Origin of the sequence: Deinococcus grandis, from assembly GCF_001485435.1 — a bacterium.
Classification (GTDB): Bacteria; Deinococcota; Deinococci; order Deinococcales; family Deinococcaceae; genus Deinococcus; species Deinococcus grandis.
In genome coordinates this window covers 52,501-108,196 of sequence record NZ_BCMS01000001.1, presented here as the reverse complement: position 1 = coordinate 108,196, position 55,696 = coordinate 52,501, and the positions used below count along the sequence as shown (strand labels likewise).

At 69.4% G+C, this 55,696-nt stretch carries 56 protein-coding genes (2 of these 56 running past the window's edge); 28 read left to right on the top strand and 28 right to left on the bottom strand.

Features of this window, described 5'->3' with window-relative positions; genetic code table 11:
- Window positions 1-2,496: the 3' portion of a replication restart helicase PriA gene (gene priA / locus DEIGR_RS00560; RefSeq protein ID WP_407638297.1), read on the top strand. It extends 18 nt beyond the left edge of the window; 2,496 of the gene's 2,514 nt are visible here — the last part of the coding sequence; the start codon falls outside the window, past its left edge; it ends in the stop codon at window positions 2,494-2,496.
- Between the two features lie 22 nt (window positions 2,497-2,518).
- Here the strand turns inward: priA and DEIGR_RS20145 are convergent, their stop codons facing one another.
- Both DEIGR_RS20145 and DEIGR_RS00555 read right to left on the bottom strand, forming a co-directional pair.
- Window positions 2,519-2,866, bottom strand: a complete 348-nt coding sequence (locus tag DEIGR_RS20145; RefSeq protein WP_153013573.1) for a hypothetical protein — start codon at window positions 2,864-2,866, stop codon at window positions 2,519-2,521.
- Between the two features lie 79 nt (window positions 2,867-2,945).
- Window positions 2,946-4,739, bottom strand: a complete 1,794-nt coding sequence (locus tag DEIGR_RS00555) for an ABC transporter ATP-binding protein (RefSeq protein WP_058974368.1) — start codon at window positions 4,737-4,739, stop codon at window positions 2,946-2,948.
- Between the two features lie 231 nt (window positions 4,740-4,970).
- On the opposite strand from DEIGR_RS00555, the gene DEIGR_RS00550 reads away from it, so the two are divergent.
- On the top strand, window positions 4,971-5,936 hold the full coding sequence (locus tag DEIGR_RS00550) for a CobW family GTP-binding protein (protein ID WP_083523870.1): 966 nt from the start codon (window positions 4,971-4,973) through the stop codon (window positions 5,934-5,936).
- 45 nt (window positions 5,937-5,981) lie between these two features.
- On the opposite strand, the gene DEIGR_RS00545 is transcribed toward DEIGR_RS00550, so the two are convergent.
- Entirely contained in the window at window positions 5,982-7,133 is a 1,152-nt protein-coding gene (locus tag DEIGR_RS00545; protein WP_058974365.1) for a tetratricopeptide repeat protein, read from the bottom strand.
- Between the two features lie 182 nt (window positions 7,134-7,315).
- Here DEIGR_RS00545 and def point away from each other — a divergent pair, with 182 nt between their 5' ends.
- The 4 genes from def to DEIGR_RS00525 are packed head-to-tail and all read left to right on the top strand — an operon-like array spanning window position 7,316 to window position 9,747.
- Window positions 7,316-7,969, top strand: a complete 654-nt coding sequence (gene def / locus DEIGR_RS00540) for a peptide deformylase (RefSeq protein ID WP_058974362.1) — start codon at window positions 7,316-7,318, stop codon at window positions 7,967-7,969.
- Entirely contained in the window at window positions 7,966-8,919 is a 954-nt protein-coding gene (gene fmt / locus DEIGR_RS00535) for a methionyl-tRNA formyltransferase (protein ID WP_058974360.1), read from the top strand. Before def ends, fmt begins: the two co-directional genes overlap by 4 nt.
- 16 nt (window positions 8,920-8,935) lie before the next feature.
- A complete protein-coding gene (locus DEIGR_RS00530) occupies window positions 8,936-9,550 on the top strand; it encodes an LURP-one-related/scramblase family protein (protein WP_058974358.1) in 615 nt (204 codons plus the stop codon).
- Window positions 9,551-9,552: 2 nt separating this feature from the next.
- Complete coding sequence (locus DEIGR_RS00525) at window positions 9,553-9,747, top strand: hypothetical protein (protein WP_058974356.1); 195 nt, start codon at window positions 9,553-9,555, stop codon at window positions 9,745-9,747.
- A gap of 7 nt (window positions 9,748-9,754) precedes the next feature.
- Here the strand turns inward: DEIGR_RS00525 and DEIGR_RS00520 are convergent, their stop codons facing one another.
- The 8 genes from DEIGR_RS00520 to DEIGR_RS00485 all read right to left on the bottom strand — a co-directional run bounded on the left by DEIGR_RS00520 (window position 9,755) and on the right by DEIGR_RS00485 (window position 17,479).
- The gene (locus DEIGR_RS00520) at window positions 9,755-10,546 is read right to left on the bottom strand and encodes an SMI1/KNR4 family protein (protein WP_058974355.1); all 792 of its coding nucleotides are present in this window, start codon (window positions 10,544-10,546) and stop codon (window positions 9,755-9,757) included.
- Window positions 10,547-10,583: 37 nt separating this feature from the next.
- A complete protein-coding gene (locus DEIGR_RS00515) occupies window positions 10,584-11,351 on the bottom strand; it encodes an endonuclease III domain-containing protein (RefSeq protein WP_058974353.1) in 768 nt (255 codons plus the stop codon).
- Complete coding sequence (locus DEIGR_RS00510; protein WP_058974351.1) at window positions 11,314-11,496, bottom strand: hypothetical protein; 183 nt, start codon at window positions 11,494-11,496, stop codon at window positions 11,314-11,316. Before DEIGR_RS00510 ends, DEIGR_RS00515 begins: the two co-directional genes overlap by 38 nt.
- Before the next feature lie 113 nt (window positions 11,497-11,609).
- On the bottom strand, window positions 11,610-13,100 hold the full coding sequence (locus tag DEIGR_RS00505) for a dihydrolipoamide acetyltransferase family protein (protein ID WP_058974348.1): 1,491 nt from the start codon (window positions 13,098-13,100) through the stop codon (window positions 11,610-11,612).
- A 163-nt stretch (window positions 13,101-13,263) separates the two neighbouring features.
- The gene (locus DEIGR_RS00500) at window positions 13,264-13,497 is read right to left on the bottom strand and encodes a hypothetical protein (RefSeq protein WP_058974346.1); all 234 of its coding nucleotides are present in this window, start codon (window positions 13,495-13,497) and stop codon (window positions 13,264-13,266) included.
- 29 nt (window positions 13,498-13,526) lie between these two features.
- Window positions 13,527-14,546 (bottom strand): alpha-ketoacid dehydrogenase subunit beta, encoded by a 1,020-nt coding sequence (locus DEIGR_RS00495; RefSeq protein WP_058974344.1) that lies wholly within the window; start codon window positions 14,544-14,546, stop codon window positions 13,527-13,529.
- A complete protein-coding gene (locus DEIGR_RS00490) occupies window positions 14,543-15,652 on the bottom strand; it encodes a thiamine pyrophosphate-dependent dehydrogenase E1 component subunit alpha (protein WP_058974342.1) in 1,110 nt (369 codons plus the stop codon). The genes DEIGR_RS00495 and DEIGR_RS00490 overlap by 4 nt, the downstream gene beginning before the upstream one ends.
- 225 nt (window positions 15,653-15,877) lie before the next feature.
- Complete coding sequence (locus DEIGR_RS00485; RefSeq protein ID WP_058974339.1) at window positions 15,878-17,479, bottom strand: aminotransferase class V-fold PLP-dependent enzyme; 1,602 nt, start codon at window positions 17,477-17,479, stop codon at window positions 15,878-15,880.
- A 135-nt stretch (window positions 17,480-17,614) separates the two neighbouring features.
- Here DEIGR_RS00485 and mnmG point away from each other — a divergent pair, with 135 nt between their 5' ends.
- From mnmG to parB, 5 genes are all read left to right on the top strand, one after another.
- On the top strand, window positions 17,615-19,426 hold the full coding sequence (mnmG, locus tag DEIGR_RS00480; protein WP_058974338.1) for a tRNA uridine-5-carboxymethylaminomethyl(34) synthesis enzyme MnmG: 1,812 nt from the start codon (window positions 17,615-17,617) through the stop codon (window positions 19,424-19,426).
- Window positions 19,427-19,531: 105 nt separating this feature from the next.
- Window positions 19,532-19,876, top strand: coding sequence for a hypothetical protein (locus DEIGR_RS00475; RefSeq protein ID WP_046843728.1), 345 nt, complete (start codon window positions 19,532-19,534; stop codon window positions 19,874-19,876).
- Window positions 19,873-20,610, top strand: a complete 738-nt coding sequence (gene rsmG, locus DEIGR_RS00470) for a 16S rRNA (guanine(527)-N(7))-methyltransferase RsmG (protein WP_058974336.1) — start codon at window positions 19,873-19,875, stop codon at window positions 20,608-20,610. Before DEIGR_RS00475 ends, rsmG begins: the two co-directional genes overlap by 4 nt.
- Entirely contained in the window at window positions 20,570-21,394 is an 825-nt protein-coding gene (locus DEIGR_RS00465) for a ParA family protein (protein WP_269083784.1), read from the top strand. The genes rsmG and DEIGR_RS00465 overlap by 41 nt, the downstream gene beginning before the upstream one ends.
- Window positions 21,378-22,217: a ParB/RepB/Spo0J family partition protein ParB gene (parB, locus tag DEIGR_RS00460; protein WP_058974334.1), complete on the top strand. Its 840-nt coding sequence runs from the start codon at window positions 21,378-21,380 to the stop codon at window positions 22,215-22,217. Before DEIGR_RS00465 ends, parB begins: the two co-directional genes overlap by 17 nt.
- A gap of 68 nt (window positions 22,218-22,285) precedes the next feature.
- Here parB and DEIGR_RS00455 read toward each other — a convergent pair whose 3' ends face one another.
- The 7 genes from DEIGR_RS00455 to DEIGR_RS00425 all read right to left on the bottom strand — a co-directional run bounded on the left by DEIGR_RS00455 (window position 22,286) and on the right by DEIGR_RS00425 (window position 27,946).
- Window positions 22,286-23,683, bottom strand: a complete 1,398-nt coding sequence (locus DEIGR_RS00455; RefSeq protein ID WP_058974332.1) for a VanW family protein — start codon at window positions 23,681-23,683, stop codon at window positions 22,286-22,288.
- A 98-nt stretch (window positions 23,684-23,781) separates the two neighbouring features.
- Window positions 23,782-24,780 carry a YpdA family putative bacillithiol disulfide reductase gene (locus DEIGR_RS00450; protein ID WP_058974330.1) on the bottom strand — a complete coding sequence of 333 codons (999 nt, stop codon included), beginning with the start codon at window positions 24,778-24,780 and terminating at the stop codon, window positions 23,782-23,784.
- Between the two features lie 59 nt (window positions 24,781-24,839).
- Window positions 24,840-25,370, bottom strand: a complete 531-nt coding sequence (locus DEIGR_RS00445) for a dihydrofolate reductase (RefSeq protein WP_058974327.1) — start codon at window positions 25,368-25,370, stop codon at window positions 24,840-24,842.
- A complete protein-coding gene (locus DEIGR_RS00440; protein WP_058974325.1) occupies window positions 25,354-25,788 on the bottom strand; it encodes a deaminase in 435 nt (144 codons plus the stop codon). The genes DEIGR_RS00445 and DEIGR_RS00440 overlap by 17 nt, the downstream gene beginning before the upstream one ends.
- Window positions 25,785-26,603, bottom strand: a complete 819-nt coding sequence (locus tag DEIGR_RS00435; protein WP_160329899.1) for an NUMOD3 domain-containing DNA-binding protein — start codon at window positions 26,601-26,603, stop codon at window positions 25,785-25,787. The genes DEIGR_RS00440 and DEIGR_RS00435 overlap by 4 nt, the downstream gene beginning before the upstream one ends.
- Window positions 26,604-26,622: 19 nt before the next feature.
- Window positions 26,623-27,417: a thymidylate synthase gene (locus DEIGR_RS00430; protein WP_058974321.1), complete on the bottom strand. Its 795-nt coding sequence runs from the start codon at window positions 27,415-27,417 to the stop codon at window positions 26,623-26,625.
- A gap of 61 nt (window positions 27,418-27,478) precedes the next feature.
- Complete coding sequence (locus DEIGR_RS00425) at window positions 27,479-27,946, bottom strand: hypothetical protein (protein WP_058974319.1); 468 nt, start codon at window positions 27,944-27,946, stop codon at window positions 27,479-27,481.
- A gap of 213 nt (window positions 27,947-28,159) precedes the next feature.
- On the opposite strand from DEIGR_RS00425, the gene DEIGR_RS00420 reads away from it, so the two are divergent.
- The 6 genes from DEIGR_RS00420 (at window position 28,160) to dprA (ending at window position 34,718) form a co-directional block, all read left to right on the top strand.
- Window positions 28,160-29,257, top strand: a complete 1,098-nt coding sequence (locus tag DEIGR_RS00420; RefSeq protein WP_058974317.1) for a GGDEF domain-containing protein — start codon at window positions 28,160-28,162, stop codon at window positions 29,255-29,257.
- Between the two features lie 29 nt (window positions 29,258-29,286).
- On the top strand, window positions 29,287-30,681 hold the full coding sequence (gene fumC, locus DEIGR_RS00415; protein ID WP_058974315.1) for a class II fumarate hydratase: 1,395 nt from the start codon (window positions 29,287-29,289) through the stop codon (window positions 30,679-30,681).
- 260 nt (window positions 30,682-30,941) lie between these two features.
- Window positions 30,942-31,352 (top strand): hypothetical protein, encoded by a 411-nt coding sequence (locus tag DEIGR_RS00410; protein WP_058974313.1) that lies wholly within the window; start codon window positions 30,942-30,944, stop codon window positions 31,350-31,352.
- 129 nt (window positions 31,353-31,481) lie between these two features.
- Window positions 31,482-32,141: a response regulator transcription factor gene (locus DEIGR_RS00405; protein WP_046843739.1), complete on the top strand. Its 660-nt coding sequence runs from the start codon at window positions 31,482-31,484 to the stop codon at window positions 32,139-32,141.
- On the top strand, window positions 32,141-33,583 hold the full coding sequence (locus DEIGR_RS00400) for a sensor histidine kinase (RefSeq protein WP_058974312.1): 1,443 nt from the start codon (window positions 32,141-32,143) through the stop codon (window positions 33,581-33,583). The genes DEIGR_RS00405 and DEIGR_RS00400 overlap by 1 nt, the downstream gene beginning before the upstream one ends.
- Window positions 33,584-33,620: 37 nt before the next feature.
- Entirely contained in the window at window positions 33,621-34,718 is a 1,098-nt protein-coding gene (gene dprA, locus DEIGR_RS00395) for a DNA-processing protein DprA (RefSeq protein ID WP_236704611.1), read from the top strand.
- Between the two features lie 6 nt (window positions 34,719-34,724).
- Here the strand turns inward: dprA and DEIGR_RS00390 are convergent, their stop codons facing one another.
- A complete protein-coding gene (locus DEIGR_RS00390) occupies window positions 34,725-35,012 on the bottom strand; it encodes a hypothetical protein (RefSeq protein ID WP_058974311.1) in 288 nt (95 codons plus the stop codon).
- Between the two features lie 18 nt (window positions 35,013-35,030).
- On the opposite strand from DEIGR_RS00390, the gene DEIGR_RS00385 reads away from it, so the two are divergent.
- The 5 genes from DEIGR_RS00385 (at window position 35,031) to pyk (ending at window position 41,860) form a co-directional block, all read left to right on the top strand.
- Window positions 35,031-35,990 carry an NAD-dependent epimerase/dehydratase family protein gene (locus DEIGR_RS00385; RefSeq protein WP_058974309.1) on the top strand — a complete coding sequence of 320 codons (960 nt, stop codon included), beginning with the start codon at window positions 35,031-35,033 and terminating at the stop codon, window positions 35,988-35,990.
- A 124-nt stretch (window positions 35,991-36,114) separates the two neighbouring features.
- A complete protein-coding gene (gene dnaA / locus DEIGR_RS00380) occupies window positions 36,115-37,488 on the top strand; it encodes a chromosomal replication initiator protein DnaA (RefSeq protein WP_058978451.1) in 1,374 nt (457 codons plus the stop codon).
- Between the two features lie 359 nt (window positions 37,489-37,847).
- Window positions 37,848-38,930, top strand: a complete 1,083-nt coding sequence (gene dnaN, locus DEIGR_RS00375) for a DNA polymerase III subunit beta (RefSeq protein ID WP_046843743.1) — start codon at window positions 37,848-37,850, stop codon at window positions 38,928-38,930.
- A 148-nt stretch (window positions 38,931-39,078) separates the two neighbouring features.
- Entirely contained in the window at window positions 39,079-40,347 is a 1,269-nt protein-coding gene (eno, locus tag DEIGR_RS00370) for a phosphopyruvate hydratase (RefSeq protein ID WP_046845082.1), read from the top strand.
- Between the two features lie 70 nt (window positions 40,348-40,417).
- Window positions 40,418-41,860 (top strand): pyruvate kinase, encoded by a 1,443-nt coding sequence (gene pyk / locus DEIGR_RS00365; RefSeq protein WP_058974307.1) that lies wholly within the window; start codon window positions 40,418-40,420, stop codon window positions 41,858-41,860.
- Between the two features lie 258 nt (window positions 41,861-42,118).
- Here the strand turns inward: pyk and tyrS are convergent, their stop codons facing one another.
- Complete coding sequence (tyrS, locus tag DEIGR_RS00360) at window positions 42,119-43,390, bottom strand: tyrosine--tRNA ligase (protein ID WP_058974305.1); 1,272 nt, start codon at window positions 43,388-43,390, stop codon at window positions 42,119-42,121.
- 177 nt (window positions 43,391-43,567) lie between these two features.
- On the opposite strand from tyrS, the gene DEIGR_RS00355 reads away from it, so the two are divergent.
- From DEIGR_RS00355 to DEIGR_RS00345, 3 genes are read left to right on the top strand one after another with little or no spacing between them, the layout of a single operon-like run.
- Window positions 43,568-44,137: an MOSC domain-containing protein gene (locus DEIGR_RS00355; protein ID WP_058974304.1), complete on the top strand. Its 570-nt coding sequence runs from the start codon at window positions 43,568-43,570 to the stop codon at window positions 44,135-44,137.
- A gap of 22 nt (window positions 44,138-44,159) precedes the next feature.
- Window positions 44,160-44,714, top strand: coding sequence for a YqhA family protein (locus tag DEIGR_RS00350; protein ID WP_058974301.1), 555 nt, complete (start codon window positions 44,160-44,162; stop codon window positions 44,712-44,714).
- Window positions 44,701-45,378, top strand: coding sequence for a tRNA (adenine(22)-N(1))-methyltransferase (locus DEIGR_RS00345; protein WP_058974299.1), 678 nt, complete (start codon window positions 44,701-44,703; stop codon window positions 45,376-45,378). Before DEIGR_RS00350 ends, DEIGR_RS00345 begins: the two co-directional genes overlap by 14 nt.
- Window positions 45,379-46,050: 672 nt before the next feature.
- On the opposite strand, the gene rny is transcribed toward DEIGR_RS00345, so the two are convergent.
- From rny to rpsF, 6 genes are all read right to left on the bottom strand, one after another.
- Complete coding sequence (gene rny, locus DEIGR_RS00340) at window positions 46,051-47,769, bottom strand: ribonuclease Y (RefSeq protein ID WP_058974297.1); 1,719 nt, start codon at window positions 47,767-47,769, stop codon at window positions 46,051-46,053.
- A 218-nt stretch (window positions 47,770-47,987) separates the two neighbouring features.
- Entirely contained in the window at window positions 47,988-48,506 is a 519-nt protein-coding gene (locus tag DEIGR_RS00335) for a DUF4384 domain-containing protein (protein ID WP_058974294.1), read from the bottom strand.
- A 118-nt stretch (window positions 48,507-48,624) separates the two neighbouring features.
- Window positions 48,625-49,065: a 50S ribosomal protein L9 gene (gene rplI, locus DEIGR_RS00330; RefSeq protein ID WP_046843749.1), complete on the bottom strand. Its 441-nt coding sequence runs from the start codon at window positions 49,063-49,065 to the stop codon at window positions 48,625-48,627.
- A gap of 11 nt (window positions 49,066-49,076) precedes the next feature.
- The gene (rpsR, locus tag DEIGR_RS00325; RefSeq protein WP_046843750.1) at window positions 49,077-49,352 is read right to left on the bottom strand and encodes a 30S ribosomal protein S18; all 276 of its coding nucleotides are present in this window, start codon (window positions 49,350-49,352) and stop codon (window positions 49,077-49,079) included.
- 42 nt (window positions 49,353-49,394) lie between these two features.
- The gene (locus DEIGR_RS00320) at window positions 49,395-50,285 is read right to left on the bottom strand and encodes a single-stranded DNA-binding protein (protein ID WP_058974292.1); all 891 of its coding nucleotides are present in this window, start codon (window positions 50,283-50,285) and stop codon (window positions 49,395-49,397) included.
- Window positions 50,286-50,421: 136 nt separating this feature from the next.
- Window positions 50,422-50,730: a 30S ribosomal protein S6 gene (gene rpsF / locus DEIGR_RS00315; protein ID WP_046843752.1), complete on the bottom strand. Its 309-nt coding sequence runs from the start codon at window positions 50,728-50,730 to the stop codon at window positions 50,422-50,424.
- A gap of 156 nt (window positions 50,731-50,886) precedes the next feature.
- Between rpsF and DEIGR_RS00310 the strand changes: the two genes are divergently transcribed.
- Together DEIGR_RS00310 and DEIGR_RS00305 are read left to right on the top strand one after the other, a co-directional pair.
- Window positions 50,887-51,390: a DinB family protein gene (locus DEIGR_RS00310; RefSeq protein ID WP_058974291.1), complete on the top strand. Its 504-nt coding sequence runs from the start codon at window positions 50,887-50,889 to the stop codon at window positions 51,388-51,390.
- A 172-nt stretch (window positions 51,391-51,562) separates the two neighbouring features.
- Window positions 51,563-52,336, top strand: a complete 774-nt coding sequence (locus tag DEIGR_RS00305; RefSeq protein WP_236704610.1) for a GNAT family N-acetyltransferase — start codon at window positions 51,563-51,565, stop codon at window positions 52,334-52,336.
- A 26-nt stretch (window positions 52,337-52,362) separates the two neighbouring features.
- On the opposite strand, the gene DEIGR_RS00300 is transcribed toward DEIGR_RS00305, so the two are convergent.
- Both DEIGR_RS00300 and prfB read right to left on the bottom strand, forming a co-directional pair.
- A complete protein-coding gene (locus DEIGR_RS00300) occupies window positions 52,363-53,322 on the bottom strand; it encodes a serine/threonine-protein kinase (RefSeq protein WP_058974290.1) in 960 nt (319 codons plus the stop codon).
- A 222-nt stretch (window positions 53,323-53,544) separates the two neighbouring features.
- Window positions 53,545-54,640, bottom strand: a protein-coding gene (prfB, locus tag DEIGR_RS00295; RefSeq protein WP_153013569.1) for a peptide chain release factor 2 whose coding sequence is annotated in 2 segments (ribosomal slippage) — window positions 53,545-54,594 and window positions 54,596-54,640 — 1,095 coding nt in all. Because the reading frame shifts where the segments join, the coding sequence is not laid out codon by codon here.
- Between the two features lie 152 nt (window positions 54,641-54,792).
- Here prfB and DEIGR_RS19520 point away from each other — a divergent pair.
- Window positions 54,793-55,696, top strand: a protein-coding gene (locus DEIGR_RS19520) for an IS630 family transposase (protein WP_153013568.1) whose coding sequence is annotated in 2 segments (ribosomal slippage) — window positions 54,793-55,263 and window positions 55,265-55,696 — 1,002 coding nt in all (it continues 99 nt past the right edge of the window). Because the reading frame shifts where the segments join, the coding sequence is not laid out codon by codon here.

Genomic DNA, 55,696 nt, shown 5'->3' with positions numbered 1-55,696 from the left:
TCTCTGGAATCCTGGCTGGTGGTCGTGAATCTGCCCATCGGGCCGTGTGATTTCGCCCCGCCGCACGGCTGGGCCGCCCCCGCGCCGCTGGGTTGCCGGGTGCTCGTGCCGTGGCGCGGCGCGCTGGAGGTCGGACTGGTCGTCGGGAGCGGTGACGGGCGCGGCGGGCACCGCCTGCGCGAGGCCGTGCACGTCCTGGACGACCCCGCGAGTCCCTGGGTGACCCCGGCGACCGTATCGGGCGTGCAGGGCTGGGCGGCGGACGCCCGCATTCCCGCCGGGCTGATCTGGGGCGACCTGCTGGGCGTGGGCTGGCAGGCCGAGGTGACGCACATGGTCCGCGCGGTGGAGGGCGCGGACCTGAGCATGTTCGCGCGCCGCCCGCCCACCGAACGCTGGACGGACGCGGGGGCGTTCCCGGACGCGCTGCTGGACGCCATCCGCGAGCAGGGCCTGCTGGAGGAACGCTTCACGCCCCGCCCCCGAATGCGCGGCGCGGTCGCCGCCCGCCCGCTGGACGAGGTGCCGCCCGCCAGCCGCACCGCGACGGTCCTGAGCGCCGTGACCCCCGCCCCGGCGGGCCTGACGGCGAAGCAGGCGCAGGCCGCCGCGTGGCTCGCGGGGCACGGCCCCTGCGACACGCTGAGCGCCTGGGCGAAGGGCGCGGGCGTCAGCAACGGGGTGGTCACGGCGGCCCTGAACGCGGGCGGCGCCCAGTACACGCTGGTCGATGCCCCCCCACCGCCCGCCTGGACATGGCTGCACGGGCACGGTCCGGTGGACACGTACGCCGCGTGGGCGAACAGCGCCTCGGCGGACGGGGTGCCGCTGACGCCCACGCAGGCAGGGACGCTGGCCCTGCGCGGCTGGGCCGACACCATCGAGGTCCCCCAGCCCCCACCGGCCCTGCCGGAACCGCACCCGCAACCCGACCCCGCCGGGGCACCCGACCCGCTGCCGGAAGCACCCGTGTGGCGGCTGCACGGGGGCCGCGCCCGCGCCCGGTTCGCGCTGCTCGCCCCGCGCGTCACACGGCTGCTCACGCAGGGGCGCGGCGTACTGGTCCTCGCGCCGGACCACGCCACACTCCGCCGCGCCTGGGAGGGCCTCTCCGGCCTCGCCGCACACGCGGGTACGCGGGCCGCGCAGCTGACCGGCACGCTCAGCGAACCGCAGCGCGCCCACACCTGGCAGCTCATCCGCACGGGCGAGGCCCGGCTCGTCATCGGCAGCGGGCACGCGCTGGCCGCCCCGCTGGACGACCTCGCGCTGATCATCGTGCTGGAGGAGGCCAGCGACGCGCACAAGCTCCTGAGCGGCAGCCGCGCGTTCCTGCCGGACCTCGCCACGCGCATCGCCGCCGCGCACGACGCCGCCCTGGCCCTCGTGGGCACCACGCCCGCCGCCGAGAGCGTCCCGCACCCCGGCGCGGTCCTCCCGCCGCCACGCGCCCGCGTGCACGTCGTGGACTACGCCAACCCGCCCGAGCAACCCGAACTGGGGCCACTGTCCAGCGTGCACCTGCGCCTCGGGGACCAGGGGTACCCCCTCAGTCACGACCTCGCCCGCGTGCTGCGGCAGGTGCAGGAACGCGGCCGTCAGGCGGCCCTCCTCGCCCCCCGGCGCGGGTACAGCGCCCTGCTGCGCTGCCCCAGCTGCGACCACACCCCGCAGTGCCGCAACTGCGACGTGCCGCTGCGCTTCCACCGCGAGGGGCGGCAGCTCACCTGCCACCAGTGCGGGTACCACCAGCCCATCCCCGAACGCTGCGATCAGTGCGGGGACCCCATGTGGCAGGCGCGCGGGCCCGGCACCGAATGGATCGCGCAGGAGGTCCAGAAACTCCTCCCCGGCTTCCCCGTCTACCGCCTCGACAGGGACCGCCAGGACGACCTCACACCCCTGATGCGCGGCGAGAGCGGCGTCGTCATCGGCACGCAACTCCTGCTGTCACACGAGCCACCGCCGGACCTCGCGCTGATCGGCGTGACCCTGGCCGACACGTGGCTGAACGTCAGCGACTTCCGCGCCAGCGAGCGTTACCACCGCCTGCTGCGGCAGCTCGCCGAATGGCACCCCACCCGCGCGCCCATGCTGCTCGTGCAGACCTTCCAGGCGGACCACCCCGCCCTGAAAGTCATGGTCGACGGCCGCGACACCCTCGCGTACCCCGCCGCCGAGGAACGCGCCCGCGCCGCCCTGAACTACCCCCCCCACGCCCGCCTCGCGCAGATCGAGATCAGCGCCCGCGACCAGCACAAAGCCCAGGCCGCCGCGCAGGACCTCGCCGACGCCCTCCACGGCGCCGGCGCCACCGCCCACGAGGTCCTCGGGCCCGCGCCCAGCCCCGTCGCCCGCGTGCGCGGCGTGTACCCCTACCACCTCTTCCTGCGCGCCCGGAGCGACACCCGCCTCGGCGAACTCCTCCGCATCCTCGACACCCGCACCTGGAAAGCGAAAATCAGGGTGGACGTGAACCCGAGGGGTGGACTGTAATCCAAGCAGATTATCAGCTTTTTCAGTGCTGTCTTTGGTAACCTTCCTGCGATTGGCCCATGAAAATCAACTTATTGCCACTTATAGATGATACGTGCACCTGCATATTTAAATCATCATTAAAATCTTTGTTATATTTAAGATAGGCGCCATCTGGTGATTTCTCCCAATCCGACACACTAATTCCCATTTTGCTAGATATTGCCTCAATAGACATTCTAGTCTCAGCTTGGCAATAATTTTTAGCAACACATGAATTAGGATTCAAGCCCATAGTCATTACGAAATCCTCAAAAGTTGAAAACTTTTTCGCCGATTGGGCGCAGCCGACTATTAAAGCAAAAAGCAAAAGAGGGACTATCTTTTTCATATTGAGCAATGTACGGCCGAAACAAGTCTTGCGCAAGCTGTTTTGGCCAGTTAAATGACCGTCAGATCAACTAAACCAATCAACTCTTAGCCGGTACCGCCATCTTAGGATTTATAGGTTTTGAATCAGTTCCATAATCGCCGCCCATCTGGCGTTCCAGCGTGGCGTACGCGCCGCCGCGTCTGCGGAGGGTGTCAGGGTGGCCGTCCTCGACGATGACGCCCCCTGCGAGGACGATGACGCGGTCGGCGGTGCGGGCGAGGCTGGGGCGGTGCGTGACGATCAGCGCGGTGCGGCCGCGCGTGAGTTCGTCCAGCGCGGCGACGACCTGGGTTTCGCTCTCGGCGTCGACGGCGCTGGTGGGTTCGTCCAGCAGCAGGAGGCTGGGCCGGGCCAGGAGCGTGCGGGCGATGGAGAGCCGCTGGCGTTGCCCGCCGCTGAGCCGCACGCCGCGTTCCCCCACGACCGTCTGGAGCCCCTCGGGGAGGGCGTGGACGAAGGTGTGGGCGTGCGCGGCGCGCAGAGCCGCCTCAACCTCGGTGTCGGTGGCGTCCGGGCGGGCGTAGCGGACGTTGTTCAGCACGGTGTCGTGGAACAGGAAGGTGTCCTGCGCCATGACGGCGGCGTTCTCACGCAGGCTGCGCAGGGTGAGGTCGCGCAGGTCGTGCCCGTCGAGCGTCACGCGCCCGTGCTGCGGGTCGAAGGTGCGGGTGACGAGGGCCAGGAGGGTGCTCTTGCCCGCCCCGCTCTCGCCGAGGAGGGCGACGCGCTGCCCGGCGGGGATGTGCAGCGTGACGTCCCGCAGGATGGGCCGGGCGGGGTCGTACCCGAAGGTGACGTTCTCGAAGCGAAGTTCGCCCTGCACGGGTTGCGGCAGGGGCCGCGCGCCGGGCCGGTCCTGCACGGGGACGGGCGCGTCGAGCACCTCGAACACCCGCCGTCCGCTCGCCTCGGCCCGCTGGAGCAGGTCACCGATGTTCACGAGGTCGTCGATCGGACCGTAGAAGTACCGCCCGTACCCCCGGTACGCGAGCAGGCCACCCAGCGTGAACTGCCCGGCCATGATCAGCCACGCGCCGCCGCCCAGCATGATCACGTTCCCCAGGTTCCCCACGAAGCGCGCGCGGGGGAAGGCACGGTTGCGGATGGTGACGGCCTTCACGCCCTCGGCGTACAACTCGTCGCCCAGGGCGCGGATGCGCTCGGCCTCGGCGTCCTCGCGCGCGAAGCCCTGCACGACGCGGATGCCGCTCAGGCGGTCCGTGATCAGCGCGCTCAGGTCCCCCAGGCGGGCGCGCGCCGCGCGGTACGCGGGCCGCACCGTGCGCGCGTAGCGGCGCAGCATGAGTGCCACGGCGATCATCGGGAGGGTCGTCAGGACGCCCAGCAGCGGTTGCAGCGCGATGAAGATCCCGATCACGCCGATCAATCGCAGGGCGTTCGCCAGCACGGCGTCCGTGCCGCGCACCAGCACGTCCTGCAGCGCGTCCACGTCCCCAGTCACGCGGGCGATCAGGTCCCCGGTGCGCTGCCCCTCGAAGTACGCCGCCGACTGCCCCTGCAACGTCCGGTACAGCGTCAGGCGCAGGTCGCGCGTGAACGCCTGCCCCGCCCGCTCCAGCAGCAGCCCCCGCCACGCGGACAGGCCCTGCTGCACCCCGAACACCGCCACCAGCAGGACCAGTTGCCACCCGATGAACGTCCAGTCGCGGTTCGGGATGCCGTGATCCACCACGCGAATCCACACGAGCGGCGGGTACAGTTCCGCCGCCACGCTCCCCAGCAACAGCAGCAACCCCACGGTCACCGTGCGCCTGTACGGACTGAGCAGCCCGTACAGGCGGCGCAACACGGACGGACTCGGGGCAGGCATACGGGCGAGGCTACGCCACCGGCGAGCCCGCACCTGTGATACGGACTCCGGTTGAACGGTTTGTAAAACCGTCCAACCCGAGCGGAGCGAGCAGGAGAGAAACGGATTCCGGGCGTGGAGTTGGCAACCCGGTGCACTGCCGGGTTGTCAACGAAACAGACGGAATCCGTGTGAGGAGTCCCGCCTTCCCCGTTCCATTTCCCGCGCCGGTCACCTCGTATGCTGCGCGGCATGACGAGTGCGCGGCCGGATGACCGGATTCCTGTGGTGGTGGTGGGCGGCTTTCTGGGGGCCGGGAAGACGACGCTGGTGAATCACCTGATCCGGTCGCTGCCGCACCGGCTGGGTGTGATCGTGAACGAGTTCGGCGCGCAGGGCGTGGACGGCAGCCTGATCGAGCGGCTGCAGGACGACGTGACGGAACTGACGGCCGGGTGCCTGTGCTGCACGGGCCGGGATGATCTGCTGCGGGCGCTGGTGACGATCGCCATGCGCGAACAGAAGCCGGACGCGGTGATCGTGGAACTGTCCGGCGTGGCGGACCCGACGCCGGTCCTGACGACGCTGCTGGAACGGTCGGTGCGCGCGGCGTTCCGCGTGACGACGCTCGTGGCGGTCGTGGACGCCCGGCACGCCCTGCAGACGCTGCGGGAGCATCCGGAGGCGGCGCGGCAACTGGCGTACGCGAACGTGGTCGTGCTGAACAAGACCGACCTCGCCGACCCGGCCCTGCTGGACCACGCGCAGGGCGTGCTGCGCGGCGTGAATCCCCTGGCCGACATCAAACGAGTGGAGCAGGGGCAGGTCGACGCGGAAGCGCTGCTGGCCCGCGACGATTTCGACCCGCGCGTGCTGGACGGCGTGGATATCCGCGCGGCGCACACGCCGGGCCTGAAGTCCTTCACGCTGCGCGCGGAGCGCCCCCTGGACCCGTACGCGTGGCAGCGCTTCATGACCGACTACCTGCTGTCCCGCCCGGCGGAGGTGCTGCGCGCCAAGGGGTTCCTGGATCTGTTCGGCTACCCGCAGCGCATCCTGTTCCAGGCGGTGCGGGACCTGTTCACCGCCGACGCCTGGGAGGCTGGTGACGGCACGTCCGAACTCGTGGTGATCGGCCGGGGCCTGGACCGCGCGGAATTCGAGGCCGCGTGGGCCGCGTGCCTGACGCCCGACCCCCACGACCTCATCCCGGACTGAATCAGAAAGAGGCCCCTCATCGCAGGGGCCTCCCTCCTTCCGACGTTACTTGCCCTGCTGGGCGAGTTTCAGGTAGTAGGCGCTGCTCTTGTCGGTGGGGTCCAGGGCGACGGCCTGGGTGTACGCGGCGGTCGCGCCGGGGTAGTCCTTGCGTTCGTAGCGGGTGCGGCCCAGCCACGCCCAGGCTTTGGCGTATCTGGGGTTCTGGGTGGTGGCGGCCTGGAAGCCCTCTTCGGCGGCCGCCTTGTTCCCGGCGGCGTACTTGGCGTACGCGGCGCGGTAGGTGCGGACGGCCTGGAGGCCGTAGGTCTGCGCTTCCTGGGCGAGGGCGAGGTTGTACCGGTCGCTGGCGGTCGCGCCGGGCAGGGCGCTCAGGGCCGTGTACGCGTCCAGCGCGGCCTGGGTGTTGTTCAGGTCCAGGGCGAGACGTCCGGCTTCGCGCTGCGCGTCGGCGAAGTTGGGGGCGCTGCGGGCGGCCTCCTGGAATCCGGCGAGGGCCTGGGCTTTGCGTCCGGCGTCCAGGTCGCCGTACGCGCGGCTGAAGGCGCGGGTGGCGGCGGGGCCGTACTGCGCGGCCCTGTCGGTCAGGGCGCGGAAGTACGCCAGGGTCTTGTCGCCGGGGTTCAGCGTCAGCGCGCGGTCGTAGAGGGTGCGGGCCAGCGCGTACTGCCCGGCTTCCAGGGCGGTGCGGGCGGCCCAGGTGGCGCAGGGGGCGCTGGCGGGGTCGAAGGTCAGGCAGGTGTCGAAGAACTTCGCGGCCTGATCCGGTTGGTTGCGGGTATACGCGGCGTACCCGAGGTTGTACTGGACCGTGGCGGCACTCTTGGCTTCCGGGGTGTTCTGCGCGGCGTTCGGGGCCGCCTGGAAGTACGCGGTCCAGGTGGTTTCCGCCTGTTTCCAGAAGCCGACCTCGGTATAAATGTTCGCCCGGAGTTTCAGGTACTCGGGGTTGCCGGGCGCGGCGGCGACGGCGGCCTCGGCGGCGGCGGCGGCCTGCTTCCAGAGGGTCTGGTCGATGTTCGCGCTGCCCCTGGGGTAAGTGGCGCGGGCCTTGTCGGCCAGGGCGCGGGCGTCGGCGGCGAGCGCGGCGGGCGTCTGCGTCGTGGTGGTCTGGGTGGTGTCGGTCTGTGCGGCGGCGAAGTGCAGGGGCGCGGTCAGGGCCAGGATGGCGGTCAGGGTCAGCAGGTTGGGTCGCATGAGGGGCTCCTTGAAGGCAGGACGGGGCTTGAGGGTCGTCCGGTCATGTGAGCAGCTCAGCCTGACCCCCGTGGGCCGGTTTCTTTAAGGCGCACTTCACACTCCCCCCACCCGCCGCCCGGCGGGATCTGGAAGGCAGGGCAGGGTCGCTTCTGGGGGCGTTCTGGTAAAACAGGAGCATTGTGAGCGACCCTGCCTCCCCCCGCGTGTACCCGCTGCGCCTGTACGGTGACCCCGTCCTGCGCCGCAAGGCCAAGCCCCTCCAGGCGACCGACACCCTGACCGTGCCGGGTTTCGATCCGCAGACGGTGCGTCAGGTGGCGGACACCATGCTGGAGACGATGTTCGAGGCGCACGGCGTGGGGCTGGCCGCGCCGCAGATCGGCCTGCCGGTGCGGCTGTTCGTGGCGGTCGAGTACGAGGACGACGAGGAGGAGAACGAGGGCCAGGACAGGCCGCTGAAGTCCCGCGTGCTGCGTGATTTCGTGATGCTGAACCCGGTGCTGAAGGTCATCGACAAGAAGAAGGACCGCTCGTACCAGGAGGGGTGCCTGAGCATTCCCGGCATCTACGAGGAGGGCGTGCCGCGCGCCCGCGCCGTGCAGGTCAGCTACACCGACCTGGACGGGGTGGCCCGCGTGATCGAGGCGGATGATTTCCTGGCGCGGGTGTTCCAGCACGAGGCGGATCACCTGGACGGCGTGCTGTTCCTGGACCGCCTGCCCGCCGAGGTGACCGAGGACTACCGCAAGGAGCTGCTGGCGATCCAGCAGAAGTCCCGCACGTTCCTGAACGATCTGGCCGCGCACGAGCGGCAGCGCAAGGCGGGCCTTTGACCGGCGGCGGGCCGCGCGTGGCGTTCTTCGGGTCGCCCGCGTTCGCGCTGCCGGTGCTCGACGCGATCCGCGAGCACTTTCAGGTGGTGCTGGTCGTGGCGCAGCCGGACAAGCCGGTGGGGCGCGGCCTGAAGCTGACGCCCCCGCCCGTCGCGGCCCGCGCGGCGGAACTGGGCCTGCCCCTCGCGCAGCCCAAGAAGCTGCGGGGGAACGCGGCGTTCGAGTCGACGCTGCGCGAGTCCGGCGCGGACGTGGCGGTCACCTGCGCGTACGGGAAGATCCTGCCCCTCAGCGTGCTGAACATTCCCCGCTACGGGTTCCTGAACACGCACACCAGCCTGCTGCCCGCGTACCGGGGCTCCGCGCCGATCCAGTGGGCGCTGATCAACGGCGAGGCGGTGACGGGCACGACGATCATGCAGACCGACGAGGGCATGGACACCGGCCCGGTGCTGCTGCAGGAGGCGCTGTCCATCGCGCCGGAGTGGACCAGCCTCGACCTGGCGGACGCCCTGAGTGTGCAGGCGTCGCGGCTGATCGTGCAGGCCCTGTCGAACCTGGACGGCCTCTCCCCCACCCCGCAGGACGAGACACTCGCCACGCACGCGCCCATGCTGGTCAAGGAGGACGGCTTCGTCCGCTGGACCGACACCGCCGCGCAGATCGTGAACCGCTCCCGGGGCGTGGCGGCGTGGCCGCAGACGACCGCGTTCCTGGGCGGCGCCCGCCTGAAACTCGCGGGCCTCAGCGTCACGGAGGGCAGCGGCCAGCCGGGCGAGGTGCTGGGCGTCAGCGAGGGCGGCCTGACCGTTGCCGCGCAGGAGGGCGCCGTGCTGATCCGCACCGTGCAGCCCGAGGCGCGCAAGGCGCAGCCCGCGCACACCTGGGCGCAGGGGGCGGGCGTGGCGCGCGGCACCCGCCTCGACGTCTGGGAACCGACCCGCGAGTAGGCCCGTACCCGGGGGCATGAGCCTCGCCTTCCCCCTGACGCTGGAATTCAAATTCAGTCTCTTCACCGAACTGCGCGTCACCGACGCGCGCGGGCAGCTCGTCGCGGTCGTCAAGGAGAAGAAATTCAGCGTCCGCGACGAGGTCCGCATCTACCGCGACGAGCAGAAACAGGTCCAGACGCACCGCATGAAAGCCAAGGGCTTCCTCGCGGGCGCGCTCGACTGGAAGGCGTCACGCCTGATCGAACGCATGGACGGCACGCCCGTCGGCGCCCTCCAGGCGCAGGGCATGCGGACCCTGTGGGCCGCCGGGTACGACCTGCTCGGCCCGAACGGCGAACCCCGCTTCGCCATCCGCGACGATCACCCCTGGCTGGGCCTGATCGAGGGCGCGCTGGACGCCATTCCATTCGTCGGGGACTTCATCGCCATGGGCTTCGACTACCTCGTGAACCCCACGTACACCGTGACCGACACGGGCGGGCAGGCGGCGTACCGCGTGCACAAGAAACGCAGCTGCATGGCGCGCCGCTTCACCGTCGAGGAGTTGCAGCCGCGCGCTGGGCAGGACGACGAACTGGTCCTGATGGGCCTCATCCAGCTGATCCTGCGCGAACGCGAACGCGGCTGATCATGCACCCTGAAGACCAGCAGACCGCCTCGGCGCTGCTGGCCTTCCTGAGCGCGTACCACCAGACCCTCGGGGCCGACACGGTCGGCACCCGGCAGGTCGGTGTACCCCGGGAAGGCCACCCGCAGCCCACATGCCCCGTCGTTCACGCTGCCCGGCAGGAGGGCGAGGCGCTGGCCCGCGCGCACCTGAGCTGATGTGACATCAGTGCCAGCGGGTGTCCATGCGCTCGGGTGCCGCGCCGAATCCAGGGAACAGGTGGGCCAGCAACCCGTACGTGTCCGGGGCACGCCCGCCCGGCTCCTGCAGGCGCACCTCCCAGGTTTCGGTCGCGTACCCGCCCAGGCGGCGCACCGTGACCCGCCCCGATTCCAGGCGGCGCAGGTACTCGCGCAGGAAGGTGTCGAGATCGGGCGCCAGCACGTAGCGGTCGTCCTCGTCCGGGCCGACCGTGATCACCTGCCCTGGCCGCCCAGCTGGGCCAGGATGCAGGTCAATCGCCACGTGGTTCCCGCCCCCGTCGTGCAGGAACGGCAGCCAGTCGCCCGTGGCATATAGGAGGCGGATCGCGCCGGGCGGGTGCGACACCACGACCTCGTCCAGATCGGTCATGCGGTCGGCGGCGAGTTCCGCCCACGCCACCCGCTGGAATTCCAGATGCTCCAGGCTCAGGAATTTCAGGCCGAACAGGTCGCCGCCGTCATGCCAGCGGTACAGGGCGCGCAGGGCCGGGGGCAGCGTCACGCCCTGCCGCACCTCGAAGGCGTCCAGCGCGGCGTCTGTCACGCCGGGGCGCAGGGTCGCGTGTTGCAGGGGAACCTCACGCGCCACCCAGGCGTCCAGGCGGGCCAGCAGTTCGGGCAGGTCACGGGGTTCCGGCAGGGTCACAGGGGTCACGCGGCGCACCTCCAGCGGCGGCGGGGGACCCACCGACCCACCGGTCACGGCGTACAGGATCGCCGGGACGATCAGCAGGGGGAGCAGCCAGCGCCACATGCCCCCAGCGTGACACGGCAGGCCAGGGCGCGCCGCCTCACCCCTTCCAGGCAGGCACCCCATCCCCGTACTGGGCGTGGGCGTCGCAGCGGAAGCGCAGCACGCACGCGCCGCACTTCGGGTCGTACCACGAGCACACCCGCTGCCCGTGGCGCAGCAGGTTCACGTGCAGTTCGTACAGGAACGCCGGGTCGGGCGGCAGGAGTTTCAGGAGGGCGCGGTGCGCGGCCTGTTCGCCCATCTTCGGGATGGCGCCCACGCGGGTCGTGACGCGGTGCACGTGTGTGTCCACCGGGAAGACCGGGCGGGCGAAATTGAACAGCAGCACCAGACTGGCGGTCTTGATGCCCACGCCGGGCAGGTCGGTCAGGAACTTCAGGGCGTCCTTCACCGGCAGGTCGCGCAGGTGGTCGAGGTCGTACCCGCCGGGCGAGTCGCGCAGCGCGGCCAGGGTCGCCTGGATGCGTGGGGCCTTGCTCTCGGGGTAGTTGCTGCGCCGGATGGCGTGCGCCACGGCCTCCACGGGCGCGGCGATGATGGCGTCCCAGTCGCCCAGCGTCCGCAGTTCACGGTACGCGGCTTCCTCGTCGGCGTGCGTGGTGCGCTGCGAGAGGATCGTGCTGATCAGCTCGTGCAGCGGCTCCCGGCGGGGTGTCAGGGGGCGCTCGCCGTACTCGGGCCGCAGGGTGCCGTGCATCCACACGAGCAGCGCGGCCCGCTCGTCATCCGGGCGGGCCACGTTCAGGGGGGTCGGGTCGGTCACAGCCTCAGGACTGGCCGGGCGTGCTGTCGCTCTCCACCTCATCCCGGCCACCCTCGGCAGGTTCGGGTTTCGCGGCCGGGTCGATGTTCGGGTCCTTGCCCTTTGCCTCGTCGGGAATGGCGTGGCTCTGGCCCTCGGCGGGGCTGCTGTTGGCGGGGTCGTACCCGGTCTTCTGCTCGTCGGTCATGCCCTCAGCTTGCGCCGTCCCGGCCGGCGGGAAGATGCGAGGTGCCTCAGGAGCCCTTCATGCGAGAGGAGGCGGACCAGACTGGCTGGCCGCCTCCCCTTTCGAAGCCGGATTTACATGGCTTCGAGCATCAGCCGATCGGGGTTTTCCAGCAGGCGGATGACCTCCTTGCAGAAGCGCGCGGCTTCCGCGCCGTCCACGAGGCGGTGGTCGAAGGACAGGCTGAGGTACATCATGTGCGCCACGACGATGTTGTCGTATTCGTCCACGATGGGCCGCTTCTGGATGGAGTGGATGCCGAGGATGGCGGCGTCGGGCACGTTGATGATCGGGAAGGAGAACAGCGCGCCGATCGAGCCGATGTTCGTGACGCTGAAGGTGCTGCCCGCCAGTTCGTCCGCCTGGAGTTTGCCGCCCTGGGCGCGCGCGGCGAGGTCGCTGACTTCCCGGGCGAGGTCGAAGACGCTCTTGTGGTTCACGTCCTTCAGGACGGGCACGGTCAGGCCCGCGTCGGTGGCGACGGCCATGCCGATGTTGTAATAGCGCTTCTGGACGATCTCCTGGGTGGCCTCGTCGAAGCTAGTGTTCAGGCTGGGGAACTTCCGCAGCGCTGCCGCGACGGCCTTGAAGATGAACGGCAGGTACGACAGCTTCACGCCCGCCGCAGCGGCGTCGTCCTTGACGCGCGCGCGGAACTCGACGAGCTTGCTGAGGTTCACCTCGTCCACGGTCAGGGTGCGCACCGTGTACAGGTGGCTGGCCTGCATCTGGTTGCTGATGGCGCGGCGCATGCCCCGCAGCGGCACGCGGTCCTCGAGGTGCTCGTAGCCCTTGGGCGTGCGGTACTGCACGGGCGCGACGGGCATCCCGCCCGCAGCGGGGGCCTTCGCGGCGGGGGCGGGCTGGGCCGCCTGTGCGGGCGCCTGGGCCGGGGCGGCGGTCTGGGCGGGGGCCGTATGCATGGGGGCCGCCTGACCCTGGTTGATGCCCTGGTGGGCCAGCACGTCGCTCACGCGGATGCGGCCGTTGGGGCCACTGCCACGCACCTGGGTCAGGTCGAGGTTCAGTTCACGCGCCAGCTGCCGCGCGGCGGGCACGGCCAGCACGCGGCCGTCCGCGCGGGTCGGCTGGGTGGGTGCGGCGGGCGCGGCGGGCTGGCGCGCGCCGAGGCCCTGCACCTGCACCTTCTCGTCACTGGAGAACGCCTTGAAGAGGCTGGTGGAATCGTCGTCCGCCCCCTTCTGGAGGTGTCCGGCCTCGACGATGCTGCCGCCCACCTGCTCGCGTTCCTCCTGCGCCTGCGTGCTCAGCGGCGCGGCAGCGGGGGCGGGTGCAGTGGCGGCAGGGGCGGGGGCAGCGGCGGCCCCGCCGGTCTCGTCGATCAGGGCGATGGCGGCGTGCACGGCCACCACGTCCCCCTCGCCCGCGAGGCGCTTGCTGAGCACCCCGGCGACCGGGCTGGGGAGTTCCACGGTGACCTTGTCGGTCATGACCTCGCACAGGGGTTGTTCCAGGGCGATGGTGTCGCCCTCCTGCACCAGCCACTTCAGGATTTCGCCCTCGACGACACTCTCGGCCAGTTCGGGCAGCAGCACTTCTTTCATGGTGAACCTCGTTTTTCGGTGGTCAGGGGTCTTGAGGGCGGTGTTCCCGAAAGCCCCTGACCCGAGCGGAGCGAGAAACCGTGATGCACAGCGGTTTGGAGTGGAGTGGACGGGAGTGCTTTCCTCACGGCCACGGAACGGAGAAACGCGGTGGTGTGTCGGTTCAGCGCAGCACGGTGGCGCGCAGCAGTCCGTAGATGAGCAGCAGCAGGCCCAGCCCCTGGATCCAGCGTTCCCCGCGCGCGTACACCCAGGCCGACAGGCCCAGCAGGGCGAACATGCCGCCGATGGCGACGCTCTGCCAGGGTTCGGCGAGTTTTCCCGCGAGGGCGTAGAGCGTGAAGCCGATCAGCAGGCCCAGGGTGCCCAGCAGGGGGCGCAGCAGGTCAGGTCGCATGGAGACAGCTTAGGGGCCAGGGGACGGGGTCAGTAGTTGAGGGCCTGGACGCAGGCGGCCACGATGCGGTTCGCGCCGGGCAGGTACACCTTGTCCTGCACGTACGGGTACGGCGTGTCGAAGCCCGCCACCTGACCGACGGGGGCGGTCAGATAATCGAAGGCCTGCTCCTGGATGACGTACGCGACCTCGCCCATGAAGTTGCTGATGCGCGGCGCCTCGCTGACGAGGACGGCCCGGCCGGTCTTCTGGACGCTGGTCAGGACGCGGTCGCGGTCCCAGGGCACCAGGGAACGCAGGTCGATGACCTCGACGCTGACGCCCTCGGCGGCCAGGGCGTCGGCGGCCTTCTCCAGGTCGGGCATCACGCCGCCGTAACCGATGAGGCTCAGGTCGCTGCCCTCGCGGCGCACGGCGGCCTCGCCCAGTTTCACGACATAGTCGTGGTCGGGCACCTCGCCCTTGGCGGCGCGGTAGAGGCGTTTGGGTTCGAAGTAGATGACCGGGTCCTCGCCGCGCAGCGCGGCCTTCAGCAGGCCCTTGGCGTCGTAGGGGGTGCTGGGCATGACGACCTTCAGGCCCGGGGTGTGGGTGTAGTAGCTCTCAGGGCTCTGGCTGTGGTGGTGCCCGCCCTTCACGCCGCCGCCCGAGGGCGTGCGGATGACCATGGGCGCCGTGAACTGCCCCGCCGACCGGTAGCGGATCTTGGCGGCCTGCGAGATGATCTGGTCGAAGCCGGGGCCCATGTAGTCCGCGAACTGGATTTCCGCGATGGGGCGCAGGCCGCGCACGGCCATGCCGACGGCGGCGCCGACAATACTGGCCTCGCTCAGCGGCGTGTCGAAGACGCGGTGCTTGCCGAAGCGTTCCTGCAGGCCGGCGGTGGCCATGAACACGCCGCCGCGCGCGCCGACGTCCTCGCCGAACAGCACGACCCGTTGGTCGCGTTCCATCTCCTCGGCGATGGCCTCGGTGACGGCCTGGATGAGGTTGATGGTGCGGCCGGTCGTCATGGGGGCAGCCTCCGGGCGGGTCTGGGTGGCGGTCATGCGCGGCCTCCGGTCTGCTCGGCGCGCAGGAAGGCTTCCTGCTGGCGCAGGTGGTCGGGCAGGTCGGCGTACACGTCCTCGAACATGATGCGCCAGTCGGGCTGCCCGGTCGCCTCGGCGGCGAGCACCTGCTCGTCCACCTCGCGGTGCGTCTGCGCGATCAGCGCGGCGCGTTCCTCGGCGGTCACGGGGTGCCCCAGGTGCGCCAGGAGGTTCTCCAGGCGGGTGATGGGGTCACGGGCCAGCCACGCGTCGACTTCCTCGCGGGTGCGGTAGTGCTTCTCGGCGTCCGCGTCCGCGTTGCTGTGCGAGCCCACGCGGTAGGTGAGGCACTCGACCAGGGCGGGGCCCTGACCGCTGCGGACCTGCTCGGCGGCAAATGAGCAGACTTCCATGACGGCGATGATGTCGTTGCCGTCCACGTAGTAGCCGGGCATGCCGTACGCTTTCGCCTTGATGTGGATGGTCTCGCTGGCGGTCTGCTCGCGGATGCTGGTGCTGATTGCCCACTGGTTGTTCTCGCAGACGAATAGCGCGGGGGCCTGCGCGGCGCCCGCCATGTTCATCCCGGCGTGCCAGTCGCCTTCACTCGTGGCGCCGTCCCCGAAGGTGCAGACGGTGATCTCGTCCACGCCGAGGTACTTCTGCGCCATGGCGTTCCCGGCGGCGGGCGGCACCTGCGACGCGATGGAGGAACTGATGGACACGAAGTTCTGGCGCTGCGCGGCGAAGTGGTGCGGCATCTGGCGGCCCCGGCAGGAGTCGCTGTTCGTGCCCAGGCACTGGCTGATCAGTTCCGCCATGGGCACACCCATCGCGAGGCCCAGGGTGTGGTCGCGGTAGTACGGCCAGACCCAGTCGTGCCCGACGCGGATCGAGCGGGCGAGGCCCACCTGGGTGGCCTCCATACCGCTGGACTGCGCGTAGAAGGTGGTGCGGCCCTGCCGGAGCAGCGTGATGAGCTTGCGGTCGAATTCGCGCGCCTGGAGCATCAGGCGGTGCAGGTCGCGCAGCACCTCGGGCGTGTAGCGCTCCGGGAGGGGCTGCACCGGCGTCCCGTCTTCCGCGACGAAGCGGATGGGTTCGGGGGTGAAGGGTTGAATCATGGGCTGGGGCCTCCTGACCGGGTGCGCGCCGCCGCCGCTGGGGCCTGGGCACGTCCGGAAGTTCATCTGTCTAGCAAACGCTCGTTAGGCATTTTAGACGCTTTGTCCATGAGGCGCGAATCCTGCCCCGGAAGGCGAACCGGTTCCAGCCCTGCGGCCTCCTCACAGAAGCTCCCTGGCGTCCAGACCAGCCGGACGCCAGGGAGCCAGAACCGCCACTCCGGATCAGTGGGCGAAGAACACCAGATCCTCCGGCACGTGCGGCGGCACCGCCCTCCCCTCCCCTGCCGGACTCAGGTCTGCCGCCAGGGCGCGCGCCTCGCGCAGGTAGCTGGCGTACGGGACCGCGCCCGCCGCCGTCCGGGGCCGCGCGTCCCCGAACAGCTCCATCGGGGCGGCGTCCGCCGGGTGCGTCCACGCGCCGGACTCCCAGTCGAAGGCGTACAGCGCCACAAAGCGCTCGCCGAACTCCGCGACGAACTCGATGGCGTCCAGCAGGAACTCCACCTCCTCGTCGGTGGCCCACGGGGCCAAGTTGAGCCTCGTCCAGCCGGGCTTCACGCCGTCCACGTGATTGAGCGCGCACTGCAGGTACCGCTCGCTGGTCTGGTCATCCACGTTCAGCAGCACGTGCCCGTACGGTCCGGCGCAGGCGCAGCCGCCACGCGCCTGGATGCCGAACAGGTCGTTCAGCAGCCGCACGACCAGCCGGGGGTGCAGCTGCCGCCCGCCGGGCGTGAAGGTCAGGAACGACAGGAAGGCCAGCCGGGGCGCCTCCAGGTTCCCCAGCAGTCTGATCTGGGCATTCGCGCCCAGGCGGGTCAGGGCGCGGGCGAACAGTTCGTGCTCCCGCGCCGTGATCTGCGCGGCGCCCAGCTCGGCCTTGACGCGGAAGGCCAGCGCCGTGCGGATCTTCCCGAGGATCGCGGGCGTCCCGGCGTCCTCGCGGGCCTCGATGTCCTCCACGTACACCTGCCGCTCGCGGTTCACGAAGCGCACCGTACCGCCCCCCGGCGTGCTGGGCACCGCCAGCCGGTACAGGTCCTCGCGGAAGCACAGCAGGCCCGGCGTGCCGGGGCCACCCACGAACTTGTGCGGGCTGAGGAACACCGCGTCGTACCCGTCGGGACGGCCCGGTTTCATGTCGATGGTCACGTACGGCCCACTGGCGGCGAAGTCGAAGAACGCGTACGCGCCGTGCGCATGCAGGATGCGCGCCACCGAGCGGGTATCGGTCAGCAGGCCGGTCACGTTGCTCGCGGCGCTGAACGACCCGATCTTGGGCCGCCCCGCGTAGCGCGGGTCCTTCAGCGCGGCGACCAGGGCGTCCAGATCCAGGTTCCCGCGTTCGCACAGGGGGATCTCCACGACCTCGGCCAGCGTCTCGCGCCAGCTGATCTCGTTGCTGTGATGCTCGTACGGGCCGACGAACACGACCGGCCTCTCCCCCACCGCCATGCCCGCCAGGATCGCGGCGCGGTGGTGGGCGCCCACCGTCAGGCCCAGGATGTCCTGCATGCGCCGCACGGCCGCCGTGCTGCCGGACCCGCAGAACACCAGCTTGCAGGTCTGATCGCCGCCCAGCTGCCCCTTGACGTACTCGGCCGCCTGATGGGTCAGGTGCGTGGAGTGCGCGCCGGTCGCGCTGTCCTCGGTGTGGGTGTTCGCGTACAGCGGCAGCGCCAGGGTCGCGACGCGGTCCTCGACGCTGCGCAGCGCGCGGCCCGACGCGACGTAATCGGCGTACGTGACGCGCCGCTCCCCGAAGGGCGTGCGGATCACGGTGTCGGTCCCGATCAGGTCGGCGCGCAGCTGCTCGAAGTTCATACCCCCCATGGTAGGCGGGCGGTCAGCGCGGCTCAACGGCCCTGATCGGCTGGGCCGGTCACCCCCATCAGGCGGCACACCACACCGCACGGGATCACCGTTTCCCATTCTCGGGGCGGGTACACTGGTGGGCTGATGAGCGGCTGGAATGTCTTGGTCATAGGTGGTGGGCACGCGGGACTGGAAGCGGCGTGGGCCGCCGCGAAGTTCTCCCGCGTGGCCCTGCTGATCGGCAACCCCGCTACCGTGGGCCGCATGCCCTGCAACCCGGCGGTGGGCGGCCCCGGCAAGAGCCAGCTGGTGTTCGAGCTGCAGGCCCTGGGCGGCCTGATGGGCCGACTGGCCGACGAGACCGCGATCCACACCCGCACGCTGAACGCCAGCAAGGGCCCGGCCGTGCAGTCCCTGCGCGTGCAGAACGAACGCGACGCGTACGCCGAGCGCGCCCAGGACGTGATCTTCGGGCATCCGAACATCGACATCCTGCGTGGCGAGGCCGCCGATCTGGAAAGTGACGGGAGGGGCGGCTGGCTGGTCGTCACGACCGACGGGCGACGGCTGGCGGCCCGCAGCGTCGTGGTGGCGGCGGGGACGTTCATGCGCGGCGTGACGTGGTACGGGCGGCAGTCCCGCGCCGAGGGCCGCCAGGGCGAGCCGCCCGCGCGCTTCCTGTCCGCGCCGCTGGCGCGCGCCGGGCACGTCCTGAAGCGCTACAAGACCGGCACGCCGCCGCGCGTGCGGGCCGACGCGGTGAACTTCGCCGAACTGCTGGAGATCCCGGCCGATCCGGACCCGCGTGGGTTCACCGGCACGCCCGGCCCGCGCGCCGCCGAGTCCCCCACGTGGCAGACGCACACGACGTCTGAGACGCACCGTCTGATCAACGAGAACCTGCACGAATCCCCGATGTACTCCGGGGATATCGAGGGCCTGGGGCCGCGCTACTGCCCCAGCATCGAGGACAAGGTCGTGCGGTTCGCGCATCACGACCGGCACCTGCTGTTCGTGGAGCCGGACGGCGTGCAGACCAGCGAGGTGTACCTGCAGGGCTTCAGCTCGTCGCTGCCGCCGCACCTGCAGGACGCGCTGGTACGGTCGCTGCCGGGCTTCGAGCAGGCGGTCATCCAGCGCTACGCGTACGCCGTGGAGTACGACGTGGTGGACTCGCTGGAACTGTCCCTGAACCTCGAATCGAAACTGATGCCGGGCGTGTTCACCGCCGGGCAGATCAACGGCACGAGCGGCTACGAGGAGGCGGCCGCTCAGGGCCTGATCGCCGGGACGGCCGCGGCCCGCCGCGCGCTGGGTGAGCAGGAGGCCCTCATCGGGCGCGAGACCGGGTACATCGGCGTGCTGCTGGACGAGCTGGTGTTCAAGGGCAGCAACGAGCCGTACCGCATGATGACCAGCCGCGTGGAGCACCGCCTGCTGGTGCGTCAGGACAACGCCGACGAGCGCATGACCCCCATCGGGCACGCGCTGGGGCTGGTGGACGATGCGGAACTGGCGCGGGTGCAGGCGAAGTACGCGCGGGTGCAGGGCGGGATCGCGGCGCTGGAGGCGCAGCGGGCGCAGGGGCAGACCGGGGACGCGTGGCTGCGCCGCCCGGAGTTCAGCCTGCCGGACGTGGAGGCGCTGGGCGTGACCCTGCCCGGGCTGTCGCCCGCCGAGCGCGAGGCGGTGGAGATCCGCGTGAAGTACGCCGGGTACATCCGCCGGGCCGAGGTGCAGCTGCGCGCCGAGGACCGCTCGCGCGGCCTGAGCCTGGAGGGTGTGGATTTCGGCGGGATCGCGGCGCTGTCGAACGAGGCGCGCGAGAAACTGGGCCGCGCCCAGCCCCGGACCGTGGAGCAGGCCAGCCGGATTTCCGGCGTGCGACACGCGGATATCAGCGCGCTGCTGGTGCACCTGAAGCAGCGGGGTGGGGACGTTTCACGGGAAACCTGACGGTGAAACAAGACGGATCGCAGGGAAGATCACCCTCCGATCGTTTCGTCGCTTGACCGCACCTGCGTTTCACGGGAAACTTGACGGTGAAACAACGGAGGCTTGATGACTGGAGCAGTGAACACCACCAACACCCCCTTCGAGGACGGCCTGCTGCTGGGCATTCTGATCGGCGAGGGGCACTTCGGCGGGGACGGCAAGCAGCCGCAGATCACGCTGCGAATGCACACCCGCCACCAGAAACTCTTCGAGACGCTGCTGCGCCTGTGCCCCGGCTCGAAGCTGTACGGACCGTACAACCACGGCGGCAGGCGCTATTTTCAGTGGATGGCGCGCGGCGAGGTGCTGCGCGAGACGCTGCTGCCCCTGCTGGACCGGCTGCCGCTGGAGGACATCGATGAACACGTCTACGAGAGGTATCAGGATATGAAAGTCAGGTACGGCCTGTGACGCCAGAAGGACAAGCGCTCCTCGATCAGGGTGCGGCGGAACTCGGGCTGAACGTCGAGGAGCAACTGCCGCGGTTCGAGCAGTTGCTGGCCCTGCTCGTCGAGGCGAACAGCCGCGTGAACCTCACGGCGCTGAAGACGGAATCGGACATCGTCCTGAAGCATTTCGTGGATTCCCTGAGCTGCCTGCGCGGTGGGCACCTGGACGGCTCGGGCCTGCGCGTGCTGGACATCGGGACCGGGGCGGGCTTCCCGACGCTGCCGCTGGCGATCGTGCGCCCGGAGGTGGCCTTCACGCCGCTCGACTCGATCCGCAAGAAGATCGACTTCGTGCGCTCGGCCGCCGAGGCGCTGAACCTCACGGGCGTCACGCCGCTGGTGGGCCGCGCCGAGACGCTGGGGCGCGACCCGGACCACCGCGAGACGTACGACCGGGTGGTGTGCCGCGCGGTGGCGGCCCTGCCGATCCTGGCGGAACTGGGCCTGCCGCTGCTGAAACCCGGCGGACTGCTCGTGGCGCAGAAGGGGCCGATCAGCGAGGAGGAACTGCACGCCGGTCGCCGCGCGGCGGGCGAGGTCGGGGGCCGCGTGACCGAGGTGGATGCCTTCACCCTGCCGGTGCTGGGCGACGCGCGCACCCTGGTCGTGATCGAGAAGGTCGGACCCACCCCGAAGAAGTACCCCAGACGCGAGGGTGTTCCCAACCAGCAGCCGCTATTCTGGACGGCACGGTGAACGGCATGCGACACGAACACACGCGGGGACCGCGATGAAGGTCCTGGGCGTCGTCAATCAGAAGGGCGGGGTGGGCAAGACCACCACCGCCGTCAACCTCGGCGCGTACCTCGCGGCGGGCGGCAAGCGCGTGCTGCTGCTGGACATGGACCCGCAGGCGAACGCCACGAGCGGGCTTGGGCAGCGCGGCGCCACGCAGGGCCTATACGAGGCGCTGGGCGAACCGGCCCGCGCGGCCGAGTACACCGTGGAGACGGTGCAGGCGAACCTCTTCCTGCTGCCCGCCACGCCGGACCTTGCGGGGGCGGGCGTGGAGCTCGCGGAGGACCCGGACGCCCTGACGCGTCTGCTGGCGTCCATCAGCGGGTACGACGTGGTGCTGATCGACGCGCCGCCCAGCCTGGGGCCGCTGACCGTGAACGTACTGGCCGCCGCCGACGCGCTGCTGATTCCCCTGCAGGCCGAGTACTACGCCCTGGAGGGTCTGGCGGGCCTGATGGAGACCGTCGAGCGCGTGCAGGGCGGCCTGAACCCCCGCCTGAAGGTGCTGGGCGTCGTGCTGACGATGTTCGACGGGCGCACGAACCTCTCGCAGGACGTCGAGAGCATGGTCCGGCAGCATTTCGGGGAGCTGGTGTTCTGGTCGGTCGTGCCGCGCAACGTGCGCCTGTCCGAGGCGCCCAGTTTCGCCAAGCCCATCAACGCGTTCGCGCCCCTCTCGGCGGGCGCGGCGGCGTACAAGCGCCTGAGCGAGGAGGTGATGCAGCGTGTCGAAAAAATCTAGCCTGGGCCGCGGCCTGGACGCCCTGCTCGGCAAACCCGCCGAGAGTGCGCCGGGCGCGCAGGTGCAGTCCCTGAAGGTCGAGAAGATCGTGCAGGCCGCGTATCAGCCGCGTCAGGTGTTCACGCCGGAGTCCCTGGCGGAACTCGCGCAGAGCATCCGCGACAAGGGCGTCCTGCAACCGCTGCTGGTCCGCCCGCGGGACGACCACTTCGAGATCGTCGCCGGGGAACGCCGCTGGCGCGCCAGTCAGCTCGCCGGACTGACCGAACTGCCGGTGATCATCCGGGACCTCGGGGACCGCGAGGCGCTGGAGATCGCGATCGTGGAGAACCTGCAGCGCGAGGACCTGGGCGCGCTGGAAGAGGCCCGCGCGTACCAGGCGCTCATGGAGCAGGGCCTGAATCAGGAGGGCGTGGCGCAGGCGGTCGGGAAGAGCCGCAGCGCCGTGTCGAACGCCCTGCGCCTGCTGACGCTGCCCGCCCCGGCACTGCGGGCGCTGGACGACGGGCAGATCAGCGCCGGGCACGCCCGCGCGATCCTCGCGCAGCCCGACACGGACCGCGCCTGGGCGCTGGAGCAGATCACGGCCCGCAGCCTCAGCGTCCGTGAGGCCGAGGCCCTGAAACGCGAGAAGCGCGAGCCCACGCCGATCAAGGTGAACCCGCCGCGCGCGTTCCGGCAGGTGGAACTCGACCTGAGCCGCCGCACCGGCACCCGCGTACGCATCACGGGCGAGGACAAGGGCCGCGTGGAACTGAACTACGCGTCCCGTGAGGAACTCGACCGGATTCTGGAGATCCTGGGCTACGCCGCCGAGGAATAACGGAGCAGGCGACCACAACAGGCGAGAGGCGGCCCCAGTCACCGGGGCCGCCTCTGTGTGTCACGCGGTCAGCGGGTGCCGACGAGGTAGATGTTCGGCCAGGGCCGGTAGGTGCTCTTCAGGGTGTCCTGCTTGAACGCCTTCCCGTCGCGCATGAATTTGCGGGTGACCTCGATCACCGCGCCGGGTGCCGCCCAGTCCACCTGCTTGCGCTGCCCCCTGGCCAGCGTGGCGTCGGGAATCAACCGGTCGGCGGGGGAGGGCGTGCTGCTCAGGGTGCGGGGCGCACCGATCTCGACGGTGAAGTCGCGAGCCTTGCCGAACACGTTCACGGTCAGGGTGGAGGACTCGTCGTCCCAGTCGCTCTGGAACCACAGGGAGCCGCCGGTGTCGTTGGCGAACTTCAGGTCCAGGCTGGGCTGGTAGATGGTCGCGTCGAGGCCCTGCGGGTCGTAGTAGTGCACCTGATACGAGTGGTTCTGGCGTTGCAGGATGGGCAGACCCGCCGCGTACAGCGCGCGGAACACGGTCGTGCTGACCTGACAGATGCCGCCGCCCACGCCGTTCGCGGTGCGTTCCCCCGCGATGACCAGCCCGGTCACGAAGCCCGTCCCGGTGGTGATGGGGCCGACCATCTGGTTGAACGACACGGTCTTCCCGTCCAGCAGGCGGTCCTGGAAGCGGCGGGTGCCCACGTGGATGTTCGTGACGCGGGCGGCGCTGCTGCCGTAGTAGTTCGTCTGCCCGGTGCCCAGGTGCGCGGTGATGCCGCGGGACGCGAAGTACTCCAGGGTGCGTTTCGGCGCGACCTGCCCCGTCACGGGGATGGTCACTTTGATTCCCTTGGGATCCTTGATGGCGGCCAGCAGGTTCGCGCGGGCCTTCGCGACGTCCACCTTCAGCCCATTGCGCTGCACGACCGCCCAGCCGTCCCACAGCTGCTCGAAGCGGGCGTCCTGCGCGGTGGTAGGCAGGGCCTTCAGAAAGGCAGTGAGTTCCTGATCGAGGCTCTCGGTGATGACGCCGCGCGCCCGGATGACCTCCACGCGCTTGCCGGGAATGGTCAGGGTGCGGCTGAAGGGCACGGTCGTCTTCTTGCCGTTCACCAGCGCGGGCCACTGGGCCTCCACGGTGATCAGCAACGGGGCCGTGATCTTCGCCGGAGCCGGGGTGACCTGGGGCGTGGGGGGTGGCGGCACGGGCTGAGGAGCCGGGGTCGGGACCGGGCTGGGTTCAGGCGCCGGGGCGGGCGTGGGTTCCGGGGTCGGCTGAGGTGCTGGGGTGGGCTGGGGCTCCGGAGTTGGCGTGGGCTGCGGGGCGGGCGGCGTGGGCGGAATCGCGGGGATGGTCTGCGCCGGTGGGGGAGGGGAGGGGTCCGTGCCCGTCTGGGCCAGGGCAGCGGTCACGATGGAGCCACTGAGCAGCAGGGCACCCAGGGTCAGGGCGCGCCGAGAGGCGGGGGTCATGCCGCGAGTATTCCACGCGCCCCGGCCCGCTCCATGAAAAGAACATCCATGAAACGGGCCGCCCGGCGGTCTGCACCGGGCGGCCCCAACGCCTTCCTTTACGCGGGCTGCAAGCCCCGCTCGGCCAGCTGCCGCGCGATCTCCGCGACGGCGTGATCGGCGTGGAAGCGGCCGTTCTCGATGAACACCTGATTCGTGCGCCCGGCGAAGCCTGCGCTGCCCACCACGAACAGGCCCGGGACGCTGCTCTGGTAGTGCTCGTCCAGCACCAGGCACTCGTCCGGCTGCGTGGCCAGACTCAGGCCGTCCAGGAAGGAGAGGTCGGGACGGTACCCGGTCAGCGCGAACGTGAAGTCGGTCGGCAGCTCCCAGGTGGTGCCGTCCTCGCGCTGCACGACGACGTGCTCGGGGTGGATCTCGACCACGCGGGAACTGAAGTGCGCGGCGATGCTGCCTTCCTTGATGCGGTTTTCCAGATCGGGGCGCACCCAGTACTTGATGGTGCTCTTCAGTTCGGGCGCGCGGACGACCATGGTGACGTTAACGCCGCTGCGCCACAGGTCCAGCGCGGCGTCGGCGGCGCTGTTCCCGGCGCCGATCACGGTGACGTTCAGGCCCATGAACGGGTGCGCCTCGGTGTAGTAGTGGCTGACGTTCTCGCCGTCCTCACCGGCGATGCCCAGCGCCAGGGGGTTGTCGTAGTACCCGGTGGCGACCACCACGCGCCGCGCCTCCACCACGCCGGGCGTGCCGTCACGCTTCTCGACCTCCAGCGTGAAGCCCGCCGGGGCGGCGTGCACGCGCGTCACCTCGGTGTACTGCTCGACGTTCAGGGCTTCGCGCTGCGCGACCAGTCGGTAGTACATCAGCGCGTCACGGCGGTCCGGCTTGTCGTGCCCGGTCACCATGGGGTGATTCCCGATCTCCAGTTCCGGCGCGGTCGTGAAGAACGACATGTACGTGGGGTACTCGAAGATCGCGTTCACGACGCAGCCCTTTTCCAGCACCACGTAACTCAGGCCTGCACGCTTGCAGGCGATGGCGGCGGCGAGACCCACCGGGCCCGCTCCGACGATGGCGACATCCACCAGACTCATGAGCGGCATTCTGCCAGCCCCGCCCCGCCCGAGTCTGCGGGCAAGGCACGGTGAGCCGATCAGGGGCGGCGGGTCAGCGTGCGGAACGTCAGGTCGAACACGTTCGCGTTGTCCGCCGCCCGCGTCGTCTCCTGCGTGACGACCCACCCGTCCCCCAGGTCCGGCATGACCGTATCCCCGTCCAGCTGCGCGTGAATCAGCGTGAGTTCCACCCGCTTCAACTGCGGGAGGTACAGGGCGTACACCTCGGCCCCGCCGATGATCGCCACCTCCGGCACGTCCCCGGCCAGCGCCAGGGCGTCGAGCGGCGAGTGCGCTACCTGCGCGCCCGGCGCGCTGAACGCCGCATTGCGGGTCAGGACGATGTTCGCCCGGCCCGGCAACGGCCGCCCCCCCAGCGAATCCCACACCTTGCGACCCATGACGTTCGGCTTCCCGCGACTGTGCGACCGGAAGTGCGCCAGATCCGCCGGGAGGTGCCACGGCATCCCCCCATCCCGCCCGATCACGCCGTTCTCGGTCACCGCGACGATGCCGACCAGTTCCGGGCCTACCCGCTCAGCCTCGCCCAGTTCAGGGGGCCGGGACATGCCGCACCTCGATCCCCGCGTCCCGCAGGATCCGCTCCCCGCTCGGCAGACCCGACTCCACCCGGTTCGTCTCCCGGTACGCCGTCTCGAAGATCACGCGCCCCACCCGCCGCGAATTCACGATCAGGCGCGCGCACGCCGCGCACGGCTCATGCGTCACGTACAGCGTGTGCCCCTCCCCGTTCCAGTTCGCGGCCAGCAGCGCGTTCACCTCCGCATGAATGAACCCACTGTGCCCCTGCGACAGACTCTCGCGTTCGTTCGGCTCGCCCGCCGCGCGCCCGTTGTACCCCACCCCCACCACCCGGTGATGACGGTCCAGAATGCACGCCCCCACCCGCACCTTGCTGTCCGCACTCCGCGACGCCCACAGCCGCGCCGTCGCCAGCCCCAGCTCATCGAAGGACGGACGGGTCACAGGGTCTCCCGGTGATCCTGCTGCGGCAGGGCGTAAGCGTACGCGTACTTCGGCGATTTGATCCGGTAGATCACCAGAGCAGGCGTGACCCCGAGGTGCCGGGCCGCCGCGGTGACCGAGGGGAACCGCCGGGCCTCCACCTGAACGGGACGGGAATTCGTCGGTGTTCGTCCTCTGTTGGCCATCGCCAGTTTCTCCTTCGTTGCTGCACTGTGGGTGCGGCCGTGGAATGGATTGCGTTCGCCCGTTCGGGCCGAGGCGAGTTCCGACAGTCGAGCCCGAGTCTCGGGGGACCGTTTCAGACCGTAATTCGGACTGTCCCTGCCCCTCTTCACCGTCAGGCGCGACGTCTCGGACATTTTCCGCCGACTCTCCTCACTGTGGGTTCGGCCATACATGCCGTTCTTCTCACCGGGGCAGCCATAGAGACGAATCCGCTCCTGCGCACTCAGGCTCCGCATGAAGCGCGCCGAGGAGGCCCTGCGGCGGGTCAGGATCGCCTCCCGATCCGGATGGTGCCGTAACAGGTCCCCACCGCTGGACATCCGGCTGACGTTGTACCTCAGTGGATCGTCCTGCGCCAGTCGCCCCGTCTCGATGTCAACCGCTTCACTGAGACTGCATACCGTCACGATGTGGAACGAGAACGCCTGCGCGCCGTACTTGTTCCACGCCCGCTGAAGAAAGACGCAGTGGTGCCGCCCGCACCGCAGATCAGAGCGGTGCTGGCGAAAACGACTCCGGAAGCACTCGGTGCGCCCCACGTAATACCGGCCGCTCTCACGGTGGCGAATTTCGTAGATTCCTCCGCTCACGTCGCCCTCCCCACTCACGTCAGACGGAAACGGCCATCTTGATATGAGGATGCGCCTTGTACCCTTCAAGTCGGAAATCTTCGTATTTGAAATCGAAAATGTCCTTGACCTCTGGATTCAGGTGCATCACGGGGAGGGGGTGCGGCTCGCGCGTCAGCTGTTCTTTCACCTGATCAAGGTGATTCAGGTAGATGTGAGCGTCCCCGGACGTATGAATGAACTCACCGGGTTCAAGGCCCGTGACCTGCGCGACCATCAAGGTCAGCAGGGCGTACGAGGCAATATTGAACGGCAGACCCAGGCCGCAATCGACCGATCTCTGATAAAGCTGGCAGCTGAGCCGTCCGTCGGCGACGTAGAACTGGAACATGGTGTGGCAGGGCGGCAGGGCCATGTCATCAATCTGGGCGACGTTCCAGGCGTTCACGATCAGGCGGCGGCTGTCCGGGGTGCGTTTGATCTGCTCGATGACCTGCGCGATCTGGTCGATATGGCCCCCGTCCAGGGTGGGCCAGCTGCGCCACTGCACGCCGTACACGGGGCCGAGTTCGCCGTCCGGGGCGGCCCATTCGTCCCAGATGCTCACGCCGCGTTCCTGAAGCCAGCGGACGTTGCTCTCGCCGCGCAGGAACCACAGGAGTTCGTAGATGACGCTTTTCAGGTGGACTTTCTTGGTGGTGACCAGGGGGAAGCCGCCCCGGAGGTCGAAGCGCATCTGCGCGCCGAATACCGAGCGGGTGCCGGTGCCGGTCCGGTCGGTCTTGTCGGTGCCGTGCTCCAGCACGTGGCGCATCAGGTCGAGGTACTGCTTCATCAACAGCAGTGTAGAACGGCACTCCAGTAGCGAACCGGAGTGCCGCTGCCAGCTGTCTGGTTTACTTTTTCTGGAGGACGTCGACGGCGTAGGAGCAGGGATCGTTGTCGCAGGCGGCCATGGCGACCTCAATAGTGTAGTCGGCGGTTTTGGTGACTTTCACGGTGACGGCGGGGACGTCGTCGTCTTCCTCGTCGGTGGCGACGAGGTTGCCTTTGGCGTCGTAGACGTTGATGTCGAGGTCGCTGCAGTCGTCGTCGCACACGCCGTAGATGAGGTATTCGCGTCCGGCGGTGAGGGTGTAGACGAGTTCGCTGTCGGTGTCGCCTTCGTCGAGGGCGTTGACGTCGAGCATGTCGGCGTTGACGGTCCTGTAGCCCTTGCCGAGGTAGTAGGTGGTGCTCTGTTTCAGCTGGGCCTGGATGGCTTTCCTGGCGGCGGCGATGGCGGCGCTGTCGCTCTGGGCGTGGGCGGTGGGGGTGACGGGCAGGGTGAGGAGCAGGGTGGCGAGGATGAGGCGTGGGTTCATGGGGTCTCCTTGGGTGCGGCTGGGCGGTGTTCCGGCCCGTGGCTGTCCGGCCTGTGTCCGGCTGGCCCGTGGCTGTCCGGCCTGGGCCCGGCTGGGTGTGTGGCCGGGCGGGTCCAGTCAGGGTAGCTGGCCTGCCGGTCAGCTGTTGCCTCAGGTGAGCGGCGCCCCGGACTGGGGGTGCGCCGGGGTGGGGGCGGCGCGGTAGGCTGGTTCATGTCGCCGTCCTCGCGCCGCGCTGGCGGGCCGTCCACGTGGCGGGCCCCGGAGGATCTGCGGCGGACGCTGTACCTCCTGGCGATCGCGCTGGGAATGGTAGTGGTGCTGTTCCTGAATCTCCTGGCGTACCGCGCGGGGGGCGTGAACCTGTACGTGCAGGTGGTGCTGCCGGTCACGATGATTCCGGCGCTGGTCAGCCTGGGGTGGCTGCTGCGGGGCGGGCCGCTGGACGTGCCGGAGCGGCTGATGTTCTTCACGGTGAACGTGCAGGTGTTCGCGCAGGCGCTGCTGGAGGAGGTGCAGCGGACGGAACCGGCGGGCGGCACGGACCTGCTGTACTGGTCGGTGGTGGTGAACGTCATGCTGGGGTACCTGATCTTCCCGAACCGGGTGGCGGCCGGGTACAGCGCGGCGCTGTTCGTGTTCAGTGCTGGGGTGCCGTGGGTGGGGGTGGCGTTGCGGGACGGGGCGGTGTCGCCGGATCTGCCGCGGCTGCAGCTGACGGTGGGGATCGTGCTGCTGTTCGTGCATGCGCTGTCGTGGTACCGGGGGCAGTTCGAGTCGCAGCGCAGCGAGGTGCGGGTCATGGAGCAGCTGGCGCACACGGATCTGCTCACGAACCTGCCGAACCGGCGGGGCATGTACCCGGCGGTGGAGGCGCTGATCGGGTCGGGCGGCGCGGCGATGCTGCTGGACCTGGATTACTTCAAGCGGGTGAACGACGAGTTCGGGCATCAGGTGGGGGACGAGGTGCTGGCGTGGGCGGCGCGGGTGCTGGAGGCGCAGTTGCCGCCGGGGGGCCGGGTGGGGCGCTGGGGCGGCGAGGAGTTCCTGATGACCCTGCCGGGTCTGGACGGGCCGGGCGCGGCGGCGCGGGCGGAGGCGGTGTGCGCCGCGTTCCGCACGCAGTCGGTGGCGGGGGTGGGGGTGGTGACGATCAGCGCGGGGCTGACGCTGGCGCGCCCCGGGGATACGCTGCCGACGCTGGTGGCCCGCGCGGACGAGTACCTGTACGCTGCGAAGCACGCGGGCCGGGACGGGTGGCGGGGGCGGGTGGAGCGGACAGCGGCGCTCCCGGCGTTCCCGGACGTGTGACACCCGGCGGCGTTTAGACTTGCCGCTGTATGACGACCTACCGCAAAGAGTCGGACACGATGGGCACCCTGGACGTGGATGCCAGCCGTTACTGGGGCGCGCAGACCGAGCGCAGCATCCATAACTTCCCGATCGGGCGCGACACGTTCGTGTGGGGCCGCCCCGTGATCCGCGCGCTGGGGATCCTGAAGAAGGGCGCGGCGCAGGCGAACGCGGACCTGGGTGAACTGCCGCGTGACGTGGCGGACCTGATCGTGCAGGCGGCGGACGAGGTGATCGCCGGGACGCTCGACGAGCACTTCCCGCTGGTGGTGTTCCAGACCGGGTCGGGCACGCAGAGCAACATGAACGCGAACGAGGTCATCAGCAACCGCGCCATCGAGATCGCGGGCGGCGAGCTGGGCAGCAAGAAGCCGGTGCACCCGAACGATCACGTGAACCGTGGCCAGAGCAGCAACGACACCTTCCCGACGGCGATGCACATCGCGGTGGTGCTGGAACTGAACGAGCGTCTGTACGGCAGCGTCGGCAAGCTGCGCGACACCCTGCACGCCAAGGCGCAGGAGCACGCGGGGCTGGTGAAGGTGGGGCGCACGCACCTGCAGGACGCCACGCCGATCACGCTGGGTCAGGAGATCGGCGGCTGGGTCGCGCAGCTGGATTACGCGCTTGAGCAGGTGCGGCACGCGGGTGAGGGCCTGCTGGAGCTGGCGATCGGTGGCACGGCGGTGGGCACCGGCCTGAACGCGCACCCGCAGTTCGGTGATCTGGCCGCGAAGAAGTACGCCGAGGAGACCGGCTTCGCGTTCCGCAGCGCGGAGAACAAGTTCGCGGCCCTGAGTGCGCACGACGCCCTGGTGCAGACCAGCGCGGCCCTGCGGACCCTGGCGGGCGCGCTGATGAAGATGGCGAACGACGTGCGCTGGCTCGCCAGCGGGCCCCGCAATGGCATCGGCGAGATCGTCATTCCCGAGAACGAGCCCGGCAGCTCCATCATGCCCGGCAAGGTGAACCCCACCCAGTCCGAGGCGATGACGATGGTCGCCACGCGCGTGTTCGGCAACGATGCCACCGTGGCCTTCGCGGGCAGTCAGGGCAACTTCCAGCTCAACGTGTTCAAGCCCGTGATGGTGCATGCCGTGCTGGAGAGCATCCGTCTGATCAGCGACGCCTGCCTCGCGTTCAACGACAACTGCGCGGTCGGCATCGAGCCCGCCTACGAGAAGATCGAGCACAACCTCAGCATCAACCTGATGCAGGTCACGGCACTGAACAAGCACATCGGCTACGACAAGGCCGCCGCGATCGCCAAGAAGGCCCACAAGGAGGGCAGCAGCCTCAAGGAGGCCGCGCTCGCCCTGGGCTACGTCACCGAGGACGAGTTCGCGCAGTGGGTCGTGCCGCTCGACATGACGCACAGCTGAACCCCGCACCGGTATGCAGAGGGGAGCGCCCAGCCGGGCCGCTCCTCTTTGCTGTGCCGGGGGGTTGCGTGCCGGGGTGCGCCGCCAGGCAGCCGTCAGGAAGACGCAAGAGCGTGCCCCCTACGCTGGGCGTGACCTGGGTGAGCCTTCAGGCCGGCGTCAGGTGCCGTTGTTACGCTGGGCAATCACGGGTTCCGTGTACCCTGAATGTCCGCCCTGCCCCCCACCCCCGACCCTGACCCCGGAGTTCCCCTGATCCCATGCGCCGCTTCCTGACTGCCCTGCTGACCCTCCTGACCCTGTCCACCCCTGCGGCGGCCCTGCAACTGATCGTGTGGGACCGCGACCTGTCCACCAAACTGGGGGACGGCGAGAGCAGCGGCGGCAAGGTCACGGTGCGGCTGGCCGGGGACTACAGCGGCCCGGTGGTGGTCCTGTTCGCCCAGAGTGACGAGGAACGCGCCCGTAACGCCTTCCCCGGCCTGAAGAGCCGCTACGCGGGCAGTCTCGTGAACGGGCAGCTGAACATCCTGGCCGAGGACCGCGGCGCGGCGCAGTCCATCACGAAGTTCCTCGGCGCGTACAGGGTCACGGCGACCGTGCAGGTCGCCTCGGCGGCCCTGAGCCTGCCGGGCCTGCGCAGGGCGACCCCCCCGGGGCAGAACCGCTGACCGGCCCCTGACGGAAGCTGTACGTGGGCCTCAGATATCGCGCAGATTTTATCAAGGTGCCCACGCGGGCGCGGCGGTAGGATCACGTCAACCGCGGCCACTCCCAGTGGTCGCCCTTCAAGGAGAAGCATGCTGGCTCAGATCCTCGTTGTCGAAGACGATCCCCACCTCGGTCCCCTGCTCAAGGAGTACCTGTCCGCCGATTATCAGGTGCATCACGCCGCGACCCTGCGCGACGCGCAGGCGTGGCTGGGCACCCACACCGCGCAGCTCATCCTGCTCGACCTGAACCTCCCGGACGGGGACGGCCTGGATCTGGTGCAGGCGCTGCGGCAGTACTCCTCGACGCCCGTGCTCGTCCTCTCGGCGCGCAGCGGCGTGCAGGAGCGCGTGGCAGGCCTGAACGCCGGGGCGGACGACTACCTGACCAAACCGTTCGCGATGCCGGAACTCGACGCGCGCATCTCGGCGCTGCTGCGCCGCACGGCCGCCGGGACGGGCGTGAACCTGGGCAACACCAGCCTGTCCACCAGCAGCCTGCTGCTGACCGTGAACGACAAGAACATCAACCTCACCGAGCACGAGGCCCGTATCCTGGAACTCATGATGCGCACGCCCGAGCGGGTGTTCTCGCGCGCGGATATCGAGTCGCACCTGTACGGCTGGGAAACCCCGAACAGCAACAGCGTCGAGGTCCGGATCTCGCAGCTGCGCAAGAAGCTGGAGCAGGCCGGCAGTGACCTGCGCATCCGCACGATCCGCAACGTCGGGTACGTGCTGCAGGCCTGATGACCCAGGGGGCGCGGCCCGTCACGACCCCGGCCGGGGCGCGGCGGGCCGCGCTGCTCACGCCCGGCGCTGGCCTGTACTCGGCGCGGGTGGCGTGGCGGCACAGCCTGCGCTTCCGGCTGGCGCTGACGTACAGCGCCCTGAGCGCCGCGCTGCTGATGCTGATCACGCTGGGCGTCGTGTCGCTGCTGCTGTCGCGCATGGAGCAGCAGTTCGTGGACCGCCTGAACGACCGCGCCGACACGCTGGCCGAGGCCTTCACGAACCTGGGCGGCGGCTTCGGGAAATCCGCGACGGGTCCCAGTGCGTACACGCTCGTGGTGGACCCGGACGGCCAGATCATCGCGGCCAGTCCGGCCCTGCGGGAATTCCAGAACTCCCCGTACCCGTTCGGGACACTGTCGCGTGTGCCGGTGCAGGGCACCACGGTACGCGCCGTGAAACGCAAGGCGGGGGATTTCGGCACGCTGTGGGTGGGCCTGCCCGAGGACGACCTGATCGCCGCGCGCCAGAGTGCCCTGAGTGCGCTGCTGCTGGCGCTGGTGACCGCGCCGCTGATCCTGCTGCTGACCGGCTGGTGGGTGGGCCGCCGCGCCCTGGCGGGCCTGGAGAACGCCGCGAATCTGGCGGACCGGCTGGACCCGGCGGTGAGCCTCGCGCCGCTGCCCCTCCCGGCCCGCGAGGACGAGGTGCAGCGGCTGCTCGTGGCGATCAACAGCCTGCTGGGCCGCATCGAGGCGCAGCAGGCGCGCGAGAAGCAGCTGCTGGGCCAGATCGTGCATGAGCTGGGCGCGCCGCTGACCGTCCTGAAGGCCAGCCTGAGCCGCGCCGAGGCCCGCCTGGGCGACCCGGAGGTGGCCCGCGCGGCGCTGGTCGCGGACGAACTGACCTTCACCACGCAGGACCTGATGCAGCTCGCGCGTGGGCAGCTGGAACTGAAGCTGGCATGGCATTACATCCCGGCCCTCACGCTGCGGGACCGGCTGGACCGCCTTGTGCCGGGCACGACCTTCACCGGCGACTGGGCCACCGGGATCCTGTGCGACCCGGACCGGCTGACGCAGGCGCTGCGCAACCTCCTGGCGAACGGGCGGCGGCACGCGGGCGCCGACGGCACGGTCACGCTGGACCTGCGCGAGACACCGGAGCAGCTGTGCTTCCGCGTGCGGGACTCCGGGCCGGGCCTGCCGCCGGAACTGGGCGAGCAGATCTTCGAGCCGTTCGTGAGCGGTGCGGGCAGCAGTGGCCTGGGCCTGAGCGTGGCGCGGCAGATCGCGCGGATGCACGGCGGGGACCTGAGCGGCACGAACCACCCGGACGGTGGGGCGCTGTTCACCCTGACGCTGCCCGGCGCGGCCCTGGGGGACGATGGCGACGACCTGGACGACGCGGACGTGCTGGACGAGCCGCCGCTCACCCCGGTCGGGGGCATGGGCACCTGAGCTGCGCGCGCCCCCACGCGGCTCCTATGCTGACCGGGTGACCAGTCCGCTGTTCGACCCGCCGGCCCCCGTCCCGCCCGACGAGCGGCGCGCCCTGCTGGCCCTGCGCTTCTGTGCGCAGCTCGGCCCGCGCCGCATCGAGGCCCTCCGGGCGCACTTCGGTTCGGCGGCCAGCGCGTGGCAGGCGCCGCTGCGGGAGCTGCGCGAGGTGCCGGGCCTGGACGCCCGCGGCGCGCAGGCCGTCGGGACTCCGGCAGCCCTGACCCGCGCCGATCAGGAACTCGCCCGGGTGGCGCAGGAGGACGTGACGCTGCTGCTGCGCGGCCTGCCCGGCTACCCGGCGGCGCTGGACGCGCTGGGCGACCCGCCGCCCGCCCTGTGGGTGCGTGGCCCGCTGCCGGACCTGCCGACCGTGCCGCGCGCCATCGGGATCGTGGGCACCCGCGCGGCCAGCCCGCACGCGCAGGCGTTCACGCGGATGCTCGCGGCCGACCTCGCCCGCGCCGGGGTGATCGTCGTGAGCGGACTGGCGCGCGGCATCGACACCGCCGCGCACGGGGCGGCGGTCGAGGCGGGCGGGGTCAGCATAGGGGTGCTGGGCAGCGCCGTGAACCGCGTGTACCCCAGCGAGAACGCCCGGCTGGCCGCGCGGCTCACGCTGGTCAGCGAGTACCCGCTGGACACCGGCCCCGCGCAGCATCACTTCCCGACCCGCAACCGCCTGATCGCCGCGCTGAGCGCCGGAACGGTCGTCGTGGAGGGCGAACGCAAGTCCGGGTCGCTGATCACCGCCACGCACGCCCTGGAATGCGGCCGGACGGTGTTCGCCGTGCCGGGCCGCGCCGGGGACCCGCGCGCCGCCGGACCGCACGCCCTGCTCCGCGACGGGGCCGTGCTCACCGAGGGGGCCGCCGACCTCCTGACCGAACTGGGCTGGGGCAGCGTCCCGGACGCCCCACTGCCGGACCTGCCGCCCGAGCAGGCGCGGGTGCTGGCCGCCCTGACCGGGCCGGTCACGCTGGACGACCTCGTGACCGCCACGGGCCTGCCACTCCCGGACGTGCAGACGGCGCTGGTGATGCTGAACCTGCTGGGCCTCGCCGAGGAGGTCGGGGGGCGCTGGGTGCGCCGCTGAGGGCTGCTAGGCGTGTTGCGGGCCGAAGTCCTTTTCCACCGTGACGCGCGGTTCGCCGCTGATCGTCACGCCCTCCTGCGCGGGGTCGCTCAGCTGCGCCAGCAGTGGGGCGAGGCCCACCGCGAGCGTCCCCCCGTCGCCCGCCACATCGTGCCCGTGGGGGTCGAGGGTCAGGGTCCAGCCGCCGCCGGGCCAGCCCACCCGGGCGTGCAGCGGCTCGCCGCGGTGCAGGGCGGCCAGTTCCAGGTCGTCGATGCGGACGCGGACGCGTCCCGGCGTGAACCTCACCTTCATGGGTGACAGGATAGGCGCATGGACATCCTGGTTCTGGGCGGCACGCAGTTCGTGGGTCGGCACATCGTCCTGGCGTTCCTGGCCTCGGGGCACCGCGTGAGCATCCTGACGCGCGGCCGCACGCCCGACGAGCTGCCAGAAACGGTCGAGCGCCTGCGCGGCGACCGGGGCGAGGCGGGGGGCCTGGACGCCCTCGCGGGCCGGTCCTGGGACGCCTGCGTGGACGTCAGTGGGTACCTGCCGCAGGCGGTGCAGGCCAGCGTGGACGCCCTGCGGGAGCGGGTGGGGGGGTACGTGCTGATCAGCACGGTCAGCGTGTACGCCGAGCCGGACCGGCACCCGGTGCGCGAGGACGACCCGCTGCTGCCGCCCGCCCCGGCCGGGACGACCGACGTGACGGGCGAGACGTACGGCCCGCTGAAGGTCGCGTGCGAGCACGTGGTGCAGACGGCGTTCGGGGCGCGGGCGACCATCCTGCGGCCGCAGATCGTGGCGGGGCCCTTCGATCACACGGCGCGCTACCCGTACTGGGTCGACCGGGCGAGCGGGGGAGGGGAGACCCTGCTGCCCGGTGACGGGCAGGATCACGTGCAGGTGATCGACGCGCGGGACCTGGCGCGCTTCACGGTGCGGGTCGTGGAAGGCGGGGTGGGTGGCATCTTCAACGTGGCGGGGCCGCGCCTGAGCTGGGGGCAGTTCGCGCGGCTGCTGGGCGTCCGGGCGCCGGTGTGGGTGGACGCGGCGGCGCTGCGGGACCTGGGCCTGGGCTTCCGGGAGCTGCCGCTGTTCATCCCGGAGACCGGGGAGCAGGCGGGCCTGATGAACGTCAGTGCGGAGCGGGCGGTGCTGGCCGGGCTGACCCTGACCCCGCCGGAGGTCACGGCGCGCGACACGCGGGCCTGGAGTGAGCATGCCGGGCTGAGCTACGCCCTGACCCCGCAGCGCGAGGCTGAAGTGCTGGCCGCCGCGCGCCGCTGAGCCCTGAGAGAGAAGGGGCTTCTCTCTCGTCACCTCTCTGCCGCGCCGAAGAGAGGCCGGGAGAGAGGGGCGGGCGGTGGTATGCTGGCTCCCGCTCAAGAGTGCCTTAAGGGAGGTGCGCCTTATCTCGCAGGAAATCTGGTCGGACGTGCTGGGGTACGTCCGCAAGAACATTACAGAGGTCGAGTACCACACCTGGTTCGCGCCGGTGAAGAACCTGGGCGTGCAGGACGGCTCGCTGGTGCTGGGCGTGCGCAACTCCTTCGCGCAGGAGTGGTTCCGCAAGAACTACCTGAAACTGCTCGAGGACGCGCTGCGCAGCCTGGGCGCGCAGGACCCGCAGGTGAGTTTCCAGGTGCTGCCCGCCGCGCAGGACGCGCTGCTGCTGCCCAGCGATCCGCCCCCGCCGCCCAGCGTGCCCGCGCCGCGCGCCCCGGCGCCCACCTTCACGGAGAACCGCAAGGTGCTGAACCCGAAGTACACCTTCGAGAACTTCGTGGTGGGTCCGAACAACAACCTCGCGCACGCGGCGGCGCTGGCGGTCGCGGAGTCGCCCGGCAAGGCGTACAACCCGCTGTTCATCTACGGGGACGTGGGCCTGGGGAAAACCCACCTGATGCACGCGGTCGGGCACTACATGCTCGAGCGGTTTCCCGGGAAGCGGGTGGAGTACGTGTCGACCGAGTCGTTCACGAACGACCTGATCAACGCGATCCGCGACGACAAGATGACGCAGTTCCGCAACCGCTACCGCTCCGTGGATCTGCTGCTGGTGGACGATATCCAGTTCCTGGCGGGCAAGGAGCGCACGCAGGAGGAGTTCTTCCACACCTTCAACGCGCTGTACGAGAACCACAAGCAGATCATCCTGAGTTCCGACCGACCGCCGAAGGACATCCAGACGCTGGAGGGCCGCCTGCGCAGCCGCTTCGAGTGGGGCCTGATCACGGACATCCAGTCGCCGGAGTACGAGACGCGCGTGGCGATCCTGAAGATGAACGCGGAGCACAACCGCATCGACATCCCGCAGGAGGTGCTGGAACTCATCGCGCGGCAGGTGACGAGCAACATCCGCGAGCTCGAGGGCGCGCTGATGCGGGTGGTGGCGTTCTCCAGTCTGAACAACGTGCCCTTCAGCCGGGCGGTGGCGGCCAAGGCGCTGAGCAACGTGTTCGCGCCGCAGGAAGTGAAGGTGGAGATGATGGACGTGCTGCGGCAGGTGGCCGCGCAGTTCAACATGCCGCCCGACGTGATCCGCGGTTCCGGGCGCGTGCGTGAGGTGGTGCAGGCGCGGCAGGTGGCGCAGTACCTGATCCGCGAGCTGACCGATCATTCCCTGCCGGAGATCGGGCAGTTCTTCGGGCGGGATCACTCGACGGTCATGCACGCGATCAGCAAGGTCTCGGAGCAGATGGGCAAGGACAGTGAACTGACGGCGGCGGTGGATCTGTTGCGCCGCCGGATGAAGGGTCAGGACGACGAGGATTCCGATGCGTAATTTCCCTCTTCCGTTCTTACCCGTTCAGAATAAGTTCCATTTTCCGTTCCAAACACCTGTGCGGCATTTCACGAGCTGTGGAAAACCCTGTGGAAAAGCTGTGGATAACCGGGGGTTTCCCTGTGGAAAAGTCTGTGGATAACCCGGCCCCCTGAGAGGCTGTGGATAAGTCCCGAAGTTATCCACAGGTTATCCACAGGAAAGTGCCAGTTATCCACAATTTTGTCCACAGCGCAGATGCGCGCTCAGCGCAGGCCGAAGGCACTTATCCACAGTTTCCACAGGACCTATTACTACTACTACTATCTTTTTTTAGAATAAAGACAGATAAAAGATAGGGACCAGACAGAGAGGCACGCATGAACGTACACGTCACCAAGAAAATCCTCAGCGAAGGCCTGGGCCTTCTGGAACGCGTCATCCCCAGCCGCAGCAGCAACCCCCTGCTGACCGCCCTGAAGGTCGAGGCCAGCGAGGCTGGCCTGACCCTCTCCGGCACCAACCTCGAAATCGACCTGTCGTGCTTCGTCCCAGCCGAGGTCAAGGACCCCCGCAACTTCGTGGTGCCCGCCCACCTGTTCGCGCAGATCGTGCGCAACCTGGGCGGCGAACTGGTCGAACTGGAACTCAGCGGCTCGGAACTCTCGGTGCGGGCCGGCGGCTCGGACTTCAAACTCCAGACCGGCGACATCGACGCCTACCCCCCGCTGAGCTTCCCCGCGCAGGCCGACGTGAGCCTCGACGCGACCGAACTGGCCCGCGCGCTGTCCAGCGTCCGCTACGCCGCCAGCAACGAGGCCTTCCAGGCGGTGTTCCGCGGCATCAAGCTCGAGCACCGGCCCGAGGGCGCGCGCGTCGTCGCCTCCGACGGGTACCGCGTGGCGATCCGGGACTTCCCGGCCAGCGGGGATGGCCGCAACCTGATCATCCCGGCGCGCAGCGTGGACGAACTGATCCGCGTGCTCAAGGACGGCGAGGCCCGCTTCACGTACGGCGACGGGCAGCTGAGCGTCACGACCGACCGCGTGCACATGAACCTCAAACTGCTCGACGGGGACTTCCCGGACTACGAGCGCGTGATTCCCAAGGAGATCCGCCTGCAGGTCACGCTGCCCGCCACGGCGCTGAAGGAGGCCGTGAACCGCGTGGCGGTGCTGGCCGACAAGAACGCGAACAACCGCGTGGAGTTCCTGGTCTCGGAGGGCAAGCTGCGGCTGGCGGCCGAGGGCGACTACGGCCGCGCGCAGGACACCCTGGACGTGGTGCAGGGCGGCAGCGAGCCCGCCATGAGCCTCGCCTTCAACGCCCGGCACGTGCTGGACGCCCTGGGCCCGATCGACGGGGACGCGGAACTGCTGTTCTCGGGCTCGACCAGTCCGGCGATCTTCCGCGCGGCGGGCGGCGGCGGGTACATGGCCGTGATGGTGACCCTGCGCGTCTGAGGCGGTGGGCAGGTGGGGCGCGGCGCCTCACCTGTCTGCACCGGAAGTTGAACCGGGTGCATCTTTCTGCGGGAGCACCCGCTTATAGTGTCTGAAGTACACCTACTCGCCTGCGGGCGACAGGGCCGTGATCCGGGAGGAAACAGGGATGAAGATTCAGAAAGTGATTGCCCGTGAAGTGCTGGACTCGCGCGGGAACCCCACCGTGGAAGCCGAAGTTCACCTCGACAGTGGCCTGCAGGGCCGCGCGATCGTGCCCTCGGGCGCCAGCACCGGCACCCACGAGGCCCTGGAACTCCGCGACGGCGGCAGCCGCTACCTCGGCAAGGGCGTGCAGCAGGCCGTCAAGAACGTCAACGAGGCCCTCGGCCCGGCCGTGGTCGGCCTGGACGCCAGCGAGCAGGCCGCCATCGACGCCGCGCTGATGGCGACCGACGGCACCCCCAACAAGGGCAACCTGGGCGGCAACGCCATCCTGGCCGTCAGCCTCGCCGCGGCCCGCGCCGCCGCCGCCGAACTGAACATCCCGCTGTACCGCTACCTGGGCGGCAGCAACGCCAAGACCCTCCCGGTCCCGATGATGAACGTCATCAACGGCGGCGCGCACGCCGACAACAGCGTGGACTTCCAGGAATTCATGGTCATGCCCGTCGGCGCGCCCAGCTTCCGCGAGGCGCTGCGCTACGGCGCCGAGACCTTCCACAGCCTCAAGAAGGTCCTGTCGAAGAAGGGCTACAACACCAACGTCGGCGACGAGGGCGGCTTCGCCCCGGACCTCAAGAGCAACGAGGAAGCGCTGGACGTGCTGCTCGAGGCCATCGAGAAGGCCGGCTACGAGCCCGGCAAGGACATCGCCATCGCGCTGGACCCGGCCGTGACCGAGCTGTTCAAGGACGGGAAGTACCACCTCGAATCCGAGGGCCGCGTCCTCAGCACGGGCGAGATGGTGGACTTCTGGGCCGACTGGGCCAGCCGTTACCCCATCGTGAGCATCGAGGACGGCCTGGCCGAGGACGACTGGGACGGCTGGGCGCAGCTGACCGCCAAGATCGGCGACCGCGTGCAGCTGGTCGGCGACGACCTGTTCGTGACGAACCCCGAGCGTCTGCAGCGCGGCATCGACACGAAGGTCGGCAACGCGATCCTCGTGAAGGTGAACCAGATCGGCAGCCTGACCGAGTCCATGGACGCCATCGAACTGGCCAAGCGGCACCACTACGGCACGATCATCAGCCACCGCAGCGGCGAGTCCGAGGACAGCTTCATCGCGGACCTGGCGGTCGCCACGAACGCCGGGCAGATCAAGACCGGTTCGGCCAGCCGTTCGGACCGCATCGCGAAGTACAACCAGCTGCTGCGCATCGAAGACAGCCTCGGTGACCGCGCGGTGTTCCCCGGCCGCAAGGCGCTGCGCTGACCCCGGCGGGCGGGCGGCGGGGGAGACCCTGACCGCCCGCCGCTCTTCCCGCGCTTGGAAAGGATTCCAGATGAAACAGATTGACCGTTCCACCAAGATCGTGGCCACCGTCGGCCCGGCCAGCCGCTCCCCCGAGGTGCTGAGCCGCATGATCGACGCCGGCCTGAACGTCGTGCGCATGAACTTCAGCCACGGCGACCCCGAGGACCACCGCCAGACCGTGCAGATGGTCCGCGAACTCGCCGCCCAGAAGGGTGTCACCATCGGCATCCTGCAGGACCTGCAGGGTCCGAAGATCCGCGTGGCGCGCTTCAAGGACGGCAGCGTGACCCTCGCCCCCGGCGACAAGTTCACGATCACCATGGACGACGTCGAGGGCGACGAGACTCGCGTGGGCACCACCTACAAGGACCTCGTGCGCGACGTGCATCCCGGCATGGCCCTGCTGCTCGACGACGGCAACATGGCCCTGCGCGTCGAGGGCGTGCGCGGCAACGACGTGCTGACCACCGTCGTGATCGGCGGCGTCCTGAAGAACAACAAGGGCATCAACGTGCCCGAGGCCGACCTGAGCGTCCCCGCGCTGTCCGAGAAGGACGTGCAGGACATGGAGTTCGGCGCGGAACTGGGCGTGGACTGGGTGGCGCTGAGCTTCGTGCGGTCCCGCGACGATCTGCTGCTGGCCCGCCACTACATGTCCCGCTTCGGCAGCCGCGCCAAGCTGATGGCGAAGATCGAGAAGCCGCAGGCCGTGGACCGCTTCGAGGACATCCTGAAGGAAGTGGACGGCATCATGGTGGCGCGCGGTGACCTGGGCGTCGAGATGCGCCCCGAGCAGGTGCCGACCATCCAGAAGCGCATCATCCGCATGTGCCGCGAGGCGGGCAAACCCGTGATCACGGCCACGCAGATGCTCGAGAGCATGATCAGCCTGCCGCGCCCCACCCGCGCCGAGGCCTCCGACGTGGCGAACGCCATCTACGACGGCACCGACGCCGTGATGCTGTCGGCCGAGTCGGCTGCCGGGATGTACCCGGTCGAGTCGGTCGCCATGATGGCCCGCATCGCCCGCGAGGCCGAGGGCAGCGAGCACTACAAGATGCTCCAGCGGTCCCTGGTGATCGACACGGAACTGGCGCAGGACGCCATCGCGTCGGCGGCGTGCGGCATCGGCGAGAAGCTGGACTCCCCGGCGATCGTGACCTTCACGAGCACCGGCGGCGCCGCGGGCCGCATCGCGAAGAACCGCCCCCCGCTGGCGATCCTGGCGCTGACGCCCAACGAGCAGACCCGCAACCAGCTGGCGCTGTCCTGGGGCGTCGTGCCGGTCCTGAGCGAGGATCCGCGCAACACGGACGACATGGTCCGCATCGCGAACGAGGAGCTGCGCCGCAGCGGTCTGGCGGACGTGGGCGACCGGTACGTGATCACGGCCGGCGTGCCGTTCGGGGTGCGGGGCACGACGAACATGCTGCGCGTCGAGCGTCTGCGTGAGGATCTGCTGCAACCCTGACCGATCACCACCCGGACATTCAGGGATTCGTCAGATTTTTATCCACAGGGACGGGCTTTTTCCACACCGACCCTGTGGATAACTGCTGGGTTGTGCACAGGGTTTTGCTGCGCCCAGCGGTCGTCCACAGGCAGGGACAGTTGTCCACAGCGCCCTGTGCATAACTTTCCCCGCCCATACAGACCTGAAGATTGAATGAAGACCAGCCGACCGGGGCTCTGGGAAGCCCGTGAAGGCCCCATGAAGCCCCGGGGTGGATCAGGACCCCAGCACCAGCCGCGCGAACTTGTCCTTGCCCTTCTGGATGACCGCGCCGCCCTCCTGGGACAGCTGCTCACGGGTCAGGCTGGCCTGCGCGTCCGTCACGACCTCCCCGTTCAGCTTCAGGCCCCGGTTCTGCATCAGCTTGCGGGCCGCGCCGTTGCTGGGTTCCAGGCCCGCCAGCACGACCAGTTTCACCAGGCTGATCCGCTCAGGGTCCGCACTGTTCGCCAGTTCCGCCGCCGGGACCGTCACGGTCGGGATGTTCTCCGGAATGCCACCCTTCGCGACGCTGCGGAAGCGGGCCTCGGCGGCGTCCAGGTCCGCGTCCGGATGGAACCACGCCACCACCTCGCGCGCCAGTTCGCGGTGCGCCGCGACCGGGTGCCCGGCCAGCAGCTCCTCGATGCGGGGGCGGGGCAGGTCGGTCAGCAGCGTGAAGTAGTTGTCCAGCAGCGGATCGGGCACCTTCATCAGCTTCGTGAACATCTCGTGCGGCTCGTCGGTCAGGCCGATGTAGTTGTCGAGGCTCTTGGACATCTTCTCGGTGCCGTCCAGGCCGACCAGCAGCGGCAGGGTCATCACGACTTGCGACTCCTGCCCGTAATCCCGCTGCAGCGCGCGTCCCACGAGGTTGTTGAACAGCTGATCGGTGCCGCCCAGCTCCACGTCGGCCTCCAGCGCCACGGAGTCGTAGCCCTGCGTCAGCGGGTACAGCAGTTCGTGCACGGCGATGGGCACGCCGCCCTCGAAGCGCTTCTTGAAGTCGTCGCGTTCCATGATGCGCGCCACCGTGTAGCGGCTGGCGAGGCGGATCACGTCGGCGTAGCCCATGGGTTCCAGCCACTCGCCGTTGAACCGGACCTCCAGCACCTCGGGCTCCTGGCGCAGGATCAGGCGGCACTGCTCCAGGTAGCTCTTGGCGTTCTCGCGGGTCTGCTCCAGCGTCAGCGGCGGGCGGGTCTTGCTCTTGCCGCTGGGGTCGCCGATCATCGCGGTGAAATCCCCGATCAGCATGATCACCTTGTGGCCCAGGTCCTGGAACTGGCGCATCTTGCGCAGGATCACGGCGTGCCCCAGGTGTAGGTCCGGGCGGGTCGGGTCGGCGCCCAGCTTCACGCGCAGCGGCTGGCCCTTGGCGAGTTTGCGGCGCAGGTCGTCCTCGGACACCAGATCCACGACGCCGCGGCGCAGCAGGTCGATCTGGTCGTCCACGGGCAGGTTCCATCGGATGGGGGCGGGTTCTTGCCTCTTCACTTCATTCTGCATGGGCACTCCATGGGGGAGCGGCGCATCAGGACTGTCCGGATGCGCCGCTCGGGGGTTGGATTTCAGGCTGTGACTGACCCTGCTCCCACCGGTGGCGGCGGGCAGGGATACGCACGTCGGGTCAGACGCCTCATGCCGCCCAGCATAACAGGCGCCGCCACCCGCTAGCATCGGGCGGTGAAGACCATTCAGGAGTTGCGCGACACCTTCCCCCGGCCCGGCGTGGTCGAGTGGCTGGGCCTGCGCCCCGCGCGGCGCGCGCCCGTGCAGGCGGTCACGGAGGTCGAGGCGCACCCGCTGGTGGGATTAGTCGGCGATCACGGCAAGCTCGCCCCGCCGCGCCTGACCGCCCTGACCGGCGAGGCCGGGGAGGCCGCGCGCCCCGCGAACGCCCCCGCCATTCCCGGCGGGCCGGGGCGGCGGCAGGTGACGCTGATCCAGGCCGAGCACCTGCCCGTGATCGCCGCGCTGGCCGGGCTGGACGAGGCGAGCCCGGAGCAGCTGCGCCGCAACATCGCCGTGCGCGGCATTCCCCTGCTGGCCCTGAAGGACCGCCGCTTCCAGATCGGCGAGGTGATCCTGGAGGGCACCGGCGAGTGCCACCCCTGCTCCCGCATGGAGGAGACGCTGGGTGAGGGCGGGTACAACGCCGTGCGCGGGCACGGGGGCCTGACCGCCCGCGTGATCCGGGGCGGCGTGATCCGCGTGGGGGACGAGGTGCGCCCTCTCCCGGGCGCCGTCAGCTGAAGGGCCCGTTATGCTGGGCGGCATGCCCAAGCGTCCCGCCCCGCCCCTGAGCCGCACGCGGCGCGTCACGCTGGCCGGCGCGTTCGGGTTCACGCGCCTGATCGTGGAACTGGGCGTGCTGAGTTCCTTCGCGTTCAGCCTCGCGCTGTTCGTCGCCGCCATCGCGCAGGCGTACGTGACCATCCGCGCGGCGCTGGGTGACCTGGGCGAGGCGCACACCACCAAGACCCTGATCGTCGCGGCGGTCGAGCAGGCCGACACGCTGCTGGTCGGTGTCGCGCTGCTGATCATCTCGTTCGGGTTGCAGGCGCTGTTCGTGGGCCGCGTGCAGAACGTGCCCCGCTGGCTGCACATCGACTCCTTCGACGACCTGAAACAGAAACTGATCGGCATCGTGATCGTGGCGCTCAGCGTGAACTTCTTCAGCGTCGCGCTGGAATGGAAGGGCGGAACGGACATCCTCGTGTACGGCGCGGCCATCGCCGCCGTGATACTCGCCGTGGGCGCTTACTCCGTGATTCTCACCCGCCTCGGTCACCGCCCCGACGCGCCCGACGACCAGCATGCCGAACCTTGACGCACGCCTCCAGGCGGCCCTGCACCTGATCCAGGCCGACACTCACGCGGACATCGGCAGTGACCACGCGCACCTCCCCATCCGGCTGGCGCAGCTGGGCCACGTCACGCGCGGCGTGATCGTCGAGGTGAACCCCGGCCCGCTGGAACACGCCCGAGTGAACGTCGCCCGCGCGGGCCTCACGGACCGCCTGGAGGTCCGCGCCGGAAACGGCCTCGCCCCGCTGGCGCCCGGCGAGGTGCAGAGTGCCAGCATGACCGGTATGGGCGCGCAGACCATGCTGGGCATCCTGACCCGCACGCCAGACCGCGTGCCGGACGCGCTGGTGCTGCAACCGAACGACAGCCCGGAACCGCTGCGCCGCTGGGCGCAGGAACGCGGCTATCACGTCGCGGCGGAGGTCCTGGCCCCCGGGTTCTGGCGCTACCCGGTCCTGCGGCTGGAACGTCAGTCCGGCCCCGACCCGGCCTACGCGGCCCTGCCGGAGGCGGCGGCCCTGCGCTACGGCCCGCTGCTGCTGCGCGAGGGAGGCGTGCTGCTGCGCCAGCAGGTCTGGGCGGACGTCACCCGCCTGACCCCGCTGGCCGCCCCGGGCCGCGCTGCCGAGCACGACCTGCACGTCGCGCAGAGTGCCGCCGCGTGGCTGGCCGGGGAGAGAAAATAAAAAACCCGCCTTCTCCGGCGGTGATAGAAACAACATAGCGCGGTATGCAGGCGGCGTCAAGCCTTGCGGGGTGGCTGAAAAAATGACGTCCTGAAGAGGCTTTTTTTCTGGTTCTGTTGCCGAGGTATGCACTGCCAGTCGAGGTGCCTGGCCTTCCAGAAGGGGCTGGCGGCGGCGGACTCGACGAAGGGGACAGCCGGTCGCCGGGAGTTACGGGTGACCAAAACGAAAAATCCGCCCTTCGCGGACGGTGATAAGAAAAATATAGCGCGGTATGCAGGGCCGGTCAAGTCCTGCGCGCAGCCCGGCAATCTGTCGTGCTGGACGTTCTTCCAGCAGGAGCAGCTGCCGGGGGCTATGCAGTCGGCTACGCCCGACCGGTGCTGATCTTCCTGCTGCTGCGCGCCGGACGGGTCGTGTCCGGCGGCCTGATCGGCAGGGGAGAGGGGCACCCGGTGGGGGCTTGCGTGGGGGTGCAGAAACCAAAACAAAAAATCCGCCCTTCTCGGACGGTGATAAAAGTAGGATACCCCGGTATGCAGGGTGTGTCAATCCCTACACAGCGGCCTGAAAAATCTCGTGCCAGACGGGTCCTTTCCGAGCGTGTTCCGGGCGGTATGCAATGAAGAGGGCCGGAGCGCATGGCCCCGGCCCTCCTCTGTCCGCTTCCGCTCAGCGGGCGAGTTCCACGGCGCGGCTCTCGCGGACCACGGTCACCTGCACCTGACCGGGGTACTCCATGTCCTGCTCGACCCGCCCGGCGATCTCGCGGGCCAGCAGGGTCGCCTGGGCGTCCGTGACCTTGTCCGGCTGCACGATCACGCGCACCTCACGCCCGGCCTGGATGGCGTACGCCTGCTGCACGCCGGGGAACGACACGGCGATCTGCTCCAGCATCTCCAGGCGGCGCACGTACGATTCCAGTTCCTCACGGCGCGCCCCGGGCCGCGCGGCGCTGATCGCGTCGGCGGCGGCGACGAGCACGGAGTACAGCGTCTCGCCGTTCTCCGGGTCGTGGTGGTGCGCGATGGCGTCGATGACCTCGGCGGGCTCCCCGAACCTCTTGGCGAGGTTGATGCCGATCTCGACGTGCGTGCCGTCGATCTCGCGGTCGATGCTCTTGCCGACGTCGTGCATCAGTCCGGCGCGGCGGGCCATGCCGGCGTCCAGCCCCAGCTCCCCGGCCATGATGCCGGTCAGGTGCGCCACCTGAATGGAGTGCTTCAGGACGTTCTGCCCGTAGCTGGTGCGGAAGTACATGCGGCCCAGCAACTGCACGAGGCCCGGCTTGATGCCCACCACGCCCGCCTCGATGGCGGCTTCCTCGCCCTGGGCGTGCATGAAGGCCTTCATCTCGTCCTGCGCCTTGTGCACCATCTCCTCGATGCGGGTCGGGTGAATACGGCCGTCGGCGACCAGTGCGTCCAGAACGTGCTTGGCGACCTCGCGCCGCACCGGGTTGAAGCTGGAGAGGATCACCGCTTCGGGCGTGTCGTCGATGATCAGGTCCACGCCGGTCAAGGCCTCGAACGCGCGGATGTTGCGGCCCTCACGGCCGATCAGGCGACCCTTCATGGCGTCGTTCGGGATGGGCACGACCGACACGCTCAGGGCGGCGCTCGTCTCGGACGCGCTGCGCTGGATGGCCTGCGCGATCACGTGCCGCGCCGAGCGTTTCGCGTCGGCGGTAGCACGCTCCTGCATGGCCTTCACGCGGATCGCTTTCTCTTCTTCCAGTTCGGCGTCCAGGCGGGTCAGGATGTCCGCGCGGGCCGCCTCGGGCGACAGGCCCGCGATCTCGAACAGTTTCAGCTCGGCCTGATGCAGCCGCGCCGCGATCTCCTGCTCCTGCGTGCCCAGGTGCCGGGCGCGGTCCTCGAGTCGCTCCTCGAGCGAGTCGAGTTTCTCGCCGCGCGCGTCGAGCTGCTCGGCGCGGCGGTTGAGCCGCTCGATCTCGCGTTTGAGTTCCTCGCGTTCCCGGCGGGTCTCCTGGCGGTCGCCGCTCAGCGCCTCGCGTTCCCGGGCGGCGTCTTGCTTGGCCTGCGCGCGTTCCTGCTCCAGTCCGGCGCGCAGGGCGCTGATCTGGTCACGCTGGCCCTGCAACTGCGTGAGCTGCGTGTCGAACTGCGCGAGTTGCACGTTCAGCTGGGCTTCGCGGTCACTGGCTTCCTTGATTCTGCGGGTGGCGTCCTGCCTGTCCTGATCGGCCTCGGCCCGCGTGGTGCGGGCGTCGGCGTCGGCCTGCGCGCGGATACGGTCCGCGTCGCGCTGGGCTTCCTGTTGCAGGCGGTCGTCGATCTCGGCGCGCTGCCGCGCCCCACGACTCTGCCCCGCCAGGAACCCCCCGACCAGTCCGAGCAGCAGCGCCACGATGATCCATGTGATCGTCACGGTGCGCTCCTTTGATGGTGTGTTGCATGGGGCACGCGCCTGCATGGCCACGCGCCCCGGGGTGAGAAACTGAGGGTGAACGCCACCCTGGTTCGTGTGGGGACGTTCGCCCCAAGTGTAGCGGGAAAGCCCAGCAGCGCGCGAAGGCCTGCCCCGTCAGTCCGGGCAGGCGGCAGGAACGACGGTTCTTCAGAACCGCTTCGGCCGGGTGGCGCTGATCAGGGCTGGACGGTGAAGGTCAGGGTACCGGCCACCTCGGGGTTCAGGAGCTTCACCTTCGCGGCGACCGGGCCCAGCAGTGCCCCCGCTCCCTGGGAACGGACCGTCGCAAACACCGAACTGGGACTGGTGTAATCGCTGACGCCACTCAGGTTCAGCGGGCCACTGCTGACGTACAGCAGCGCCGTGTGGACGCCGGTAGGCGCGCTGGCACGGAGGAAGAAGGTGCTGCTGGCCGAGGGGAACAGCTGGGTTTGATCGGCATTCACGTGCACCTGACCGTCGGGCTGACGGTTCGGGAGGAGCTGGATGACGCTGCCGTCAGGCGACTCGATGAACAGGGCGACTTCACCGCTGACCGGGCTGCGCAGCGTGAACCGGAGCTCCTGCCCGACCCGTGGCTCGGCAGGATCGAGGGTCAGGACTGCTGCAGTGGGTGCCGTGGGCGAAGGCGCATCCTGAGGCGCGCAGCCAATCAGGGCAGGGAACAGGAGGGTGGACAGCAGGGCGGGGCGCATGCGCTGACCCTATCCGCCCAGGCAGGTCAACGTTGCCCCAGGTGTGGATGTACCAGTGAAAGGCCAGGAAAGCAGAAGACCCCCGCCACGGGGGCGGGGGTCAAACGCGCGGGGGCGTTTACTTCGCGGCGTGCACCACGAGCTTCATGGGGATGCTCACTTCGGGGTGGGCGCGGTAGGAGATGTCGTACTCGCCAATTTCCTTGACGGTTTTCGGCATCGTGATGCGGCGCTTGTCCACGTCGAAGCCCAGCTTGTCGAGCGAATCGGCAACGTCCTGGTGCGTGACCGCACCGTAGATCTTGCCTTCGCCGGCGCGGACGCTGAGTTCCACGGCGACGCCGTTCAGGCGGCTGGCGAGGTCCTCGGCGCTGGCCTTCTCGGCCGCCAGGGTCTTCTGGCGGGCGCGGATGCGGGCCTCGAGGCTCTTCATGTTGCTGGCGGTGGCGGGCGTGGCGATGCCCTGGGGGATCAGCCAGTTGCGGGCGTAGCCGTCTTTGACGTTCACGACGTCGCCGGTCTTGCCGAGCTTGCCGGGTTCAAGAAGAATTACTTGCATGTCAATTCTCCTTATTTCCGGACGAGCTTCTCGGTGTAGGGCAGCAGGGCCAGCTGGCGGGCGATCTTGATCGTCTGCGCGATGCGGCGCTGGTGCTTGGCCGAGAGGCCCGTGCGGCGGCGGGGGAGGATCTTGCCCGTATCGCTCACGAAACGGCGCAGCATCTTCACGTCTTTGTAGTCGGTGATTTCCAGTTCCCCGATGGAGAACGGATCGACCTTGGGCTTGCGGGGACGCTTGGGTCCCTTGCCGCGCGGTTTACGCTCGGCGCTGTTGGTCTGGGTCATGTGTTAGTCCTTGAAATCTGCGTTCCTCTCCCCAAGCGGGGTTCAGAACGGCAGGTCCTCGTCCGGTGGGAAATCGTCGAGACCTTGGTCAATATCTAAGCCGCCCGAACGGTTCCCCGTGTTCGCTGCCCGGCTCGGCTGGCCGTAGCCGCCGCTCTGGGGGCGCGCCGCACTGCTCGCGGTCTGCGTGCGAGGTCCGGCGGGGGTGGCTGCAGGGTTACCGGCCCCTGCGCCTCGGGACAGGGCTTCGACTCGCGTCGCCTCTACTTTGGTGGAGTTGCGTTTGTTACCGTCGCGGTCGGTCCACGCTTCGTTGACCAGTCGTCCCTGCACGAGCACGGGGTCCCCTTTGCGGAGGTCCTTCATGCGTTCGGCGAGGTCGCGCCACAGCGTCACGTCGATCCAGTGGGTCTTCTCCTGTCGCTGGCCCTGTCGGTCGTTCCAGGTCTCGTTCACGGCCAGGCCGAGTCCGAGCACGGCGTCGCCGGCGGGGGTGTAGCGCAGTTCGGGGTCACGGGTGACGTTCCCGATCAGAATGACTTCGTTCATGCCGCTGCTCATGCGAACGCCGCCTCCGGCGTCCTGAACGAGTTCGGGGGTGTACCCGAGCTGTTCCATGCGCAGGGCTTTCACGCGGACCATGCTGCGTTTGCCGCCTTCAGGGGCTTCCCACTGGCTGTACTCCACGCTGCCTTCGACCATCACGGCGTCGCCGCCTTTCAGGTTGCGTTCGGCCTGCCACTCGGCGGGTTTGCCGAGAATGGACACGCGGTGGTACCAGGGGAGTTTGCGTTCGCGCCCGTCGTTGCCGATGACGTGATCTTCACCGGCGATGGTGGCCTCGAATACGGCAGTGCCGCTGGGGGTGTAGCGCAGTTCGGGATCGCGGGCGAGTGCGCCGATCAGGTAAACGTGGTTCATGCCTCGGGCCATGACGTGGTCTCCTTTGTTGCTGGCTGAATCCGGCAGGATTCGTACTGGGGTCTTGGATGCGGCTGGCGTGTGTGGCCCTTGCGGGTTGACCGTACAGTAACAAACCCGATCTCATTACGTCAAGAGCGTAAGGAGATCAGGCCTTCTTGGTCTTCCACTCCGGGCGGTCCTTGACCACCAGGACGCGGCGCACGTGGTCACGCAGACGCAGGGTGCTGGCGATGTCCGTTTCGGGGTTGCCGGCGGCCTTGATGGTGTACATCAGGTAGTAGCCCTCGCGGTCCTTGTTCACGGCGTAGGCGAGGCGGCGGTTGCCGAGCTCGTCCAGGTTGCTGATTTCCCCGCCCGCGTTCTTCACGGTGGTCTCGATGTAGTCCTTCTCGATGCCCACCTGCTCGGCACTGAGGTTGGGGTTCAGGATCAGGTTCAGGTCGTACTGGTTCATAGTTCACCTCCTCTGTCGCCGCACGCAGGCGGAGTGTCCTGACAGGGTCAGGCCTCGCCGGGCAGCGCAACTCACCACATTACCAGAGTCCGCGCGCGGTTGCCAGCCGTCAGATGACGCATGTCCAGCCCCGCCTCGCCCCGTACGCTGGCAGGCATGAGCGACCCCATCCCGTCGGCGTCCAGCGCGGTCAGCGGCATCCTCGACATCCTGCGCGAGGCCACCCTGGGCGGCCACCCCGGCCAGGGCACCGCCTTCCTAGACGGCACCAGAGCCGACGGCAGCGGCAACCACGGGCTGCTCGCCACCCTGGACGCCCTGAGTGCCGAGCAGGCCAGCCGGGAGGTGCTGGGCAGTACCGTCGCCGCGCACGCCGCGCACGTGGCCTACCACCTCGAAGTCATCGTCCGCTGGGAGCGCGACGGAGACCGCGGTCCCTTCGACTGGAAAGGCAGTTTCGAACCGGCCCAGGTGGACGCCGCCGGGTGGAAGGCCGCCCGCGAGCGGCTGCGCGCCGCCTACGACGCCCTGGTGACCTTCGCCCGTACCTGGGAGGACCGGCCCGCCGACGGCGAGGTGACCGGCGGCCTGAGTGGCGCGGTCGCGCACGTCGCGTACCATCTAGGCGCCATCCGGCAGCTGATCAAGGCCGTTCCGTGACCCTCCCGGACGGCTGGACCCTGCGCCCCTACACCTCTGACGACGCCGACACCTTCGCCGCGCTGCTGAGCCTGGGGGCCGCAGCACCAGCGGCGCGGACCTGCTCGCCGCCGACGCCCGGCGCGGCCCCGGACCACAGGCCACGCGGCAGCTGCTCGTCCGTCGCGGTGAGGTGCTGGGCGGCTGGCAGCTCCAGCCCTCGCTGTTCATCCCGCCGGACTTCCTGCAGGTGAGCGTGCTGGTCTTCCCGGCGGCGCGCGGGCAGGGTGTGGGCCAGCGGTTGTGGCAGGCGGCGCAGCAGACCGCCCGTGACCTGGGTGCCCGGGGCCTGAGCAGCGACGTTCCGGATGCCGACCCGGCCCACCGCGCCTGGGCCGAGCGGCGCGGCTTCACGCTGCGCACCCACCGCTACGCCTCCGAACTGGACCTCACCGGTGTGAACCTCGCGGACTTCCGGCCGCAGCTGGACGCCGCCCGCGCGCAGGGCGTGACCTTCACCGACCTGCGCGGCGAGGGCGACGCGACCCTGGAGCGGTACGTGGACTTCGTCGCCGACCGCCTGACCGAGACGCCCGACCTCGCCGGGTACCCCCGCTGGACACCCACGCAGGTGCGTGACGCCCTGCGCCTGGACCGCGACCCCCGCCCCGACTGGCTGATCCTGGCCCTCGGCCCGGACGGCGAGTGGCTGGGCACCACCGCCATGGTCCGTTTCCGGCACCTGCCGTTCGTGTACAACGAACTGACCGCCCTGCACCCGTCCGCGCGCGGGCGCGGGCTGGCGCTGCCGCTGAAACTTCAGGTCGTGCAGCGCGCCCAGGCCGGGGGATTCACAACCATGCGGACCAACAACCATTCCCTGAATGCCCCCATGCTGGCCGTCAACCGCCGCCTGGGCTTCCGGCAGCTCGCGGGACGCTACGAGATGCACGGCCTGCTGCGCTGAGGCCCGTGTCAGTCCGGCGGGCCGCTCTACTTGCGGCGCCGGAAGGGATTCCAGCGCGCTCCCCTCTCCGGTTCAGGGGCGGGCGTGGCGGCCGGGCGCACCTGCGCCGGTGCGTGCCGACCCATCGGCCGCGCGGCCTCCGGCTCCGGCTGGGCGTCCTCCTCGTACACCTCGTCCGCCGGGGTTTCTCCGAGGGCACTCAGGAGCGCGCGGCGGATCTGGTCGGCCGGCGGACGGTCCGCCGGTCGTTTGGCGAGGGCCAGTTCCGCCAGTCGCCCCACCGGGCGCGGCACGAGCGGGTTGACCTGCGTCATGGACATCGGGAAGCGCGTCAGGTGCGCGACCATCAGTTCCTCGTACGTGTGTCCGTGGAAGGGCCGGTCCCCGCCCAGCAGCTCGTACAGCATCACGCCCAGGCTGTACACGTCGCTGGCGCTGCTCGTCGCCTCGCCCTGATAGACCTCCGGCGCCATGTAGAAGGGACTGCCGCTGGTCTTGCCGCCCTGCGCCACGAAGTACGTGTTGCCCAGGTCCCCCAGCGCCGCGCGTCCGTCGTCGGTGACGTACACGTTCTGCGTCTTCACGTCCTGATGCACCGCGCCCTGGTGGTGCAGGTACGTCAGGGCCGACGCGATGTCCGCCAGGATCCGCAGCGCCGCCGGGAGCGGCAGGGTCTTCTCGGGCAGTTCCGCGAGCTGTTCGTTCAGCGCGCCCCTGGGGTAATACGCGATCGCCAGGAACGCCCCCGGCCCGAAGGGCGTGCCGTCGAAGCCACGCACGAGGTGCGGGTGGCGGAACTGCAGCGTCAGGCGGACCTCGTTCCCGAACCGTTCGGCGGCGGCCTGCACGGCCAGCGTCTCCGGGTGCGGGATCTTCACCGCGACCAGCTGACCCTGCGCGCCGGTCGCGAGGCGCACCAGTGAGGTGTTCCCGCGCCCCAGTACGCGGTGCAGGGTGTACCCAGAGATGGTGCTGGCCTCTGTCATGCTTGTCCCCAAGGGTGTCACGTTCCGCCGCCCCTGGCAAGCACGGACGCCGCGGCGTGCCTGTCCAGGCGGCCCATTCATGCAGCCCAGCCACGCGGCCCATCCAGCTGGCCTCTCCAGATGGCCCCTATTATGGACGGTCACCGTCACGGGACAGCAGGAGGGGGAGCGCCGCCGCCCCCGCGACACGCTCCCCCCACACCGGCCGGTCCGGACCGGAGGTTACTCGTCGTCGCTGCTTTCCTCCGCGACACGCTTGCCGGCCATCCATTCCAAGCCTGCCCACTGCAGGTCCTCGAGGTCACCGTCGAGCACGTCGTCCGGGTTGTGCTTCATGACGCCCGTGCGGTGGTCCTTGATGTACTGCTTGTCGAGCACGTACGAGCGGATCTGGCTGCCCCACTCGATCTTCTTCTGCTCGCCGCGCGCCTTGGCTTCCTCTTCCTCGCGCTTGCGCATCTCGATGTCGTAGAGGCGCTGCTTGAGGATCTGCAGGGCGATCTCGTGGTTCTTGATCTGCGAGCGCGTCTGCTGCGACGCCACCGCGATCCCGGTCGGCAGGTGGGTGAGGCGCACGGCCGAGTCGGTCGTGTTCACGCCCTGCCCGCCCGCGCCCTGCGAGCGGAACACGTCACGGCGCAGGTCACTGTCCGGAATGTGGATGTTGATCTCCTCCTCCGGCACCTCCGGCACGACGTCCACCGACGCGAAGGACGTGTGACGGCGGTTGTTGCTGTCGAACGGCGACACGCGCACCAGACGGTGCACGCCATGCTCGGGCAGCATCATCCCGAAGGCCTTCTCGCCCCGGATGATGAATTCGCTGCTGATCACGCCCGCCTGATCGCCGTCCACCTGATCGATCAGGTCCACCTTGTACCCGCGCCGCTCGGCCCAGCGCATGAACATCCGCGTGAGCATCCCCGCCCAGTCCATGCTTTCCGTGCCGCCCGCCCCGCTCTTCACGCGCACGATCGCCGCCGTGTCGGCGTGCTTCATGGTGAACAGCGTCTCCTTGTACAGCTCGTCCACGCGTTTCTCGATGGACTGCTGCTCCTCCATGAGCATCTCGCGCTCGTCGGCGTCGGCCATTTCCAGCATCTCGCTGAGGCCCTGCGCGTCCGAGTTCAGGGTCTGGTACCCCTCCACCACGCGCCGCAGCGTCCCGGCTTCCTGCGTCACCTTGCGGGCGCGGCCGGAGTCGTTCCAGAGTTCCGGGTCGCTCAGTTCACGGTCGAGTTCGTTCAGGCGGCGTGTTTTTCCGGGAATGTCAAAGGTACTCCCGGAGCGACGCGAGTTTTTCCAGCAGTTCCTGCATGGGCGTGCCTCCCTTCCGCGCACTCCCGTTGAGCGGGACGCGGGTTCATATGCCAAGAGAACAGTATAGGGAGGTGGGGCGCAGCTCGCGGGACGCGGATTGCAGTTATTGATTCCTGCGTTGGAGCGTAACGAGAGGGGTACGATGAGGGCATGCCGCCAGCCTGGCAACCCACCCGGTGGACCCGCGAACAGATGGAAGAACGGCGACTGTTCGCTGAGCCGTATCTCCGCGCAGGGGAGCTCAGCTCCACCCAGATCGCCGAACGGTGCGGCGTCAGCAGCAGTGCCGTTCGACGATGGCGACAACGTCTGCGCACACAGGGCTCTCTTGAAGCCACCATTGCTCCAGGCCGCACACCACGACTGACAGACGCTCAGATCGCCCAGATCATGACGATCCTCAGCGCGGGGCCGGGCCCCGCGCAGGCCCCGAATGCCCGCTGGACGTGCCCACAGGTGCGCGAGCTGATCGGCCAGACCTACGACGTGTGGTACGACGTCGATCACCTCAGTCGGCTCTTACGGCAGTGGGGATTCACACCACAGAAACCGATGAGGCGGGCACGAGAACAGGATCAGGAGGCCCTCGTCACCTGGGTGGACACCACGGTGCCCGAGTTGGAAAAAAAAAGTTGAGGCCGGAGAAACACTCGTCTTCATCGATGAGGTGGGCTTCAGCTTGAAGCCCACCGTGACCCGCACCTGGGCCCCCTGTGGTCAGACGCCCGTGTTGGTGTCCAAGTACCGCTGGGACAGCGTGTCGACGATTGGAGCGATCGCCACGACGGGACAGTTTCTGCAACACACGCATCCAGCGTCGATCAACGGCGCACACGTCCTGTCGTTTCTGTCGCATCTGTTGCGTCACATTTCTGGATCGATCACGGTACTGCTCGATAACGCCCGCATTCACAAGACGAAGGCGCTGGGCGCCTTCGTTGCAGCTGAACCTCGATTGTCGGTGGTGTACTTCCCGCCATACGCGCCTGAACTGAATCCGATTGAGCCGGTGTGGGCGTATGTGAAGCAGCATGTCCTCGCGAACTTCTGCCCG

Coding starts and splice junctions, on each gene's coding strand:
- mnmG (WP_058974338.1), top strand. CDS start 17,615: ATGAGCGGCTGGAATGTCTTGGTCATAGGTGGTGGGCACGCGGGACTG.
- DEIGR_RS00445 (WP_058974327.1), bottom strand. CDS start 25,370: ATGTCCCGGCCCCCTGAACTGGGCGAGGCTGAGCGGGTAGGCCCGGAA.
- DEIGR_RS00505 (WP_058974348.1), bottom strand. CDS start 13,100: ATGAAAGAAGTGCTGCTGCCCGAACTGGCCGAGAGTGTCGTCGAGGGC.
- DEIGR_RS00400 (WP_058974312.1), top strand. CDS start 32,141: ATGACCCAGGGGGCGCGGCCCGTCACGACCCCGGCCGGGGCGCGGCGG.
- DEIGR_RS00545 (WP_058974365.1), bottom strand. CDS start 7,133: ATGCGACCCAACCTGCTGACCCTGACCGCCATCCTGGCCCTGACCGCG.
- DEIGR_RS00475 (WP_046843728.1), top strand. CDS start 19,532: ATGACTGGAGCAGTGAACACCACCAACACCCCCTTCGAGGACGGCCTG.
- DEIGR_RS00520 (WP_058974355.1), bottom strand. CDS start 10,546: ATGTGGCGCTGGCTGCTCCCCCTGCTGATCGTCCCGGCGATCCTGTAC.
- DEIGR_RS00350 (WP_058974301.1), top strand. CDS start 44,160: ATGCCCAAGCGTCCCGCCCCGCCCCTGAGCCGCACGCGGCGCGTCACG.
- rplI (WP_046843749.1), bottom strand. CDS start 49,065: ATGCAAGTAATTCTTCTTGAACCCGGCAAGCTCGGCAAGACCGGCGAC.
- DEIGR_RS00410 (WP_058974313.1), top strand. CDS start 30,942: ATGCGCCGCTTCCTGACTGCCCTGCTGACCCTCCTGACCCTGTCCACC.
- DEIGR_RS00385 (WP_058974309.1), top strand. CDS start 35,031: ATGGACATCCTGGTTCTGGGCGGCACGCAGTTCGTGGGTCGGCACATC.
- fumC (WP_058974315.1), top strand. CDS start 29,287: ATGACGACCTACCGCAAAGAGTCGGACACGATGGGCACCCTGGACGTG.
- rpsR (WP_046843750.1), bottom strand. CDS start 49,352: ATGACCCAGACCAACAGCGCCGAGCGTAAACCGCGCGGCAAGGGACCC.
- pyk (WP_058974307.1), top strand. CDS start 40,418: ATGAAACAGATTGACCGTTCCACCAAGATCGTGGCCACCGTCGGCCCG.
- DEIGR_RS00495 (WP_058974344.1), bottom strand. CDS start 14,546: ATGACCGCCACCCAGACCCGCCCGGAGGCTGCCCCCATGACGACCGGC.
- DEIGR_RS00425 (WP_058974319.1), bottom strand. CDS start 27,946: ATGAACCCACGCCTCATCCTCGCCACCCTGCTCCTCACCCTGCCCGTC.
- eno (WP_046845082.1), top strand. CDS start 39,079: ATGAAGATTCAGAAAGTGATTGCCCGTGAAGTGCTGGACTCGCGCGGG.
- DEIGR_RS00455 (WP_058974332.1), bottom strand. CDS start 23,683: ATGACCCCCGCCTCTCGGCGCGCCCTGACCCTGGGTGCCCTGCTGCTC.
- DEIGR_RS00530 (WP_058974358.1), top strand. CDS start 8,936: ATGAGCCTCGCCTTCCCCCTGACGCTGGAATTCAAATTCAGTCTCTTC.
- DEIGR_RS00525 (WP_058974356.1), top strand. CDS start 9,553: ATGCACCCTGAAGACCAGCAGACCGCCTCGGCGCTGCTGGCCTTCCTG.
- DEIGR_RS20145 (WP_153013573.1), bottom strand. CDS start 2,866: ATGAAAAAGATAGTCCCTCTTTTGCTTTTTGCTTTAATAGTCGGCTGC.
- DEIGR_RS00510 (WP_058974351.1), bottom strand. CDS start 11,496: ATGACCGACGAGCAGAAGACCGGGTACGACCCCGCCAACAGCAGCCCC.
- DEIGR_RS00555 (WP_058974368.1), bottom strand. CDS start 4,739: ATGCCTGCCCCGAGTCCGTCCGTGTTGCGCCGCCTGTACGGGCTGCTC.
- DEIGR_RS00300 (WP_058974290.1), bottom strand. CDS start 53,322: ATGACAGAGGCCAGCACCATCTCTGGGTACACCCTGCACCGCGTACTG.
- DEIGR_RS00550 (WP_083523870.1), top strand. CDS start 4,971: ATGACGAGTGCGCGGCCGGATGACCGGATTCCTGTGGTGGTGGTGGGC.
- DEIGR_RS00490 (WP_058974342.1), bottom strand. CDS start 15,652: ATGATTCAACCCTTCACCCCCGAACCCATCCGCTTCGTCGCGGAAGAC.
- DEIGR_RS00405 (WP_046843739.1), top strand. CDS start 31,482: ATGCTGGCTCAGATCCTCGTTGTCGAAGACGATCCCCACCTCGGTCCC.
- DEIGR_RS00335 (WP_058974294.1), bottom strand. CDS start 48,506: ATGCGCCCCGCCCTGCTGTCCACCCTCCTGTTCCCTGCCCTGATTGGC.
- DEIGR_RS00390 (WP_058974311.1), bottom strand. CDS start 35,012: ATGAAGGTGAGGTTCACGCCGGGACGCGTCCGCGTCCGCATCGACGAC.
- DEIGR_RS00500 (WP_058974346.1), bottom strand. CDS start 13,497: ATGCGACCTGACCTGCTGCGCCCCCTGCTGGGCACCCTGGGCCTGCTG.
- dnaN (WP_046843743.1), top strand. CDS start 37,848: ATGAACGTACACGTCACCAAGAAAATCCTCAGCGAAGGCCTGGGCCTT.
- DEIGR_RS00320 (WP_058974292.1), bottom strand. CDS start 50,285: ATGGCCCGAGGCATGAACCACGTTTACCTGATCGGCGCACTCGCCCGC.
- tyrS (WP_058974305.1), bottom strand. CDS start 43,390: ATGCAGAATGAAGTGAAGAGGCAAGAACCCGCCCCCATCCGATGGAAC.
- DEIGR_RS00450 (WP_058974330.1), bottom strand. CDS start 24,780: ATGAGTCTGGTGGATGTCGCCATCGTCGGAGCGGGCCCGGTGGGTCTC.
- DEIGR_RS00345 (WP_058974299.1), top strand. CDS start 44,701: ATGCCGAACCTTGACGCACGCCTCCAGGCGGCCCTGCACCTGATCCAG.
- rpsF (WP_046843752.1), bottom strand. CDS start 50,730: ATGAACCAGTACGACCTGAACCTGATCCTGAACCCCAACCTCAGTGCC.
- DEIGR_RS00310 (WP_058974291.1), top strand. CDS start 50,887: ATGAGCGACCCCATCCCGTCGGCGTCCAGCGCGGTCAGCGGCATCCTC.
- DEIGR_RS00420 (WP_058974317.1), top strand. CDS start 28,160: ATGTCGCCGTCCTCGCGCCGCGCTGGCGGGCCGTCCACGTGGCGGGCC.
- DEIGR_RS00430 (WP_058974321.1), bottom strand. CDS start 27,417: ATGAAGCAGTACCTCGACCTGATGCGCCACGTGCTGGAGCACGGCACC.
- DEIGR_RS00515 (WP_058974353.1), bottom strand. CDS start 11,351: ATGAGGTGGAGAGCGACAGCACGCCCGGCCAGTCCTGAGGCTGTGACC.
- DEIGR_RS00485 (WP_058974339.1), bottom strand. CDS start 17,479: ATGAACTTCGAGCAGCTGCGCGCCGACCTGATCGGGACCGACACCGTG.